Below are 57671 nucleotides of genomic sequence, written 5' to 3' on the forward strand. Positions count from 1 at the left end.
TCCAACTTGAACTCGATGGAAAAACTGGTGATGTCATCAAAAAAAATGCTTCTCAAGTTCCTGTACAAAGTGAAAGCTATACCTCTGGTACAACGACAGTCAACCTCACAGATCTTTATCAAAAATTTAGCAAAACACCGAGTATTGAAGCAATTTTAGATAAATATCGCCCTGCGGTAGCGACCATTTCTGCACGTGTGGTCGGCTCAGCAACCAGTGTAATTGATCGCAATCGTACTGAAAGCGGCGAAACTGCGCTGGGTAATTTGATTGCAGATGCGCAACAAGCAGCAGCGCTTGCAGCCAGCAACCAAGGATCAGATTTTACTTTGATGAATCCGGGCGGCGTCCGCGCAGATCTATTGATAAATGGCAATAATCAAATCACATTTGGGGATGTGTTCAGTGTCCAACCCTTTGGAAATTCGTTGGTCACACTCAGCTTAACAGGCAAACAAATCCGTGAACTATTAGAACAACAATGGTCTGGGGCAAATGCAGGTACGCCTCGAATACTACAACCATCGAAAGAATTGAGTTATTCCTATAAACAAGATGCTTCAGTATCACCTCGTGCCAGCAATATTATGATTGCTGGACAAGCATTGGTCGATACCCAGACTTATCGCGTTACTGTGAACAGCTTTATTGCCGATGGTGGTGATAACTTCACGGTTTTAAAACAGGGTAAAAATCCTATTGGGGGAGGTCAAGATATTGACGTGTTAGAGCGTTATATCAGCCAGAACTCTCCACTGACCGCACCAAAGACAGATCGAATCAAACTAATCCCATAGCTCTACAAAAAATAGGGAGGCAAATGCCTCCCTATTTTTTCAGTGAGATTTACATCTCAACCATTTCAACACCATCAATACGTGCAACCGTCATCAAGTCTTTATCACCACGGCCTGAAACCGTTGCAATAATGATCTGATCCTTTGACATGGTTGGCGCAAGTTTGGTGACATAAGCCATCGCATGTGAGCTTTCTAGCGCAGGAATAATCCCTTCAATCTTAGTCAAATCACGGAAACCTTGTAAGGCCTCATCATCATTAATTGGCACATATTCCACACGGTTCATATCTTTGAGGAAACTATGCTCAGGACCTACGCCTGGATAATCCAGACCCGCAGAAATACTGTGTGTTTCAATGATCTGACCTTGCGCATCTGACATCAAATAAGTACGGTTACCATGTAAAACACCCACATGACCAGCATTCAATGGCGCAGAGTGTTTACCTGTTTCAATACCATAACCAGCCGCTTCAACACCGTACATTTTCACATCTTGATCATTCAAGAATGGATAGAACAAGCCCATCGCATTTGAACCACCACCCACACAAGCGACCAAAGCATCAGGTAAACGCCCTGCTTGCTCTTGGATTTGACGGCGTGCTTCACGACCAATAATCGACTGGAAATCACGTACAAGTTGCGGATATGGATGTGGCCCTGCAACCGTACCAATCACATAATAGGTGCTATCAACATTGGTTACCCAGTCACGCATCGCTTCATTCATGGCATCTTTCAATGTTTTTGAACCACTTTGCACTGGAACTACGGTCGCACCCAACAAACGCATACGGTATACATTCATGGCTTGACGTTTTACGTCTTCAGCGCCCATATATACCACACATTCCATGCCCAACCGTGCGGCGATTGTAGCTGTCGCTACACCGTGTTGACCTGCACCTGTTTCCGCGATAATCCGCTTCTTGCCTGATAACTTTGCCAATAACGCTTGACCAATGGTGTTGTTCACTTTGTGCGAACCTGTATGATTCAGGTCTTCACGTTTCAGGTAAATTTGCGCACCGCCGAGGTGCTGAGACCATCGCTCAGCATAATAAAGAGGACTAGGACGACCAACATAAAACGCAAGATCACGATCAAACTCTGCTAGAAACTGAGCATCATTTTTCATACGACCATAAAGACTTTCTAAGTCTTCAAGTGCAGCCATAAGCGTTTCTGACACAAAACGCCCACCATGAATACCAAAATGCCCTTGGGCATCTGGAAACTGGGTGTAGTCAATCGCCTGATTTTGTTGACTAAGGTTTTGCTGATCCACGTTGGACTCCTTGCATAAATTTTTCAATGAGTTGTTGGTCTTTTATACCTTTTGCGGACTCGACGCCTCCGCTGACATCTACAGCAAAAGCCGCTGTAGTATCAATAGCTTCACTCACATTTTCAGGGGTTAAGCCCCCTGCCAAGATTAGTGGAATTTCAATTTGAGGGAATTTATTCCAATCAAAGCAATGACCAGTGCCACCTTTTAATTCAGGATGCCATGCATCCAGTAGAACAGCACTAGCTCCGACAGCTTGATAACGTTGAATTTCGGTCAAAATATCTAAATCAGGTTTAACCTGAATCGCTTTGTACCAACGACGTTTACATTGCTGAGCAATCTGCTGGCACTGTTCTGGAGTTTCATCTCCATGCAGTTGTAATACATCTAAAGGAACTGAATCAAGCACTGTTTGTATTTCTTCTACGCTTGCATTTACAAATAAACCTACCAACTGAACATAAGCGGGTACTGCATTTGCCAATACTTTTGCTTGTTCAATACTGACATGACGCGGGCTTGGCGGGAAAAATACAAAACCGATTGCATCCGCCCCTGCTTGTACTACAGCTTGAACATCTTGTAGTCGAGTAATACCACAAATTTTGGCGCGAGTTCGCAGTTGATGTTGGCGCATGCTCTGTCCAATTTTAATTTGAATATTTTAAAACTTTCGCATTGTAAAGCAATTTGACCCAGTTGGGGGAAAGTTGATTTCGAAATGCAATTGTTTAAAAAACGTTAACACTTTATACTTTGCGTAATCTTGCAACAAGTCTAAAGCAAATTCTTTTGCTTATAGGGAAGTTGGTGGAATTCCAACACTGCCCTCGCAACGGTAACACCGTATTATTAATCTTAGCTCTACGCCAAATCACTGCATCAGAATGATGTGGGAAGATGATTAATAGCATCATTCTTGTGATGATATAGTGAAGTCCGGAGACCTGCTTGTTGTTTATTTCCACATTATCATTCACGACGGGTGAATGTCTGGAGCATGCATGTCTACTGTCTTTCAACCAACTCGCCTCGTTGGTGCTATCGCTATTACGATGGGGTTTTCTTCACCTGCTTTTGCTCAAGAGCAATCAACCAATAAAACTGCAACGTTAGATACAATTGTTGTAACTGCTTCTCGTAGTGAACAAAAAATTAGCGAAGTTCCAGCGCGCATCAATATTATTGAACCGAAGATTCTTGAGCAATCTCCTATTGCTTCTTTACCGCAATTATTACAAACAGATGCTTCGATCAATATGGTACAAAGCGGTGGCTATGGGCAATATACGGAAATTTTCTTACGCGGCACTAAAACAAATCAAACCCTATTATTAAGAGATGGGGTCCGTCTTAACTCAAATACATCTGGCGCAGCATCATTACCATTTATCGATACGACTGATATTAAACAAATTGAAGTATTAAAAGGTCCTGCATCAGTTCTATATGGTGCAGATGCGATAGGTGGTGTAATTCAGTTGATCTCAAAAACTCCAGAGAAAAACTCAGCATTTGTTACTGGTGAAATTGGCGAGAACAAAACGTATAAATCAGTCATTGGTGCAGATCTTGCTGAAAATGGTTTTTATGCTCAAATTCGTGGGCAACGCTTAGAAACTGATGGCACTCCAGTGACTGATGCAAAAGACAATAAAAAAGCGAGCTTTGATCAAAAAGGCTATAGTGCAAAATTTGGTGTTGAAAAAGAGCAATTTGCAGCGTCTGTCGACTATAGTGAAAACGAAGGCTATAGTGACTATGACAACTATGGCAACTTAGTTTCTCAAGACTTCAAAAATGAAGTGATTAACATAAAAGGTCGTGTAAATATTCTTGATAATGTAGCTATTCACGCTCGCTTATCTCAGTTCAAAGATGATTTGAACCAAAATAACTCACCAGACTACGTTTACAGCACTACACAAGAAGCTGAACTTTATACGAAATGGCAAATGACCCCTACTCAAAATATTTTAGTGGGTTCAACATACAAAGATATTAAAGGTGATGTGTACTCAAAAAATCTTTGGGGTGGAGAAGACGTTAAATACAAAGAATCTGTAGATACCGTCGGTTATTTTCTCCAGCATCAATATCAACAAAATGGTATAGAAACTCAAGTTGGTGTTCGTGTTGAAGATAACGAAAAGTTTGGCTCACATACCGTAGGTCAAGGTGCGATCAGATACCAAATATTACCACTTACAAGTGTTTATGCGAATATTGGTTCTGCATTCCGTGCTCCAACCACAAATGATTTATATGCAATGTCTTGGGGTGCTAATCCTGACCTAAAACCAGAAGAAAGTTTTTCTTATGAAATTGGTGTGGATCAAAAACTAAACTACGGTATTGATTTAGGTTTATCTGTTTACCGTAATAAAGTTGATAATTTAATTAGCCTCCAAGCAGGTAAGCTAATCAATGTTAACAAGGCAACGTTCACAGGTGGCGAAGCGTCATTTAAATGGCAACAGGATGAATTGTTTTTAAATACAACATATGCCTACGTTCAAGCCAAAGATGACGAAACAAATAAAGAGTTAAATCGTCGCCCGAAACAAAGTTTGACTTTAACCACTGGTTGGGATGATGGAATCTACGGTATTTCGACATCTATCGTTGCTAAATCTAAATCTAAAGATTTTGCAGACTGGCCTTCCACAACACCAACCACAACACCAGGTTATGTTACGACTAACGTAAATGCATATTGGCAGCCGACACCAATGATAAAAATCTTTACTAATATCGAAAATATCGGTGATGTAAACTACAAAACTGCTTATAACGGTAGTGATGTTTACTACATCAACGGTGGTCGTTTAGCTTCTGCCGGTGTCACATTCCGTTATTAATCGTGCGCTAAAATAATAAAAACATTTTCTTCACTCCAGTTTCGGGGTAATGTTCTGACCGACATTATCCCCTTTTTATTTTCAGGATCAGAGAAACAAAACTATGGGACATCGTTTAAGTAAAATCTATACACGTACAGGTGACTCAGGTACCACAGGTCTGGGAGATGGTTCCCGCGTTGCAAAAGATGATTTACGCATTGCTGCGCTCGGTGATGTCGATGAACTCAATGCAACCATTGGTGTACTTCGCGCACAAATCAGTGCCAGCCAAATTGAAAATAAAGCGCATTGGGATAAAAGTTTAAGCTTGATTCAACATTGGTTATTTGATTTAGGTGGTGAAGTTTGCATTCCAAACTATCATTTACTTCAACCTGTATGCATCGACTTTCTGGAACAAGAAATTGATCACATGAATGAGTCTTTACCAATGTTAAAAGACTTCATTTTGCCATCAGGAAGTTTGGCATGTAGCTATGCACATCAAGCCCGTGCAGTATGTCGTCGTGCTGAACGTGCTTTATTGTCGGTACACAATCGTGACCAAAATATCCAAGCCACAGCCTTACAATTACTGAATCGCTTATCCGACTGGTTGTTTGTTGCCTCACGTGCCTTGCAACGTGCCGAAGGTGGTAGCGAAGTGCTGTGGCAAAAAAATATTAATGACAGTATCGATCCAGCATAACTATTTCCAAGGTGAATAAAGATGCGAATTATTGGTCATCGTGGTGCGCGTGGTGAAGCGCCTGAAAATACCTTAGGTGGATTCCGCTATCTGCATGGGCTTGGCATTCGTGCAGTCGAGTTTGACGTTCGTCAGCTTAAAGATGACCAACTCATCGTAATTCATGATGATGATTTTGTTCGTACTGCCGGTCGCTTACAACATGTAGAAAGTTGTAATCTGCTAGAAGCAGAACAATTTGATCATCGCCATCAATGGCAAGACTGGAAAACTGAGGAATTTACGCCAAGTTTAAAGCAGGTTATGGATTGTTTAATCGACTTTGAGCATATCGAAGTTGAAGTAAAATCAGTCGTTGATGAGGCTGCGGCTGAACGGCTGATTATAAAACTACAGCAAGAACTACAAGGTTTTGAAAAAACAGCAACTATTACCAGCTTTGATACAAAAATTTTAGATGCATTACAGCAACATCAGAGCACTTTTAAACGAGGACTCTTGGTCGAAGTTCCAATCGGTGAATATGCAATTGAACTTGCACATCAGTATCAATGTCGTCAAATCGGTTGGAAAGATCAACTCGCTTCAGATGAAATCATTCAACTGACCCAGCAAGCGCAATTAGATATTAGTGTTTGGACAGTAAATGATGTTGAACGTGCAATTCATTTACAACAACTTGATATTCAAGGTTTGATTACGGATATTCCCCAAACAATGTTGCAGCATTTATCATAATAAAAAAGGTGGAGACCACTCCACCTTCTGACATTATTTCTTACGTTGTGCTTGTATTAAGCGTTGCCCTCTAGCATCCAATAGATAGAGGTTGGTTCCATCATATTGAAAACGCTCGACTCGCTGAATCGCATCCATCAACTCTGCTTCTTGTGCCAAAGACTTATTACAACTGTAATGCCCTGCTCTCACATCGAAATCAAGTTTACGCTGAGCGAAATCATAGCGATAACGCCCATAGATATTATTACATCCCGTATGCCCAGATACACTTTTGCTCACAGAGTTTAAAGTAAAACTTGGATATTGGTTAAAGAATAACGCCCGCTTGTTTTGGATGGTGGTAATTTGCCAGTCTACATCTTGAACTCCATCACTACTCTTACGAACCTGCATCGGTGGAAGTGTATTAGCCGGTTTAGGTTGTAAGGTATTTTTTTGCACTTTTTGTGGTTGACTCTGACAAGCAGCCACCATCAAAACAGTAGAAAATATTAAAGTTTTGTGAACAAATGCCTTTATAGAGAAAATAGGATTTTTCACGATAATTTGCTCAGACATTGATTTATTTCACCTTTTAATAAATTAGCCAGTTCGGCAAACGAATTCTGTTACTGTTCTTTCGATACAACTGTAGAATAATACTAGTGCTTATTGATTTGAGCATGCTAATATCGGGGCTAAAATAGCAATATATCGTGAAGATTGGTCTTGCTATCTCGTTTAGTTTTATTATCTTGTGCAAACAAGGTCGTTAGGAGCGCTGCCGGATATGAATTCCGCCCCACTCAAAAAGCACCCATTAACTGGACTGCTAGCATTACCTTAATTGGAACCCCAATTCTTGCTGCTATTTTAATTCCTTTATACGCTTATTTTTATGATTTTAGTGTAAGCGCATGGGTAAGTTTATTCTTTCTCTTAGCATTAAGTAGTCTAGGCATTACTGCGGGTTATCATCGCTTATGGGCACACCGTGCTTATGAGGCATCTTTACCCTTAAAAATTCTGTTGATGATTGGTGGAACTTTTGCCGTTCAAAATAGTATTTTGTTCTGGGCTTCTGGACACCGTACCCATCACCGTCATGTCGATGATGTAGATCAAGACCCATACTCGATCAAACGTGGTTTTTTGTACGCACATTTAGGTTGGATGATCCGCGATCATTCACCGTCTCAACCTGATTTCAAAAATGCACCAGATTTGCTCAATGACAAACTCGTGATGTTCCAACACAAGTACTATGTCCCGATGGTCATTGCGGTTCATGTTGGTTTATTGGGTGGTATTGGCTGGGCTGTTGGTGATGTTTGGGGTGTAGTTCTACTAGGCGGTCTGTTGCGCTTGATTATCAGTCATCATGTTACCTTCTTTATTAACTCTCTCTGTCATATGTGGGGCAAACGTCCTTATACTGATGAAAATACGGCACGAGACAACTTCGTCTTAGCGATTTTCACTTGGGGTGAGGGTTATCACAACTACCATCATATCTTCCAATACGACTATCGCAATGGTGTGAAATGGTGGCAATATGACCCAACAAAATGGTTAATTTGGACCAGCTCTAAATTAGGTCTAGCTAAAAATTTACGTCGTATACCTAGCTTTAATATTCAAAAAGCTGAGTTGGCGATGAAATTTAAATATGCTGAACAAGACTTGGCCATTTATGGACATGATGTAAACACAGATATCGTGCAAATGAAGCAACGTATTGCTCAAGAATACGAAGCATTTACCCATACATTAAATGATTGGGCAAAGCTTAAAGAGCAAGAGCTACAAGCTAAAAAAGCAGCGATGGCAGAAAAGATTCATCAAATCGACCATAAATTAAAAGTTGATTTCCAATTACTTGAGCATCGTCTTGCTCATCATCGTGAGTGCTTAGAAACTTTAATGCGTAATATCAAAAAAGCACCTGTTTCTGAGTAAACATAAATGATAAAAAATGGTCTCTTTAAAGAGGCCTTTTTTTATATCTATCAGGTGCAAATCCTCCCCTGCTTCTCATCGCTGCCAAGCTGAAAATTTGCTATAGTCATTCTTCGCTCATACTTTTGATGCTTGTCTTATGCAGTTTAATCCACGCTACTCTTCTCTCGATACAAAGCTTTTTCATCAACAGCAACCAAGCCCATTACGCGGTGCTAAAGCAGGTCATTTCAATGAAGCCTTAGCCGATGAATTACAATGGAGTGCAGAGGATAAAGCCAACTGGGTTGAGATTTGTAGTGGACAAAAAACCTTTGCTGAGTTTCCTCCTTTAGCTATGGTTTATGCAGGGCATCAATTCGGACAGTGGGCAGGTCAACTGGGTGATGGACGAGGATTGTTGATCGGACAAATCCTAGATCAGCATGGACAAACCATAGACCTTCATCTAAAAGGAGCAGGCTCTACGCCCTACTCTCGTATGGGGGATGGAAGAGCTGTATTACGTTCCGTGATTCGTGAATATCTTGCTGGACATGCGTTAAATGCACTTGGTGTCGCATCGAGTCATGCTGTGGGCTTCACCACCTCATCCCAAGGCGTACAACGTGAAACTTTAGAACTCGGTGCAATGCTTTTACGTACATCTGACTGCCATATTCGTTTCGGTCATTTCGAGTGGATTAACCAATACGCACCAGCACTTTTAGCTGATTTCACGCAGAAGTGTATCGAATGGCACTATCCAGAATGCTTAGATGCAGATAATCCAATTCGTGCTTTTGCCCAGAAAGTGATTGAACGTACAGCAATCATGATTGCCAAATGGCAATTGGTCGGTTTTGCGCATGGGGTGATGAATACCGATAATTTAAATATTACAGGCTCAACCTTGGATTTTGGTCCGTATGGCTTTATGGAACGCTTTCGACCAAACTGGATTAATAACCACTCCGATTACCAAGGTCGTTATACCTATCAAAACCAACCGAGTATTGGACATTGGAATTTGTGGACATGGTTGAACAATCTTATTCCTTTAGCTAAGCCTGAGCATAAAGAACAATTCAAACAAGATTTAGCAACTTGCTTAGAACAATTTGAACCAATCTTTTTACATCATTATGGTCAAGGACTCTGCGAGAAGATGGGACTCCCCCATTTTCATAAAGACAGTTTAGATTGTAGTTTTGCATTCTTGCGGATTTTGCAAACGGAACAACTCGACTATACGCAAAGTTTTATTCGCCTACAGAAGAAGGAATATAAAACCCTCCGTGATGATTGCTTAGACCTACGTCAGTTTGATGCTTTTCTCCATCAATATCAGGAGATTCGCAAAACTCAAGATACAGTCGAGTTAGATCGAGTTATGCAAAGTGCTAACCCTCATTATATTTTACGCAACCACATGGCACAAAAAGCGATTGAACTAGCCGAACGTGGTGATTTTAGTGAAGTTGATCGTTTATTTAAGCTACTGAATCTACCTTATAGCAAACAGCCTGATCTAGAAACGGCTGAAGATATTGCTCCTTTGCCGAGTGACGTCCCTGAAATTTCTGTTAGTTGTTCATCCTAAAAGGATCAATATACAAAAGGAATAAAAACAATGAAACCTTGGATAGCGATATGTGCCAGTATCATTATTTTGCTGATTGGGATAGGGCTATATGTTTACAGAGCCTATATTCCAAGCACAATGATGCCGACAGGCTCTGTCATGCCACAATCATTATCCGACGAGGAAATCATATACATTAGAGACAACACCTCGATTACCAAGATTGAAGTGTTTAAGCATCAACGGATCTTACAACTCAAGCATCACAACGAGATTATTCGTGAGTATCCAATGCGCTTAGGGTTTAACCCTTTGGGTCATAAACAATTCGAGGGGGATGGAAAAACACCTGAAGGGACATATAGCATCGACTGGCGCAATCCCAATAGCGCCTATTATAAATCGTTGCATATTTCCTATCCAAATGAACAAGATGCCGCTTATGCAAAACAACAAGGACGATCAGCAGGTGGAGATATTATGATTCATGGTAGTGTGCCAAAGGAATATCTTAATTTACCAACCAGTATGACTTATTTTCCTCAGGGAGATTGGACACTTGGTTGTATTGCGGTTAGAAATATTGATATGGATGAAATCTGGCAATTGGTGGATAACAATACTCAAATCGTAATCCACCCATAATGCTCTAAATGCCCCCAAATAACTGTAGATATAAGCAGCACAAAACTCAGAAAAATATCCACATTTTCTGTGGATAAACTTGTGGTTATCCACAGGATAAGAGCATTAAAATAAATGAGCACTATTTAGATACTCAAAACAAATTAAGATAGTTATCCATCCTCTCTTTTAGGAAATGAGTAGCTATGACAAAATAAGCAAAATATAAATGAGATCTTAAAAATGTATCGGACAACATTAATAAAAACAATTTTTGCGTGTGTCTTTTTAAGTTTTAGTTGTTCTTCATTCGCCGCCCCATTGTCAATCTCAAATGAAGATACCCAAGTAATTTCGAGATCCGCTCTAGGCGCTTGGGTACTAAAACAAGACTTAAAACAACCTCGCATGAACTGTGCGATTCAATTTATACCCTTACAGGATTCAGAGACTAGTTTTTCCATTTTCGGGCCAACCAAACAATCGTCGAGTGCGACCATTTTGTTTCAAGGAAAAAATATCCCAACAGCCCGCTCCCCTCAAGATGCACGTGTTGAACTGGTACAAAAAAAATTAGCCTCAACGCCACTTAAAGCTCAAATTTTACCGAGTCAAAATGCAGGAATACTTGCAGTCAGTACCGGAGACATTCATCAAACCCTAAAATCTATGCGTGATGCTGAACACGATCTACAATTGCGCCTCAATCATGCAACCATTTTCAGCTTAGATTATGACGGTCTTGCTCTAGCGCGTAATGCCATGCTGGATTGTATTGCAGGTAAAATAGTCAAAACCAAAACATTGAAACAGGCTACAGCTGAAATTCGACCATTGGGTAACTCAACTATTACTGGACAAGCTTTTTACAAAGGTGCAATTCTTGCGAAAAAGCAATACCCGCCAAAAGGAAGTCAAGCAGTTGGATTAATCTGGATGACAGATGAGTTTAAAGCATGGTACGAACAAGTTAAGCGCAACCAAAAGATCCCTGAGCAAATTCCTGAGAACATTCTTAAACATTTTATGTCTACACGTATTTTAGATGATCAAGGACATTTTAAATTCACTAATCTACCCGCAGGTGAATACATCCTCGTTGCAAATTTTTCTTATGAAAAAAGTGTTAGCCGTACTGAAGTTGTAGGAAGAACCGATGTCTATGTAGGCAATCAACATATTGGTTCAAATGATCAGATTGCTCACTGGAGCTATGTGATTAAAGAAGGTACTTCCTTTGAAAAACCCGTAACCATTCCAAAAGATGGTGATACTGTAAATATAATTTTAGACAAATCCCAAATCATGTGTTTCTTGGTTTGTTTCTAAGTTTATATGTTGATTAAGCTTGCCTTATTAAGACTCTAAGGCAAGCTTTTAGATTATTCAGGATATTCAAAACGATAACCTACACCATACACCGCTTGAATCCATTCATGGCGATTGCCTGTGTCCGCAGCTTCTGAGATCTTACGACGTAGGTTTTTAATATGACTATCAATCACGCGATCTGCAACATCAAAACTGTCAGGATTAATATGATCTAATAATTGTGCACGCGAATAGACCTGCCCTAAGTGCTCTAAGAATAACTCAAGTAAACGAAACTCTGTTGGTGTCAAAGTCAGTGCTTTTTGTTGATACCAAATACGTTGCTGAGCCTTATCGATGCGGAATAAATCATTTTGCTCTGGTTCGGCCTTACGCTCTAAACGACGGAGTACCGCTTGTACTCTCGCAACTAATTCTTTCGGGCTAAATGGCTTACAAATATAGTCGTCAGCACCCATGTTCAAACCCAAAACACGATCAATTTCTTCAGTTCGTGCGGTTACCATAATAATCGGTAAATCTGACTGCTCGCGCACTTTACGGCAAATAGTCAAACCATCCATACGTGGCACCATGAGATCCAAGATCATCAAACTTGGTTTGCGTTGCTGAAATTGGGTATAAGCATCTTGACCATCATGAAACATGCTCACTTCAAAACCAGCCGCTTCTAAATAGTCACGAACGAGCTGAGCCAGTTCAACCTCATCTTCCACCAACATTATATGTTTCATGATTTTCATCCTATTTTACGATCCTCAAACCGAGGACTACGACGTTGTTTAATTTGTTTTGGGAACGTGAGTACACAGCGTAATCCCCCTAAAGGAGAATGCTCGAACGTCAGTGCACCACCTAATGCTTGTGCGAGTTTAGTCGAGAGTGCCAAGCCTAAACCTGTACCGCCTGTACTGCGTGTACGTGAATCATCAACACGATAGAATCGCTCACCAAGACGTGCCAATTGCTCATCACTTACCCCTAATGGGCTGTCATCTACATACAATATCCATTGTTGTTGATCTTGTTGAGTATGAATCTGTATTTTTCCGCCTTTTTCGGTATAACGCACACAGTTTCCTAATAAATTCACGATAATCTGTTTAAAGCGATCACGATCTAAGGACAACAATGCCCCCTCACCTAATAATTCAACCTCGAGCTGATGTTGCTCAAAAGTCGATTTAAAATTTTCCACTTCTTGTAGTACGACATCCCAAGGATTGACTTCAGCAAAATAACATTTCAGTTGTTGTGCTTCCGCCTGCGCTAAATCTGCTAGGTCCTGAGTTAGTTTCTTTAAACTGGATACTTGACGCATCATTGCCTCAAGATGTTCTGGTGTCGCTTTTCGAATTCCATCCTGCATCGCTTCAATCTGTGCTTGCAATACGGCCAATGGTGTTTTTAACTCATGTGAAGTATCAGCCACCCACTGACGGCGAGATTGTTCATGTTGATGCAGAATATCAGCCAAATGGTTCAACTGATTTGATAAATCCCCTAACTCATCATTTCGTTTAATCATCACCTGATGTTGATAATTACCTCTGGTCAACTCTAAAGTTGCCTTAAGCAAGCGCTGAATTGGCTTTTTAAAATAGGTTGCCATTAACAATGCAGCCACCAGACTCGATAATACAGTCAGCACATAAACCAAAAATAAATAACGCTTTTGGTTACTAAAGAAATTGATACTAGAAGCATCATCCTGATCTAAAACAGGTTTCAGACCGAGATAACCCACTACCTTTTCATCTACAATGATAGGGCGATACGACAACTGATCCGATGATGGTTCACCCACAATGAATTGTTGATTTTCATTGTATAACGATAGACGAGAGCTTAATCCTAAACGATCAGGTATTGATACAAAACGCTTTTTCGCTTGCGTATTTACATTAGCACTGTTGGTTTTGCTTTCTTGTTCGTCCTCCGAGCCTTCTTTTTTCAAACGAAATTGGCTTGGACTGAGTGGAAAACGCAACCCCTCAAAAGGTTGATATTCTGATGGTAAATTCTGTTTTAAAACCTGTAATTCTTCTTCATTAAAGATCTGACGACTTCTGATCTCGGCATTATTTTGCGTCAACGTTGGTGAAAGGTTTAACAATGTGTGTTCATTAAAATAACGTTGTTGTAAAGCAATATCATATTGTCTACGCAACCACCACTGTGAAAGACGATCATAATCATCAGGTGCGGCGGTTCCTTCAATTTGTAAAATTTGTGCCTGAATCGCATTGCCCCAGTCATGATATATTCTATAAACGTTACCAAGATTGGCAATCAAACGATCTAACTTCTGCATTTCCACGTCAGCAACATAACGTGCAAAGTTTTTTTGCATCGTCCAATGCAACACGCCTAAGCTAATCGTTGCGATCAGCAAGGTCGTGAGTAACACTGTGAGAAATAAGCGCAAAGCGATCGGAACACGACGAACATTCAAAATTTAAGTCTCAATATTGTTCTACTTATGAATTGTACCCAACATGCTTCAAAAAAACTCTCCATTGTTTCTTCATCTTTATTATCTAATCTTTATCCATCAAATCACAATCAATGATATAGGATATAGCGATGAACAAAACTAGACTCGTTATGATGGCGGCACTACTTGGTTCTGCGATGGGTTTAGCAGCTTGCCAATCAACAACAGCACAAAAACCGTCAATAGAAGCAGAGCAGCGTCATGCTCACCAAAAACGTGAACTTACACCAGAACAACGTGCTGAGTGGCAAGCCAAACGTGAACAACGCTTAGAACATCGTGAACAAATGCGAGCGAAACACAAAGCGGAACGAGCAAAAGTAGAACAAGCTTGCCAAGGGAAAAAAATTGGTGAGCGTGTCAATGTTCAGTTGAATAATCGTGTAATCGAAGGAACATGTGAAGTACGCTTTACGCCTGATAAATCACAATTTAAACGAGGAAGTAATGCAACAACTTAATTCAAATCACCGTTGATACAGGCGCATTGAAGCGCCTTTTTTAGTGGTGGAATTTAGTATAAAAATCACATTTTTACTGCTTTACACAGCTGCTTACGATTTTAGCGATCGAATTTGAGTAAAAACCTCAAAAAACACATACAATCTCAGTGCTTAAACAGGCTACATAACAATCTTTGACTTAGCAGTCACTAAGAAATGACCTGTAATAGCTTGTACCGAACTATAACTTGTTGCACGATTAGCGGTACAAAATGGTGCCATTGGGCACATTTATCATTGACTAAGATTATAACTCTGGTTTGACCAGTATTGAGGAACCCGCTATGCCACAATACAAAGCACCCTTACGTGATATGCAGTTCGTATTGCACGAATTATTAAATGCTGAAGCACATTACGCAAAACTGCCTGCATTTCAGGGCACCGTAAGCCGTGAATTGGTTGATCAATATTTAGAAGCAGCGGCAGATTTCTGTGAGAATGAACTTTCTCCTATCAACCAATCAGGCGACCGTGAAGGTTGTACTTGGAATGACGGTGTTGTCACTACGCCTACTGGTTTCAAAGAAGCGTATCAAAAATATATCGAACTTGGCTTCCCATCGCTGTCTGCTGAAGAGCAATATGGCGGTCAAGGTCTACCTGTTTCTCTAGGAAACGTGATTTCAGAAATGGTAGGTACAGCAAACTGGGCATGGGGCATGTACCCAGGTCTTTCTCATGGTGCTGTGCGTACTTTAGAACATCACGGTTCAGATGAACAAAAATCCACCTATCTACCTAACTTGGTTTCAGGTGTTTGGACCGGCACCATGTGTCTTACTGAATCACATGCAGGTTCTGATTTAGGTATCATTCGTACCAAAGCTGAGCCTCAATCAGACGGTAGCTATGCCATCACAGGCGAGAAAATCTTTATCTCAGCAGGTGAACATGACATGGCTGAGAACATTGTCCATATTGTTCTTGCTCGTCTTCCTGGCGCACCTAAAGGCACCAAAGGTATTTCACTATTTATCGTACCAAAGTTCAATGTAAATGCAGATGGCTCTTTAGGCGAGCGTAACGCTGTCCGTTGTGGTTCAATCGAACACAAAATGGGGATTCATGGTAATGCAACTTGCGTCATCAACTTTGATAAAGCAAAAGGTTACTTGATCGGACCAGAAAACCGCGGCCTAAACTGCATGTTCACATTCATGAACACTGCACGTATTGGTACAGCCGTTCAAGGTCTTGCTGCATCTGAAGGTTCTTTCCAAGGTGCTTTAGCATATGCGAAAGATCGTTTAGCAATGCGTTCACTTTCAGGTCCTAAAGCGCCTGAAAAAGAAGCAGATCCAATCATTGTGCACCCTGCGGTACGTAACATGCTGTTGACGCAGAAAGCATTTGCAGAAGGTGGTCGCGCACTAGTGCATCTGTTGAGTCTACACGCAGATATCGTTGAACAAGGTGCAACTGAAGAAGATCGTAAATTCTCTGACAACATCTTGTCTTTATTGACGCCAATTGCAAAAGCATTCTTAACTGAAACTGGTTACGAATCTGCAAATCATGGGGTTCAAATCTTTGGTGGCCATGGCTTTATTTCTGAGCACGGTATGGAGCAAATCGTACGTGATACACGTATTGCTTGCTTATACGAAGGTACTACTGAAATCCAAGCACTTGACTTGTTAGGTCGTAAAGTATTGCAAACTCAAGGTGCAATGTTAAAAGACTTCACCAAGATCATCCATAAATTTGTTGAAGCGAACAAAGACAACGCAGCAATGCAAGAATTTGTTGCACCTTTAGCTGCTGCAAACAAAGAGTGGGGCGACATCACGATGCAAATCGGTATGCGCGCAATGCAAAACCCTGATGAAGTTGGTGCAGCTGCAGTTGATTACATGTATTTCTCTGGCTATGTAACGCTTGCTTACCTATGGGCTCGTATGGCATTGGTTGCTCAGGAGAAACTAGCTGAAGGCACCACTGACGTTGACTTCTACAATGCAAAAATAACGACTGCTCGCTTCTACTTCAAGAAGATCTTGCCACGTATTCGCTCACATGTAGATGTACTTTCAACTGGTGTTGCGCCATTGTTTGAACTTGATGCGGAACACTTCGCGTTCTAATCATAGATTAGAATGAGATGCAACGTTCATCACAGAAAAAGGACTGGTCAGTTTTGACCGTCCTTTTTTTGTTTAATCGATGCTAAATTTACATTATTCAATTTATTTGTTCGTTTTATTTGATCACTTTGCACATGACATGTGCGTAAAAAGGAATGATTATGCCAATTTACAATGCACCTTTAGCAGACATGAAATTCATCTTAAATGATGTATTTAAAGCAGAACAATTCTGGCAGTCTAATGAGAATCTTGCTCATGTAGATGCTGCAACCGCCGAAGCAATTTTAGAAGAAATGGCAAAGTTTGCCCAAAACGTTACGCACCCATTAAACCGTACTGGTGATGAAGAAGGTGCACGTTGGGTTAACGGTGAAGTATTCACACCAGAAGGATTTAAAGAAGCATTCCGTCAATACGCTGAAGGTGGTTGGATTGGCTTAGGTGCTGATGAGGAATGGGGCGGTCAGGCAATGCCAAAAATGCTGACTGTTCTTGCTGATGAGATGTTATTCGCAACCAATCCATCATTCTTGCTCTACCCGCTTCTTTCTGTGGGTGCAGGTATGGCATTAAACAGCTATGCATCTCAAGAGCAAAAAGAAACTTATTTACCTAAAATCTACTCTGGTGAATGGTCAGGTACCATGTGCTTAACTGAGCCACATGCTGGCACAGATTTAGGGATTATCAAAACTAAAGCTGAGCGCAACGAAGACGGTACTTATAATATTACTGGTACTAAAATCTTCATCACTGGCGGTGACAACGACCTAGCTGAAAACATCATTCACTTGGTACTTGCAAAAACCCCTGATGCGCCAGCTGGTTCACGAGGTATTTCTTTATTCATCGTACCGAAGTACCTTGTAAATGATGATGGTTCTTTAGGTGAACGCAATCCAGTAGGTCCTGGTTCAATCGAACACAAAATGGGCATCAAAGCCTCTGCAACTTGTGTCATGAACTTTGACGGTGCAAAAGGCTACCTCGTTGGTAAAGAAAACGAAGGTCTTGCAGCGATGTTCGTGATGATGAACTATGAACGTTTATCGATGGGTATCCAAGGTCTTGGTGCTTCTGAATTTGCTTACCAAAATGCAGCACAGTATGCAACTGATCGTCTACAAGGTCGCAGCGCTGCTGGGGTTCAATCACCAAACAAACCGGCTGACAGCATCTTAGTTCACGGTGATGTACGTCGTATGTTGCTCAATGTTCGTGCCAACAATGAAGCATCTCGTGCATTTGCAGTTTACGTAGGTCAGCAACTCGACATCACTAAATTCTCAACTGATCCAGAAGCAGTGAAAAAAGCCAATGACCGCGTTGCGTTGTTAACCCCAATTGCAAAAGCGTACCTCACAGATACTGCATTCCAAGCAACCTTAGATGCACAAATGGTATTTGGTGGTCACGGCTATATCCGTGAATGGGGTATGGAACAATGTATTCGTGATCTTCGTATTGCTCAAATCTACGAAGGCACCAACGGTGTTCAGTCTCAGGATTTAATTGGTCGTAAAGTGATTAAAAATGGCGGTGCATTTATCGCTGAATACATCACTGAAATCCGTGACTTTGCCAATACATTAGACGCAGATTTGAACTTCATCAAAGATGCAACTTTAGATGCAGCGACAGAAATTGAAGCAGTCACTCAGTTTATCATTGAACAAGCTGCTGAAAATGTAGAGTTCCCGAACTCAGCTGCAGTTGATTATTTACATGCTGTAGGCTTACTCAGCTTTGCCTATATGTTCGCAAAAATCGCTGCTGCTGCGAAAGACAAGTCTGGTGATTTCTACCAAAGCAAGCTTGCTTTAGCTCAATATTTCGTAACACGTATTTTACCTGAACTAGAATCACGTATTAAGAAAGTTGAAGCTGGTTCTGACTTAATCATGAGCTTTAGTGAAGACTATTTCACAAATCAAGCTTAATCACTGAATTGAACAAAAAGCGTCTGAATATTCAGGCGCTTTTTTTCATCAAATTTTATAAAACAGCATAGAAATTGCATAACAGACTTATCATCGCGCTGAGAGTCACTATTGCAATGCCTACTCAAAAAGATAAAAAACTGGAAAATTTACAACGCTTGTCTGATCGTTTTGGTCATTATGCGGTTGAGGCTTTTCATTATATTGCCTTATTCATCATTGGCTGCATGATCGCATGGTCAGCCGTGCATACTGTAATTGAGATGCTCACCATCAAACAATATGCAAGCATCGATGACATTCTTCTACTATTTATTTATCTTGAACTGGGAGCAATGGTTGGCATTTACTTCAAAACCAATCATATGCCTGTTCGCTTTTTAATTTATATTGCCATTACCGCTCTGACTCGCTTATTGATTGCCGACATTCAGCACCATCATAAGGCATCCATGGATCTTGTGATTATTACTGGTTCGATTCTAATCCTAGCTTTTGCAATTCTCGTAGTTCGTTTTGCATCATGGCACTACCCATCAGTACTTCGCGGTAAAGATCAAGAACATACTGTGTCCGCCAATAAAATCCCGAAACCCCAAGATGACGAATTAGCATAAAAAAAAAGCAGGCCACAGCCTGCTTGAATTTTGTCTCTAGTTTATGCGACACGATACACGCGGTATTTAGAATCAACTAAGATATAACGACCTTGTATCTTCATCCATTGATAACCACGTGGTGGCTGATATAAACGATGTTGACGATAATTAGAGATCACATAACGGCTATTGCGGAACTGAGAAGGTACACGTTCACCACGTTTAAATGTAATACGTTGTCCATAATGATTCCCACGATCCGCATTTGACCAATGTGGTGGCTTACGTTGGTCTTTACGATGGTCATAACGGTCGTAACGATGGTCATAACGATCTCTATGATCATGTTTCCATTGGTTTGACGGCTATGCCACAGCACATGCAGACATGCCTAGCATTATTGTTGAAACTAGTAGTGCTAATGTCTTTTTCATTCTTTGATCCTCTGCTCTTTGATCTGAAGTCAGATTAAAAGAAACTCTGGGAGAAACCATGAACAAAAGCTTGGACATTGCAAAACTTTGTAATCATTTCCAAGAAATTATGGAGACTGATTGAAGCTGTCCATTATTGGTACACTAAGCATATCAACGGATAATTTCAATGGTGTAATTATCATCCGTCACCAAAAAGTAACGACCATCGACCACAACCCAATGGCGGCCTCGTGGTGGTTCACGTAATGAATAATATCCCCAATCTCGCACCACATAACGTTCACTTCTAAACTCAGCAGGTAATGCATTTCCAACAACAAACGATTCACGGCGATAGCGATATTCTGTTTGTGTATCAGGATAATATTCTATTCGTACTCGAGGTTGTGGATAGCGCGGATATGGATGGCTATTTTGATAAGGTTGATAGTAATAGCCTTTAGGTGGAGCAGTTGGCGTATAGCGCTGATTAGAAAATGCAAAAGGATCTTGCGCAGGTTGCTGATAAGAAGGTGTAGTTTGATGATAAGACCGACGTTCTACACCACTATAACCACCCCATGCATTATCAGCATAAGTCATCGCTGAAAAGCAGCTCAGCAAACCGATCATACCATGTCGATAATATTTTGATTGCAGCATTGCCCTATCCTCATAAGGACTATCATTACAATATTTTAGAACAAAAAATCTACAGAGACTGTTACATTGTTTGCTATTTCAATTTGATTTAGGATGAAATAAGGAGACACTTTTTAGCTGACTTTTAGAATGTGCTAGAATCTATTTTTGAGTTTTGAGTCAATAGCTGTGTCAGAAATGAACTTTGATCGCCTCTATCAATTTTTTTGTAAAGTTCCTAGCGTTCAAGAATCACGTATTGTTGCGCATGGCTCAGATGGTCAACATGCATGGTGGTTTAAATTTAATATCGATGTAGAACATCCACTCGCATGGCAAACCGTTCAGGAACTCGGACATGTACTGAATTATTTATCGACCAATGAACGTTTACCTACACAGTTTTTCCCAGTCTCTCCCCCACCGTATATGAATGGCGAGCCAAAAGACTTTTTGGCTTGGGTAATTCAATGCAATCATCCTGAGTTTAATCCAGACGTGATTTGTGATTGGTTAGAAGCACGTTTACCCAATCCAGTAGACGAAGTAGGACAATGGAAAATTCAAACAGACCTAAGCGAATTAGAGCAACTTGCAGATAAAGATTTGGATCAGTTGATCCCGCCGAATGCCTAAAGAAATATCACCCCCTCTTATCAAAAGAGGGGGGTATAAGCATTAAAAAGTCGATAAACCTGACCACTCCATAAAGCGATACAACCAGTATTTTCCTTTCGATTCATCCGCATACTTTACATAATCAACCGTGATTTGACGTGCATTCTGATTCTCCCACGATGAATCAAAATACTGCTGAGCATCTTTAAACACTGGCGCTTGTGTAGAACCAAACACTCGCATATTGGTTTCGAGATTATAATTTTTTAGATTACGTGCGGTTAAGTTAGCAGAACCCAAAATCAACTCGGCATGTTGTTTATCGTATTTTAATAACATTTTACTATGACACTGCTCGCCACGGGTATCACACCAACGTATTGGAATGCCTGCAGCATTCAATTCAGAAGCGACTTGTCGATTAGGCATGCCATTCTTCTGACGTCCGAAAGCATCTTTATTGGGATCAAGAATAATCCTAATCTTTGCACCCCGTTGTTGTGCCTGTTTCAACGCATTGATAATTTTTCTTTCAGACAGATAAAACATTGCAACATCTAAATATTCATCTTTCTTAGTGCCTTCAATCATTTTCAGAACAGCTGTGTAAATTGCTTTTTCAGTCAGTACTTGAACTTGAGGAAGACTTTTATCTTCAGTTAGGCCGCCCATAATCACGATCGGGCTTCCCCCTTGTGACATCTGTGCAACCGTTTGCTCTGTTTGCAGCATATCTATTGCTGTTGCGCCGTCTACGACTAGTGCAACATTACTATGACGCGAACTGCCATCATGTGGATTTGCCGAAGTGACCAAGCTTTTCCAACCTGAATCTGTATCCACAACCAAGGTTTTACGATGATTGGCCTTAAAATTAAACAGCGATAAATAACTACGCAAAGTTATTTTTTGCTCACCGAATGGATTGTTTAACCATCCTCGATTTGGGTTATTCCCTAAGTCCTGACAACAGATATACCAAAATCCAGACCATAATGGATTTGAGGCGCGCAAGGGTTTCAAGTCTGTTTCAATGACTTGAATACCTGCTTGGCGTAATTGAGCATAATGTGTTGGAGCAATCCCACCATAAACCGAGTTAATTGGATCCGTGATCAGCACCACCTGTATTTGTGGGTTTTCTTGACGTTTGGCCATCAACGCATCTGTTAATTGTTGCATTAATGGGCGCTGCTGGACTTTTGACTTTCCGACTTCCTGATTAAAAAGAAACATATCCAGCACAATGGTGGTTTTAGCCTCGTTAATCAGTTGCAACATTTCATCAAAAATGTGTTGATCAACCTGTTGCTGTCCCTGCGTATCTAGATAGGTTTGATCCGCTAAAAATTTCACATTGGCATGGCGAAGTGGTCCAGTAAAATCCAATCCTTTCGGAAGTGGTTTTACTGTGTGGTAAATTGCAGAAGCAAGATACCCAATCACCAAAATACTTAATATGACTGCCATGTAACGCCGACCTGACCAGTTTAATTTTTGATGGATTCGTTGGAAGATACGCATATAAAAAGAAAAAGCCCTAGCCTAATGGTTTAAGGCTAGAGCTTATACTTTGATTTTTCAATAAGATTTAAGTGAAAAATTAGAAACTAAAATTCACACCCACTGTAAAGTTACGCCCCACTTGTGGAACTGTTGATAAGAAAGACGCATGTTGATACACCTTTTCATCCAATAGGTTATTGGCATTTAGGAATACACGATAATCACCTGCACTACTGTATTGACCAGAATAAGCTACACCGAGATTAACCATATTGTAGCTTTGCGTATCGGTTTCATATGCAGCAATCTTATCCTGTTGGAATACATGATAATACTCTGCAGAACCGCTAAATCCGTCGCCAAAGTTAGCCTTGACTTTAGTACCTAAACGACCGGCGGGTACACGAGGCGCGTTCTCATTGTCGATTTTGCCACGAACGTAATCACCAAATACGCTCACTTTATAGATTGGTGAAACTTGATAACCAGCCTCAGCTTCAGCACCATAGAAACGAGCTTTATCTTGGGTGTACTCAACCAAGCGGAAGTCTTCATAACGATCTAATGTCTGTGCAAAGATATAATCATCAAACCAGTTATGATAAACGTGAACATGGTAATCAAATATATTGTCGTCATAATGGAAACCTAGTTCTACATTATTTGACTTCTCTTTCTTCAACTGATCATTACCTAACTCATAGGTATTGGTCGCAAAATGTTTGCCATTTGCATATAGCTCTTGTGCCAGTGGCAAACGTTGTTGATGAGAGGTAACAAAAGAGAGTTTATAATTCGGTGCAAACTCCCAATTTGCCGCACCTGAAACAGAAAAGGCTGAACCGTCAAAATCTTGCTTGCTTGAATCATCAATATCAATCTTTTGTTTATCCGCACGTGCTGCAAGTTCAACATGGACATCATTGAATTGTGCATGTTCTAAAGCAAATACACTCCATTTCTTCGTGGTATTTGGTGCCAAGAAAGCTTCTTGACCAGTTAAAGTCAACTTCTGTTGGCTGTACTGAGTTCCAATTACCCCTTCCCATGCCCCAAGTGGATTATGAACCAGCTCAAAACGTCCGTCATAACCCTTATTTTTGAATCGAGTCGTGATGGTATCCTCTTCGATTTCATCATGACGATAATCAGTGTAGCTTGCTTGAGCACGCATCTTTTTAAAGCCTGCGAACGGATCATCTAATTCTGTACGGAAATCATAACGTTCAGATTTTAGATCAATCCATGGTCCACCATGTGCATGCTCATGATCATGATCGTGGTCATCATGTCCATGGTCGTCATCATGATCATCATGTCCGTGGTCATGACCATGGTCTCCACAATGTAAATGTGGTCGACCAACTAAATGTGCATCACAACTTTCATATTCATGACTGTGTCCAGGTAAACCGTACTTATCTTGACGGTTACTATATGAAATTCCTGTAAAACCACGATCATAAATCCAAGATAATCCTACATTTACCGTTTGTCCTTCAGCAAAAGTATTATCTACACGACGCTCTTTTTCACCCTCATGGAAATAGTTCGGTGCAATATAATCATTAGCTTCTCGCTTTAAACCTTCAACACGTAATGCAAATTGATCTCCCAATCCTACAGTTACGCCCGCACTTGCTAATTTTTCGTCACTGCCTGTGTTGTAACGTAGCCCTACATTACCTTCATAGCCTTTTTCTGGCATTTTTGTTGGGAGTTTACTGTCATTTACATTGACCAAACCGCCCACAGTACCCGCACCAAATAATAAGGTAGAGGGTCCACGAATTACTTCTACTTGTGTTGCAAGCGCAGGATCAACGGTCACAGCATGGTCAGGCGACAATGTAGAAACATCGATATTTTCTGAAGAGTTTTGAAGCACCTTAACACGTGCACCATCTTGCCCACGGATTACAGGTCGGCTAGAACCCGCACCAAATTGATTGGAATAAATGCCAACTTCACTGGCAAGTGCATCCCCAATCGTAACGGCACCTTCAGTCAAGGTTTTTTGATCAACCACTGTATCTGCAACCGCAAAATCTTGTGAAGTTTGCTCAAGTGGATGTGCTTTGATTCTTATCGTTTCTAGCGTTTGGACTTTTTGATTTTCTGCTGCAAGTGCCGATACAGATACAGCAGCAAGTATAGATAAGGTTAAAATATTTTTTGAAAATGACATACCGTGTCTCGGATCAGCTCAAATATTGATTGTTATACTATAACATTTCATTTATTTTGCAATAAAAAACATAGCTGAAAAAAACATTTGCTACACTGTGACTCCATGATTTTATAAAACTTGTTTTATAACAATATGCCATTTACCTTGTCTCACGCTGTTCTTGCACCTCCCTTATCCAAACTCAGCAAAGGTCATTTACCAATCGCAGCCTTGGCGATCGGCTGTATGACACCAGATTTATATCGGTTGTTTACACCCGAAAGCATTGCTCTTACCCATCAATGGGCAGGGGTTTTATTTCCAAATCTACCCATTGGCCTATTCTTTTGTTTACTTTGGTATTTACTTTATCGTCCCGTCCTCTATCGACTATTTGTAATTCGAGATGATTTAAATATTCATTCATTTGACAGTTTTATTGCTTTTAGCTTGATGAGTTGCTTTGCGATTATCATTGGAACAGCAACACATTTGATTTGGGATGGACTAACGCATCTCGACTTTCGCACCTTTGCATTTAAAACTGTACTTGCTCAGCACATCTCGTTGTTCGGCTTTACTTATCCATTGCATTTTATCTTACAAATTGGTTCATCTATTGTCGCCCTCCCTTTTATTTTTTGGATGTGTTGGCATTACTATCAAAGTCACAAGCAAAACAGCTTGGTTCCACAAAAAATTAAAACTTTCGCAGTTGTCAGTTTAATTATTTCAGTCCTTGGCGGGCTATTATCCATTTGGGATTATAGCCGTCATATTGCGTCTGAAATCTGGTTGAGTGAACCTTATTTTTTCATTGGAAAATCGATCAATGAATTTACACAGACTGGTCTCATCTTGTTTACGGTTGCATGTCTCCTGTTATTATTTTTAGATCGTAAAGCTTATAAGGCTTAGTTTTCTCTCAAAGCATCTGTTTACATATTTTAAGACTTGAGACAAGACGCTCAACAAGGCATAATCTCCCCTTCATTGGTGCTGCGCTGTTTACGCATTCACCTTCTAGCCAATATAGTTTGGATATATAATTCAATATGATGCGCACTCATTACTGTGGCTCTCTTACTGAAGCCCAAATCGATCAAACAGTTACTCTATGTGGATGGGTCCACCGTCGCCGTGACCATGGTGGTGTAATTTTCCTTGATATGCGTGATCGTGATGGTCTCGTACAAGTGGTTATCGACCCAGATACCCCAGAAGCATTTGAAACTGCTGATAAAGCGCGTTCTGAATTCGTTTTAAAAATTACAGGTCGTGTTCGCCGTCGTTATGCTGGTACTGAAAATGCCAACATGGTCAGTGGTCAAATCGAGGTTTTAGGTAAAGAAATCGAAGTACTTGCTGCTTCTGAAACTCCTCCATTCCCATTGAATGATGAAAACACCAATATTTCTGAAGAAATTCGTTTGAAATATCGTTTCTTGGACATTCGTCGTCCAGAAATGCTAGAACGTTTACGCTTCCGTTCTAAAGTAACCAATTTGATCCGTAACTATTTTGAAGATCATGGTTTCTTAGACGTTGAAACACCAATTTTGACGCGTGCAACTCCTGAAGGCGCACGTGACTATTTGGTTCCAAGCCGTGTTTCAAATGGTAGCTTCTATGCACTTCCACAATCACCACAGTTGTTCAAACAATTGTTGATGGTTGGCGGTATTGATCGTTATTACCAAATCGCTAAATGTTTCCGTGACGAAGATTTACGTGCGGATCGCCAGCCTGAATTTACCCAAATCGACGTTGAAACATCGTTCATGAGTGACGATGACATCATGGATTTAATGGAAGGCTTAACAGTTAAAATGTTCGATGAATTATTGAATGTAAAATTCGATAAATTTGAACGTATGACCTATGCGGACGCAATGCGTGACTATGCATCTGACAAACCGGATATGCGTATTCCATTGAAATTGGTTGACGTTGCAGACTTAATGCAAGACGTTGAGTTCAAAGTATTCGCTGGCCCTGCGAAAGATCCTAAAGGTCGTATTGTTGCGTTACGCGTTCCAGGTGCTGGTTCACTACCACGTAGTGCGATTGACGAATACACCAAATTCGTCGGTATCTACGGTGCAAAAGGCTTGGCTTATATTAAAGTTAACGAGCTTGAAAAAGGCATCGAAGGTCTACAATCACCAATCGTTAAGTTTATCGAGCCAATCGTACTTGATCTATTAAAACGTGTTGGTGCTGAGAACGGCGACATCGTATTCTTTGGCGCGGATAAAGCCAAAGTCGTAAACGATGCAATGGGCGCACTTCGTGTCAAAATCGGTCATGACCTCAATCTTGCAACAAAAGAATGGGCACCACTTTGGGTTGTTGACTTCCCAATGTTTGAAGAAACTGATGATGGCAAATGGACGTCTGTGCATCACCCATTCACACTGCCTAAATCAAGTGTTGAAGAAGTGAAGAACAATCCAGGTGAAGCACTTTCTGTTGCATATGACATGGTATTGAACGGTACTGAAATCGGTGGTGGTTCACTTCGTATCTATACTTTAGAAATGCAAAAAGCGATTTTTGAAGCTTTAGGTATTGGCGAAGATGAGGCTGAAGAGAAATTTAGCTTCCTACTCAATGCATTGCGTTACGGTGCACCTCCTCACGGTGGTTTAGCATTTGGTCTTGATCGCTTGATCATGTTGATGACAGGTGCATCTTCTATTCGTGATGTAATTGCATTCCCAAAAACCAAGACAGCAGAATGTCCATTGACGCAAGCACCAGCACCAGTTGAAGCAAACCAATTGCGTGACTTAGGTATTCGTTTACGCGAACAAGCAAAGAAAGAAGCTTAATGATTTAAGTGAGATAAAGGCGCTGTTTACAGCGCCTTTGTTGTAAATTGAGATTGATTCTCTTTAATGGCATAATAAGCCAGTTTTCTATTGAAGGTATCTGCCCATGGCTATGCGTCCAGATGTTCGTCGACATACCATTGTTATTATTGTGTTTTCACTCGCGCAATGGTTCCTTATGCGTTACATCTTGTCGAATGAACTCTTCAATATGACCACTTATCAACGCATCTTATATTTTTGTGTCAGTAGCTTAGCCGGCGCCTTACTGATCTTTGCAGCACTGATTTATATGGTGCTCAAAGGAAATGCGGATAAGCAAGATTAATTCACATGTCCTTTTATCGTACCTTGCTTCGAGTTTTACCTTTACCATTTTTACGTAGTATTGCAAAAGTGGCGGCATACTTTATCAATCAAAATCCAAACAAAAGTATGTTATGGAAAACTCGAATCAATTTAGCTCTCGCCTATCCAGAGCTAACGATCGATCAAAAAGAAAAAATGGCTCGGGAAAGCGTCACCAAGCAATGTCTCAGCTATATTGAATCTGGAAAATGCTGGGCAATGCCTCCTGAGTGGAGTATCCAGCAAATTCATACTGTGCATAATTTAGAAGTCTTAACCGATGCACTCACCGATCCTAAAGGTGCTTTAATCATTACACCACATCTTGGAACTTGGGAAATGATGAATGCTTGGGTACACCAATACGGTATCCCCACCATCATGTACAAACCGATGAAAGATAGTGGCTTTAATGCTTTTGCTTTACATGCTCGACAGCGACTCAATGCAACGTTGGTTCCAACAGATGCCAATGGGGTAAAAGCCTTGTTTAAAAACCTAAAACAAGGCGGATTTAGTGTGATTCTGCCCGATCATGTACCCCAACCTTCAGGTGGTGTTGTGGTTCCTTTTTTTGGAATTCCCTGCCTCACGAGTACACTTGCGAGTAAAATGGCACAAAAAACTCAATGCCGTTTAGTGGGCTTAAGCTGTTTTCGTCGCGAAGATGATGAAGGTTTTGAAGTCTACTGTGATGATCTTAATGATCCTCAACTCTATGATCGAGATATTGAGGCTGCAACGACTGCACTGAATAAAGCAGTTGAACAGATGATCAACCGCTTTCCTACAGAATATATGTGGGGATATAAAAGGTTTAGGGGCGAGAATGCTTCAGATGAATTATATAAAAAATAATCTTATCTTTTCAAAGTGATTATTTAAACTTAACTTTTGTGAGCCTTTTTCCTTTCAACACTAAAACAAACTCTTTCAACAATTTAATTATTTGCGCCGAGAGTCTCAGTCTCTCTCGTTGTATTTTTTGAACAAAGTTAAGCTTAGGCTTAATTTGATATTCGTACTCTCCTTTGCGAATGTTCCTATCTTTTTCTAAAAAACTTGGGAAGTTAACATGCTGTCCCAAAAGATGATCTTGAATACAAAGTGCTGGTAGCATTTGGAAAATCTGATTAGGGAACTTTGTCATATAGTCTTTAAAAACAATATGATCAACTGGAATCAACTGTTCATAAGTTGCTAATAAATTGAGTAAATCACGAGCTGCTTGCTGCGATAGAATATAGCCACCACACCCCATATGTACGGTCTTTAATAAAGATAATTTACGCTTTGAAGGCAAACTTCTAAAAGAAGAGTCTACCCCCACTTTAGGATAAAAAGCTTCCAACTTAATAATTGAGCAGCCCTCAGGAATCCAATCACTTTTAGTTAAGAAAATAGTAGCTTCTTCTCCTAAATGAATATCGTCTTCAAAAATTGCGATATGACTCAAATTTTCATCGATTGCCTTTTGCCATAATGCAGCATGACTTAATAGACAAGCCACTTCACTTTTAGCAAGATCTGTTTTTGTTATATCAAGTCCTAAAACATTTGCAATCTGCTCCATCGTGGCAGGCGTGACAGCATCAAAGAAACAAAAATCTATCGCCTGTTTCTGAAAAATCGATAAAATATGATCGCGACGCTGATCCGCATAAGTAAGGCTGATCACATAATTCTTCATAGTATAATCTTCACTAGCAACAACGTGCCACAATGCATTAAGATATTAAAATCTAAGTATTATTCATATTCTATCTTGTAAATACAACAACAAAGTAAAACACATTTGTACCAATATCGAAATCCTGCGTTGATTTGTTCACAATACACATCAATGCTAGTCATGTTGAAAAGATAGACTTACAATGTTAGTTTTTAATTTATCATGCAGTTCTTTTAGATGTTATCTTCTACTTACTGCATTGATTTTATAAATAATGAAGTGATTGCAGATATGAACAATGAAGTAATTAAAGTATTTGTGGGTTGTGATCCCAACAACTGTGATTTAGAACAAATGATGGTTTTAGATTACAGCATTCGAAAACACACCCAACACCCTGTTGAAATTGTTTGGATGCAATTAAGCCATGACCCTAAAAGTCCATGGTACAGTAATCAAGAAACTCGAGAAGGTTGGCATACAGAAAAATGGGCAACTCCATTCTCAGGTTTCCGTTGGGCAATCCCTGAGTCATGCAACTTTCAAGGTCGTGCCATCTATATGGATGCGGATGTCGTTGTTTTATGTGATATTGCTGAGCTATGGTCACATCCACTGAGTAATGATGCGATCGTGATCGCAAAGGGTGGAAAGAGTACTGCTCGTTTATGCACCTGTGTATGGGACTGTGAAAAAGCAAAACAACATTTGCCTACATTAAAAGAACTACAAGCAGATCCTGAGGGACATAAAAAACTGATGCAGCTCATCAAAGAAAAGCCTGAACTTGTTCAACCTTATCAAGATTCATACAACAATATTGATGGTGAAGGTCTTCCAATTGAGCAAATTAAAATTTTGCATTACTCTGATATGGGTACACAGTTTAGTCATAAATATGCCTTACCGCGCCTTGAAGCATCTGGGCAAAAGCATTGGTTTGATGGGAAAATCATGCCGCACCCACGTGAAGACCTTGTCGCATTATTTGATCAATACTACCAAGAAGCTCTTGAAAATGGGTATCGCCCTGAAAACTATACGATCACTCCTTTCGGTAATTTTTCAAAAGCAACACAGGTCAACTATCATGGCAACAAAGTAACCCGTCCAGATGCAGAGGCGAACTGGTTTAATCGCTCAGTTCAATCGCTTAAGTCTGTATTTAAAGGAAAAAAGAAATTTTCTTTAGATGATTAATGCTTTCGCAGCTACAATAACACTACTTCTTTTAAACAATATACGATGGAGAGGTAGTGTTAAAATATTCAATACAGATTCACTCTCCCACAATCGCGCTAATAATAAAAAATATCATATAATTAAGAGATTAATTTTAGTCTATCCTCCATCCTATGGTGGTAAACTTATACCTGAGTAAACTCGATGCAACAGATTTTCAATCGTATTACACAAAATATTTTCAAGTTCCTTTATAAGTCTTTCCATTCCAAAGCATATAAACATAATCGCCGCTATTGGCCATACTACAAGACTGTTCGCAATAGCGAAGGTGACTTAGAGCAATTATTTTTTAATAAAAAATTAATTGCCGATCATACAAAACCATTTAAAAGTCAAAAAAATACCTGTGTATTGGTTGCAACTGGGCCTTCTGTCAAAGATATAGATCAACGTTTTCTGACCAATCCTGACTATGACTATATTGGTGTGAATGGTGCTATTTCACTAGATCACATTCACTTTAAATATTACGTAATTATTGATTTTAATTTTACGACTAAGCGTTTCGATCTAATATTAAAAGTTCTGGACAGTGATTGTATATTTTTCACAACGCCTCGATGTTTAGACATCATTTTAAAAAGAATTGACCCAAGTCAAATTAAGTGCGAAATCAAAATCATCGAGACTATTTTCCAAGATAAAACTGTTGAACCATTCATGGGTAAAAAGCACAAACTAGATTTAGAAAAACCTTATTTTCACTTATATGGCGAATTTGGCTTTTCAACGAATATATTCAATGCAGTATTTGATTATTTAACTGTACCATATGTGGCATTACAAGTCGCATATGCAATTGGTTTTAAAGAAATTTATATCGCTGGATTAGATATGAATAATTTTTCTCAGCCACGTTTTTATGAGAGTATAGAAAACAAACAGCCGACAATGTTAGATCAATACCTACATTTAATTTTTCCCGCTTTTGATGCTGCGGCTGAATTCTTTATAGAGCACCAAGTTCAGGTTTATAATCTTTCCCCCACAAGTGCCATAGAATCTTTTAAAAAAATCAATACAATCTAATTATCCAGTCATTATGAAATAAATCATACAATTACTCTTTTTTTAGAAAACTTATTGCATGAGCATCAATACTTTTAGGAATGATATTAATGGATTAAGAGCTTATGCTGTAATTTTAGTTGTACTTTTCCATTTCCAAATATTTGGGTTTTCGGCTGGTTATCTTGGCGTTGATATTTTTTTCGTCATTTCAGGTTATCTGATGACAAAAATTATCATTGAAAAACTGTATAAGCAGCAGCTTTCTTTTACAGATTTTTATCTCGCTCGAATTGTACGAATATTTCCAGCACTTTTATTCCTTATTGTATTTCTTACCATACTGGGTTGGTTTATTTTTATTCCAGAAGACTTTAAGAATTTTGCTAAAGATGCACGATACAGTCTGACTTTTCTATCAAACGATCTTTATTATCGCCAAGCTGGTGATTATTTTGCTGCCGATACACATGATAAAGCTCTACTTCACACTTGGTCTCTTTCGGTTGAATGGCAGTTTTATCTTTTATTTCCACTCTTGCTCTTTATTTATGCAAAATTTGATAAAAAATTAAAATATATTGGTATTTTTTTAAGTCTTATACTTATTGCTTCCCTATCATTTTCAACATTAATGACAGCTAAAGATACCATGTATGGGTTCTTTAAGCTGACAACGCGTACGTGGGAACTAGTTGCTGGAGGTTTGGTATATTACTACTTTAATAATAAACAACTCACTGCCCCACTACAAAAACTCAGTGAAGGTTTGGGTTTTACCTTTATTCTTCTTAGTCTAGTTTTATACAATCAGAATACACCTTGGCCAAGCTTTTTAGCCTTATTACCAGTGATGGGTACAATGCTCATCTTAATTGCTAATCGTCAAAATTCAATTTTCACTCAAGCAAAATTCATCCAAAACATTGGTAGTGCATCGTATTCTATTTATTTATGGCACTGGCCTGTATTTTTCTTATTGAATTATTTTTTTATTAAATTAAATTTTATTAGCTTAAGTCTCTCCCTCGGACTCTCTTTACTCTTGGGGTGGTTAAGTTATAAATACATCGAAGGTAGTCGAAAATCCCTACAAAAGCTCAAAAAAGGGCATATATATTTATTGTTTATTTCCACCCTACTCTTACTTTATCCAATCTATAAACATATAGAAGAAAATGGTCTTGCAAGTCGAGAAAAATCTAACACTCCCTCTAATCTAGACAAAATGCAAATGCCAAGTGTTGAAAATGGGTGGTGTTTTTATAATATTAAAGATAACCATAATCTCAAAGTAGGCTCACAAGGATTTGAATGCTCAATTGCTTCAGAACAGAAAAATGCAAAATCGGCACTGTTATTTGGAGATTCATTTGCAGGTCACAATAGCCCGTTTTGGGATCAGATTGGAAAGAAGCTGAACTTAAATATACAAGCCATTACGACAAACTGGTGTTATCCAAGTCTTAATAAAGAGTTTACAGGGAACAAACAATCTACAGCGTATCAACAGTGCTTATTAAATCGTGAGTATTTATCTAAACATATAGATCAATACGATGTGTTGATATTCGCAGGCCGTTGGTCTGACATCGTACAGCAAAACCAGCAAAATGGTTTTTCTGAATTACTTAAGGTCGCTGAAAAACATCATAAAAAGGTCATCGTAATGTCTGAACCTTATGCTTTTAATAAAAACATCAGCCTACTTTTTAAAAGAGCCATGTGGTTGCATCGAGATCTGAACTTACAAAGTTATATGAATAACCCGAAAGCCACTGAACAAAAACGAGCAACAAAAATCATTAACGAGATCGTAAGCAAACACCCAAATACAATATTACTCACCCAACAAGAACTATTTAGATCAGATCAAATGGCTACAGATACAATCCCATATTCTCTGGATGGTAGACATATCTCGATCATAGGCTTGCTTCTGCCGAATACTTCGAGCAACAAGCAAAATACGAGACCTTAAAACAATTTATTTGGGAGTAGCCCTTATAAAACTAAATTAAATATCAATTAAAGACCCTTCAAAATACATCCCTTTATTATAGAACTGGCATAAATAGTTACGCTCTTTCCCTGCCAGTTTTATCAATTTAGGATGTTCATCGGCTGGATAATTAATCGCCATGTTAATTAATATTTTTTCTTTAACCCATCTGTTTTTGACTTGGTAATAGAATGCATTTTCATCACAATCAATCAAGCTAATACTCGGAAAATTTTTTCTCATAATCTTTTGGCAAGCAACATATGCCACCAAATATTCTAAATTACTGATCTGTTGAAAAATGTCCTTTGTATTTGATTCAGTTGCCTTAATATTCTGAATATACTTTTTAGGTGTTTGTTGAATTGCTAAATATAATTCTTCATACCATTGTTTAAAGAAAATATTATGACCCACGCTTGCTAATAACCAATTTTCTAACACAGGGAAATTCAAATTAGTAGTATTTTTACGACGGTAATAAGCAAAATTCGCGGTCTTTTTTTCAACCATAAGCTCCGAAATCCAGTCGAGACGGTCATATAGGATGATACTTGCATCCAGCCAAATCCCTCCATGATGGTACATTAGATCAAATCTAAGTAAATCAGCTTTTTGCTGGGCCGTTGCATCTTTAAGTTGGCTAAAATCAATATGACTATATTGATTAACATTCTCTGGATTAAGTACAAAAACCTCATATTCAGGATTCTTCTCACGCATCCGATCAATGCATTTCTCAACAAACTCAGGAATATCGTTTTCCCAATACATCCATAACTTTTTTGGTAAAACTATAGTTTCCTCTGTTTGATTAAATGTGAGTAACCCAGCATAGTTATCAATTTTTTTGTTTTTATGCCTAATTTTATACGAATACATCAAATGAAATTTCACTAGATAAAACAATTTATTAAAGATTTTCATTTAAATACTCAGCTATAAAATGAATACATTAAAGGACTTTTTACTCGCATAATTACAGCGTTTAAGAGAGTAAATTCCTAATCGCATAAAAACGGTCACGCCACATTCTTTTCTGCTTCTTAAAACCATGTGAAGCACTTCTATTTTCCAGTGCTTTACGTTGAATACCCTGTGTTGCCACAGTGCCTAAAATATCACTATCAATCCCAGCAGGCTGAACAAAAGGCTGCCACACCCCCAATCCTTTGCCATTTTTACTTAACCAGCTTTGAAAAAAGATATCGACTGGCACTTGCATGGTTTTACCAAGCTCAACAAATGCCTCAGCACCTGCTCTTGACCATACTAATCCTACACCACGGATGGGAAAGTAATAGGCATGCCAGATTGTATAACCATCAATCTGAACGATGTCTTTTGCCAATTTCTTCTTTTTTGCAGCAAGATTCACCACATACCATTCGAGTTCTTTATGCTGATCAAGATAGCTGATTAATGAATTAAGCTTTTGTTTAAAGTTTGGTAATACTTGAATATCATCTTCAAGGACAACAAGATAATCCGCATCCGTTTCTAAAAATTTTTTAGCACAACCATAATGGCTGAGATAGCACCCCAACTCAGAACTAATTAAACTACGACCTAATATTTTTTGGGCTGCTGCATCATCATAATTTTCAAATTCGGATAATGCTTTACCACGCCCATCATAAGCAGGGAAACGAGAAAATGCCCAACCCGCTTGTTGCAACTGAGCTGTCGCATTTGCTAAACGCTGATCACTACCCTCTAGATTTATGAGATAAGTAACAACTTTCATCCGATCTTCCTTTGCTTATCCTGCTATCGTCGCTTGGATCTGACTAGGCAAAACATCTTTAAATTTATGAATAAGTGCATGGCGTATATGCTGTTCATCATTCTGTTGCAGTTGGTCCAAACTTTGGATACAACCAAATTTAATATCAGGATTTGATAGAGCCTGAGTAAACGACTCTAAATCACGATGATCTTTTAAATAAGCGATTTCAACATCATCGTTGAGAATTGCTTGGTCATTTTTAATCGCTAGGTGATTAGATAAACCTACAGGTAATATCTGATCGATATTCCTAAATTTAAAGCTAATTTGCTTCTGTAATTGTTGCATATTTTTTTCAAAATAATTGCATAGAAGTATCCGACTCAAGATATGCGGACGATGGTGAATCTCAAAATATTGAGACATGCCAACACAATCTGCACTTAACATTTGCGCCATTGTATATGAGGGTTGTGCCAGTTTTCCAAATTTATTTTGCACAAACTTTCTAACAATATATTTGATTTTTTTTACTAGATTACTTTCCCAATGCCCATACATCACCATTTGACTATCAATTAAAAAGTCTTGTAGATCAGAGGGTTGATTAAAGAAGAAATCATCATTTAAATAAATAAAATAATCTGAAATACTCGGTATATTCCAAAGCATCGTTTCAATACTTAAAGAATTAAACGTCGGCAATGCAAATTCGTATCCTCTAAACAACTCCGTGTGGTCGACCACTCTAATCTTGCCTTTCTCACAGAGATTCTGCTGCTCAAACTGATCCAGCCATTGTGGTGTTTGTTGATCAGTGACTACATAAATTTTCCCGCAATACGGTACAAATTTGAGTATGGAGGCAATACAGAAATAAATTTCATCATTACTCGCAAAACGCGTTGCATCTAAAGCATTTGACGGTGCAGTTTGATTTATAAATTGTTGACGCTTGTTTTTTAACTTAGGATCATTTCCATCCACCCAAGCAATTACGATATCAATAGGTTGTATTGTATCTTTCATAAATCAAACTCTTGTAATGATGCCGTCTTGCTTACTGCCAAGACTCTTTGATCCAATCAGAAGGCAATACATAGCGATACCACTTACCACCACCACCAGAAACTGCATCAGGTGGGTTAATCTCACCATGGAAAATAATAATTTTTGCACCTTTCGGCTTGATTGGCGGTTGGAAATACGCAAATGGTACTTTTCTTAAACAGTGGTATTTGTAACTCTTACACCAATCTTTATCCCAATAACTCAACTTGCCCTCTTTGTGTACAAACCAAGAGAGATATTCTTGTTCATTGCGGAATTTTTGACGAATTTCATCAAAGTTTTCACGGAAATACGGCAAAATTCCAGAAAATTCGCCGAGTTTAAAGCGATACACGGAACTATTTCCCGTCACACGCCATGGACGTTTCCAATCGTGGATAATTAAAAACTCACCTGGTGCCTGAAAAAAACCATCGATGTTGTCGACAATCACCACGTCTAAATCAAGAAAAAGCGCATTGCCTTTTAAACCATACAGATCAGGTTCAAAGGTAGATAATTTATTCCAACCACGCTCAGGCGAACCCTCAGGTAAGTCTAGGGATGGAATCGGGAAACATTGAACATTTGGGTCGATGCCTTCTGTACGATCGGTCAAACACACCATCTTAAATGGCAATGTAAGATGGCGTTTCACCATGTTATACAAACGATTGACGTATTCAGCACCGTATTTGGTTCCCCACTTCATACACAAAATAATATTTTCTTCGTGTGTTTCTGAATTTTGTTGAATATCGACCATTTGATAACCTTGAATGCCTGAAATCGTATTTTTGCTTGGCGCATCCAAATCGCAAGCTTTAAATAATATGCACCGAATACCAACTATCTTAGCATAGGCATGATTAAATTGATTATTATAAATTCGTCAAACAACAAGCATTAGCGTGGGTTTATTTTTAAAACTAATTCACACCAAATAAATCTCGCGTATAGATTTTTTCCATCACATCCCCAAACATTGGCACCATTCTGTTCACAATGATCAAATCCGACTGGTTTTTAAACTTTTGCAAACTAAACTCAATCGGATGACCTAAATATTCCTTTACATCCAGCGTCGGTTCATAAATCACGATTTTGATCCCATGATCAGCTAGACCTTGAAGTACATCATGCACCGCAGACTCTCTAAAATTATCTGAATCAGCTTTCATGGTTAATCGATAAATCCCAACACATGCAACATTTCGGCTTAAAATATCTTCAATAATCGCTTGTTTGCGTGTTTGGTTGGATCGAATAATTGCTGAGATCAGTTCTTGTGGTGTTTCGTGATAATTGGCGAGCAACTGCTTGGTGTCTTTCGGTAAGCAATAACCACCATACCCAAAGGACGGATTATTATAGTGATCGCCAATTCGCTGATCCAACCCGACACCTTTAATAATATCTAATGCACTTAATTTATTTTTTATGCAATAGGTGTCCAACTCATTAAAGAAAGCAACACGCATCGCCAAATAGGTATTAGAAAATAGTTTGATCGCCTCTGCCTCAGTGGACTCCACACATAGCAATACCGCATCTTTTTTAATCGTGGCTTTTAGATACAGTTTGGCAATTTTCTCTGCACGTCTTGATTTCTCACCAACAATAATACGAGCAGGGTAGAGATTATCTTGCAAAGCTTGCCCTTCCCGTAAAAACTCAGGAGAGAAAATCAGATTTTTTAATTTGAGTCTTTTCGAGATTTCTTGGGTATAACCGACAGGAACTGTTGATTTGATTAACATCAATGCTTTGGGATTGATAGCCTGCACATCATTAATCACGGCTTCGATACTTGAAGTATCGAAATAATTCGTTTCAGGATTATAGTTGGTGGGCGTTGCGATGATAATCAACTTAGCATCTTGATAAGCCAAAGTCTTATCGTAAGTCGCCTCAACATGAGATTCGGATAAATAATTTTGAATACAGGTATCACTGATCGGAGATACTTTCTGATTGATTTGCTTCACTCGAGCCTTATCAATATCTAAGATCATCACATCGTGTTGTTTGGAAAATAATAAGGCATTCGATAAGCCCACATACCCAGCACCAACCACCGTAATTTTCATTGTTACTCTATTTTTTAATTTTGCTTATAGATCAAGCTAATTGAGTTAAATGAAAGATTGATGATCGTTTGGTTGCAATCTATTGACAGTTTTAGCATAAAAAAAGCGAAGCCTAAGCTTCGCTTTAATCATAGATTAAGCTTATTTGATATAAGTTAACCAATGTGCATACTTGTCGTTACGACCTTGTACGGCATCAAAGAAAGTCTTTTGAATTTCAGTGGTGATCGGACCACGTGAACCACAACCGATTTGACGGTCATCATATTCACGAATTGGTGTGACTTCAGCAGCAGTACCCGTAAAGAAAGCTTCATCTGCGATATAGAATTCATCACGCGTGATACGGCGTTCAACGATTTCATAACCCAAGTCTTTCGCAATGGTCATCACGGTTTGACGAGTAATCCCCTCTAATGCGCCACCAGCCAAATCTGGTGTATGTAAGACACCATCTTTGATCAAGAATACGTTCTCACCCGCGCCTTGGCATACAAAGCCCTGAGGATCAAGCAACATTGCTTCGTCATAACCTGCACGTGCCACTTCTTGATGTGCCAAGATGGAAACAGTGTAGTTACCACATGCTTTTGCTTTACACATAGTCACGTTTGGATGATGGTGCGTAAATGAAGAGGTTTTTACACGAATACCTTGCGCCATTGCTTCTTCACCAAGATATGCACCCCAACCCCATGCCGCAACCGCAGCATGAATTGTATTTTCAGTTGCAGCAATACCCAACTTCTCAGAACCAATCCAAATAAGCGGACGCAAATAGCAAGATGCCAATTTATTTTCGCGCACAACATCAATTTGTGCTTGTTCTAATGTCGCTTGATCAAATGGCACATTCATTTGATAAATTTTTGCTGAATTTAATAAACGCTTAGTGTGATCTTGCAAACGGAAGATGGCTGTTCCATTTGGTGTTTCATAAGCACGAACACCTTCAAAGACACCCATACTATAATGCAGTGTATGTGTTAAGACGTGAATTTTTGCATCACGCCAATCAACTAATTTTCCATCTTGCCAAATAAAACCATCACGATCAGCCAAACTCATCGCACATACTCCATTTTTTTCTACACAATTATTCACTTTCCAATGCTATTGCAGTTGGATCAACTAATCTTTGCCATAACTTGCAAACGATCTCACGGGTATCGTGCCAATCCGCAGCATTGACTTGCATAGATTGATTTGCAAGCGCTAGACGGTGACTCTCAGCTCGTTCACGGAGATAAGCGTGGATTAATGCTGTGGCATCTTCACTGGATAAGCAGCCTGCTTTAGCAGCATCTTCTAGAATTCTTACATTATCGGAATAATGGGCGAGATCTGGATTCGTCCCACTCCATGCAAGTACCGCATACTGTGCCATAAATTCAATGTCAACGATACCACCTGAGTCCTGTTTTAAATGAAAAATCCCATGTTTTTTTTGCTCAGAAGATGAACCCAAATGATCTTTCATTTTTTGACGCATTTTGATCACTTCTTCACGTACCATATTTTCATCACGGACTTGGGTTAGGATCTGACAACGCACCTTTTCGAACTGCTGACATAATGCCTTCTCACCAGCGATAGAGCGCGCACGAACTAATGCTTGATGCTCCCACAACCATGCGCTTTTCTGCTGATATTGCTCAAAAGCCTTGAGGCTTGTCACCAACATTCCTGCTTCACCTGAAGGTCGCAAACGTGTATCAATTTCATAGACACGACCATCCAAAGTTTGTGTGGTCATCAAAGACATGAACTTTTGTGCAACACGAATTGCAAATTCAGCGCCACTAATTGACTTACGCCCATCCGTTTCACTTTGCTCTTCAAAGGTATGAATAAACACTAAATCAAGATCAGAACCATAACCAAGTTCAATGCCACCCAATTTCCCATAACCGATCACAGCAAAGCCTTTGGCATCTAAACTACAACGTTCACCTGTATTGCTGAGTGGATAACCATGACGCTGTGCGACTGCTTCATAAGCTAAATTCAATGTGGCCTGTACACTAACTTCTGCAATATCAGTTAAGGCATCAGATACTTTCATTAGCGGACTTTCTGCCAATACATCACTGGCAGCAACCGTTAAGACATTACTCTTTTTAAAGAGTCGTAACACTCGCATCTGATCTTCAACTTGATCAATTTCAATGCGCAATAACTGTTGGCGTAACGAATCTTCTAAATCTTGGCGTTGTGGCAAGCCAAAATCCATCGATAAGAACTCATCTAATAACACAGGATATTGCGCCAGTTCCTCGCAAATCCACGGACTCACGGTTGCCATTTTTACGAGTCGCTGCAAAGCTCCACGACTTTCCATCAACATCACTAAATACACAGTGCGGCGTAACACCGACTCCACCAATGGCATTAAACGCAATAATGCCACTTGTGGCCGATCTGACTGTAAAATGGCTTCTATCAAATGTGGCCAGAACTTCTTTAATCGTTCTAGCGCACTGGCTGGAATCTTGCGTAATGCTTGCCCATGCCAAAAATTCTGAATCAAATTTTGCGCATCAGTATCTAGCACTGCATTCAATTGCTGTTCCAATTGGATAAAATCATCAATCGGCGCAGAGAATTCTTTTTCCTGAATCAACTGTTTAAACTGAACTTTAACTTTGTCTCGTTTCTGATTGAGCTCAGCTAAAAAAGCAGACCAATCGGCAAAGCCCAACGTATCTAGCATCCGCTGTCTCAGATCTGGCTCTGTTGGTAAGGACTGTGTTTGTTGATCGTTCAGGGCCTGAATGGCATGCTCAACCCGTCTTAAAAATAAATAAGCATCTTCTAAATCAATAACCGCTTGCGCATCCAGCAACTCAGCTTGTCCAAGATGCTGTAAGTTCACCAAACATTGACGATCTTGTAACTCACGTCTCGAACCGCCATAAATCAACTGAAAAACTTGAACAATAAACTCGATTTCGCGAATCCCACCTGCACCCAACTTGATATCATCTTCAATATTGCGGCGCATGACTTCACGTTCGATCATGGCTTTCATTTCACGCATTGCAGCAAATGCGGAATAATCCACATAGCGGCGAAATACAAATGGACGAGACATTTCCATCAGATCATCGCCAGCTTGCCCCCCTGTGATGACCCGTGCCTTAATCCATGCATAACGTTCCCACTCTCGTCCATGCTGGCTTAAATATTTTTCTAAACCACTGTGACTAATGGCTAATGCCGAGCCATCCCCCCACGGACGCAAGCGCATATCGACACGAAAAACAAAGCCATCAGCAGTAATATGATCCAGCAAATAAATCAGTTTCTGTCCCCACAGAATACAGAATTGCTGCACATCGATACTTTTTCGACCATTGCTTTCACCTTGTTCGTCAAAAGCAAAAATCAAATCAATGTCACTGGATAAATTCAGCTCTTGTGCGCCTAATTTCCCCATACCGATCACAATCAAATCTTGAAACTGACCTGAATATCCAATCGGTTCGCCATGTTTGGCAATCAAAGGAAGCAATGCAAATGCCTTTGCCGCACAAATACTAGCATCAGCAAAGTCTGATAACTCTCGAGTTAATGTCACAACATCTGTAAGTTGATTGGCATCCTGCCAAATCCAGCGGAACATCAATCTAGCACGTAAGATACGTAAGGCTTTCATCCAAGCCTGTTCATCACTTATATCTGCAACAGCATGTTGAACCTTGTCAAAAATATTTTCCGTCGAAAGTGAGCGAAGAAATTGATCTTCTGCATAATCTTGTTCTAATTGTAATGCGTATAAATTTAAAACTTGTTCTGCATATTGACTTGCGACTAAGGTTTTTTCTAGCTGTTCCACATTCATATAAAAAAAGCTCAACTGATGCCATCGTAATAAGATCTATAACACCATTGTAGTTATATCAGTTACTGACCAAGGATTAAAATCTGTTTAGACTAATTTTTCCTGACTTTTATTTTGCTCAACGCACAAATTCTACATGCTCTCGCGCAACAGGCAACACCACCTTAAACAAAGTCCCTTCTCCTTCTTTTGAACTGGCACTAATCTTCCCATGATTCATTTCAACAAAGCGCTTACACAACGCTAACCCCAGCCCTGCACCTTTCTCACCTGCGGTGCCTTTTAAACTGATGGTTATACGTGGTTGAAACAAATCTTTGAGCTGATCTGGGGTCATACCTAAACCCGTATCTTTAATATAGATCTCAACAACGTCACCACATGCCTTTGCTTTAATATAAACTTTGCCTGAACCATCCACATCGGTGAACTTCAGCGCATTTGAAACAAGATTTTGGATGACAGAAGTAATCATATTCATATCAGCATAAACTTTGAGGTTTTCATCGACCTCATTCACCAATTCAATATGCTTTTTCAAAGCCAAAGTTTTTAAAATATCAGTCACAATATTGGTTATTTGACGCAACTTAAAATTAATTGGGTGATAAACAAAACGCCCTCCTTCAGCCATCGCCCAATTGAGTAGACTTTCTAATAAGTTATATGTTGATTGCGAGGTATCATGCAGATAATCAGCAATATTTTGAATACTCGACTCATCTAAGGTTTCACGTTCTTTCGCCAGAATCTCTGAGAACCCCAATAATCCATGAAATGGTGCTCTTAAATCATGCGAGATAATCGAGAAAAACTTAGTTTTACTAACATTGAGCGCAGCTTCTTGCTCATAAAGTTCCTTTAATTCATCATGATTAAATTTCAACTCAAGCTGCTGCATAAAGTTACGACAATGTGCTTGCAATAATTCTGTTTGTAGTTTTGAGAAGGCCTGCGCCTCTTCATCAAATAGGATCACATATCCCAAGGATGTCTGATCTGGATGTCTTAAATGCAACGCAACAGCACGTTGGACTTTCTTCTTGAAAACATTAAGAAAAGCCATCAAACTTGGGTAGCGTGGATGATCACAATCAATCAGATCATTATTGACAAATAATGTATTTAGACTTTTTGCAATTTTTGTAGAATCAATTGCTTGTAGTTTTTCTGGGCAACGATGCCATAAATAGGGTTCTTGGTGGAATGCGAGCAATGCGGTACTTGCCTGCATCAATTTACGATTAAATTGCAGGAATTGTTCAATCAAGTTTTGCTCTGAGTTAAGACCCAAAGAAAGTGAAATTTTACAAGCGCTTAGCTTATCGGCTTGCTGTAATTCTAATAATTGAATAGCCATGCCCGCCTCTCGAATATTATCATTATTTGGTTATTTACGTTTTATTAAAAAAAATGTGAAAACCATCACTTAGTATTAACAAACTTTAACATAAAAGGCAATTGCTGCTTACGACAATTTCGCAACAAAACGTGAAATTTCAACAATAATTTATTTCATTATTATAAAAATAGTAATTTTTGAACAATTTTTATAAAAAAACCTAAAAAAACGATAAATTGCTCTAAAATTCAGCAACTGTTAAATCTGCATGATTGACAAGTGATTTAAACAAGGTATTATACGCAACACAAAGCATCGCACTCTTCCCGAGGTGGTGAAATTGGTAGACGCGGCGGACTCAAAATCCGCTGTCAGAGATGACGTGTCGGTTCGAGTCCGACCCTCGGGACCAAAATTTCAAAACCCCAAACTAGCACTAAAAGTTTGGGGTTTTTTCATATGTGGTAAAGAAAAATATGCAACTCTCCGACTTCTCTTTTGATCTCCCAGATGAACTTATCGCTCGCTACCCATTAGAAAGCCGCAGCGCATCACGCCTACTCCATATCGATACTCAAGGTCAATATCACGACCACGCCTTTACCGATATTCTCGATCTACTTGAAGACGGTGATTTGCTGGTACTGAATGACACCAAAGTCATGAAAGCACGCTTAAAAGGTAAACGTGCGACAGGTGGTGCAATCGAAGTTCTGGTTGAGCGCATGTTGGATACTCACACGGCCCATTGCCATATCAAATCAAGCAACTCACCCAAAGCAGGTGCCGAACTGTATATCGGTGAAGATGCTGTTCCTGTCACCGTACAAGGTCGCCACGAAAACCTGTTTGTGGTGAAATTTTCACAACCGATTCTATCGGTACTGGATCAATACGGTCAGCTGCCGATTCCACCTTATTTCAATCGTGAAGCCGAAGAGATTGATACCGAACGTTATCAAACTGTGTTCCACGATCCTGAAAAAATTGCCAGCGTTGCAGCCCCAACAGCCAGTCTGCATTTCGACCAAAGCTTATTAGAAAAACTAGCCACTAAAGGCGTACAAAAAACATTTGTGACCTTGCACGTCGGTGCAGGCACATTTATGCCTGTACGTACTACAGACATTACCAATCACATTATGCACAGTGAATGGTGTGACGTACCACAAGCGACCATTGACCTGATTTTGGCAACCAAAGCGCGTGGCAATAAAGTCATTGCAGTGGGAACAACGGCGACCCGTGCCCTAGAAAGTGCAGCACAAGCCAATCAAGGTCAAATTGCAGCGTGGACAGGTGATACCCAAATCTTTATCTATCCAGGTTATCAGTTCTGTATCGTGGATCGTCTGATTACCAACTTCCATTTGCCTGAATCAACCTTATTGATGCTGGTTTCAGCGTTGTCGAATCGAGATAACATATTGGCTGCGTATAAACATGCAGTGGAGCAACGCTATCGCTTCTTTAGTTATGGCGATGCTATGTTGATTGATAAACTTGTTTAAATATATCTCCATAGGCTAAATCATGGTTTAGCCTATTTTTATCCAATAAAACCAACTCAAATAAAAAAGCCAATAGATTTTGCATCTGCACTTCTTAGTTTCTGAAATTTAAAGCATAATCCACTCATCATCGACCTATTATAATGAACTGATCCTTTCCATGCCGATCGATACTGTACAACAAGCGCTTCATATAAGACGTAAAAAAAATGCTCAGGTTTTCCGTAATATCGCTCGGCTTTGGGATATTGGAAACAAATCAACCAATGATCAAGAGTTACTCGACAAGTTACATCCGTGGGGTGAAGCACATGATCTACATTTTTTTAATGTACTCCCCTTGCTTCTCACCATCGTTAGTGTCTGTTGCTTAGTGTTTGGCTACTTTATTCATCCGCATATTCAGTTCATTTGGAGCTTTTTAGCTGCATTTTTGACAGGATTTTTAGCTTATCTTCTCTATGAGCCAAAACAACCTTTAATTCAGGTGACCGAGTTTCTCGAACAACGCATGATGACGCTACGTTATCAGTTAAATTTCCAGCAACTCCCAACCTATCTCCCAATTCAAGCACAACCCAGCTTGGTCATCAATCGACTACGACAACTCTTTCCATTGTTTTATCGTGGTACTGAATCCAACCAAATTACCCAATATGCATCTACGACGTGGCATGATGGAACAACTGAGCATCAAGTTCTCATCTTTCAATATCACTATGTCAGTGAAATGCCGATCCTCCAAGATAAAACGAGTGATAAAAAAATCGTCAAGGAAATTCACAAAGATTTGTGGGGGGCTTTTATTTTTCCAAATGCCCAACCTAGGTATCGCTGTCAGCAATCAACGCTCTCGTTTTTTTGAACCTTATGGTAGTGTTTGGGAAAGTAGTGATATTTCGGTGAATCGCAATCTAAAAATTTTTGGCCGTAGTCAACATGAATTGGCTAAAAGCATTAGTCCAAGTATGACCCTAAAATTACATGATTTTTTTCAACACTTTAAAGGTGATTTAATTTATCATCATCAAGAGCAAATACTTTGCTATGTTGGGGAACAAAACCTATTACAAACAACCAGTAAGCGCGATCAAATCAATGATATTCCTGCACTGCGTGGACATTTACGCACCATGACCATGCCTCAATATCAAAGGTTTCAAGAGTTGATGCTTAACTTAATTCGATAAAATTTCCCTCAACGGCTCATACATAGCATAAGTCGAAAGGGACAAAATAAAGGGGTATGGCGATGACAGGCTTAATTATTTTCTTAGGCATTTTCGTTGTCTTAATTGTTTGGGGGATTCATATCCGCAATACGATTGTGCGATATTTCAATGCCACCAAACGTGCATGGGCAGAAGTTGCCAATTTCGAACGCCAGAAAGTCAAAACCTTAGAGGCTTTAGAAGATACGCTCAGTAAATACACTGTGTTTGAAAAATCAACTCTAGAGCAAGTGACGGCTTTACGTCAGCAAATCATGAATTTGAATGTGAATGACACCGATATTGCTAAATTGCAGCAGATTGAAAAATTAAATACCGATTTGATGCGTAGTCTAAATGTCGTTGTAGAAAACTATCCAGAACTAAAAGCTGACACGCTGTACAGCAAAATGATGGATGATATTCAAGAACAAAATGAAAATGTCGGTGCAGCAATCACCATATTTAACCGTAATGTCGAGTTATTTAATAATCACATTCAGATTTTTCCAAACAACTTAGTCAATACCATGACCTTAGCAAAGAAAGCGATTCGTCCTTTTCGAGATCAAGTAATTGACCGTAATTTTGACTACAAACCAAATTTTTAACGCTAGCTACATTTAGTAGTAGAACTACACGCCATAATCAAGGAAAATACCCGCTTTTGATCAGCGAACTGTTTTTTCGCCTTGATGGATAGTGTCATGAAATTTGAAAAATTAGGTCAGTCGGGACGCGCCCGTCGTGGTCGACTTACCTTAGAACATGGTGTTGTTGAAACACCTGTATTTATGCCTGTCGGTACCTATGGTACGGTAAAAGGCATGTTGCCTCGTGATATTGAAGAAATTCAGGCACAGATTATTTTAGGTAACACCTTCCATTTATATTTACGTCCAGGCTTAGAAGTCATCAAAGAGCACGGTGGCCTGCATGAGTTTATCCAATGGGATAAGCCGATTTTGACTGACTCTGGTGGCTTCCAAGTGTTCAGCTTGGGTGCAATGCGTAAGATCAAAGAAGAAGGTGTGACTTTCCGCTCACCGATCGACGGTTCAAAAGTATTTTTATCTCCAGAAATTTCAATGGAGATTCAACATGTGCTTAATTCAGATATCGTAATGATCTTTGATGAGTGCACACCTTACCCAGCCACTCATGAAGAAGCACAAAAATCATTGCAACTTTCATTGCGCTGGGCAAAACGTTGTAAAACGCACCATCACGATGAGCTCAAGAATAAAAATGCATTATTCGGCATTATTCAAGGTGGGATGTACGAAGACCTACGTGATGAATCACTCAAAGGTTTACTAGAAGTCGGTTTCGATGGTTATGCCATTGGTGGTTTATCAGTAGGTGAACCTAAAGAAGAAATGATCAAAGTATTGGATTATCTTCCAAATAAAATGCCCGAAGACAAACCACGTTATCTAATGGGTGTAGGAAAACCAGAAGATATCGTTGAAGCTGTTCGTCGTGGTGTCGACATGTTTGACTGTGTCATGCCAACACGAAACGCACGTAATGGTCACTATTTTGTCACCGATGGGCTGGTAAGAATTCGTAACAGTAAATATCGTCATGATAAAGGGCCTTTAGACCCACATTGTGATTGTTACACTTGTAAAAACTTTAGTCGTGCCTATTTATATCATTTAGAGAAGTGCGGTGAAATGCTGGCATCTATGTTGGGCACAATCCATAACTTACGCTACTACCAGCGCTTAACCCAAGGCATGCGTGATGCCTTGGATAATGGCACTTTTGATGCCTATGTTGAAGATTTTTATGCACGTCGTGGTTTAGATGTGCCACCTTGTCCAAATTAATCTATCAAGATTTGCACGTAACGCCAAGACAAGGTACATTGCAAAACGAATTGGAACTTAATGTCAATTTTTTGACCTTTTAAACTTTAGGAAATTAAAATGAGCTTTTTCATTTCTACTGCCCATGCTGCTGATGCAGCAGCCCAAGGCCCAAGCTTGATGGCAAACTTATTGATGATCGCTGTATTTGTTGCGATCTTCTATTTCTTGATCTGGCGTCCACAAGCAAAACGTGCCAAAGAGCATCGTAGCTTGGTTGAAAGCTTAGGTGTTGGTAGTGAAATCGTATTTGCGGGTGGCTTAATGGGCAAAATTATTCGCTTAGATGGCGACTTTGCAACAGTTGAACTCAGCCGCGGTGTAGAAGTAAAAATCCAACGTGCAAGTGTTATTTCAGTCTTACCTGAAGGCACACTCAATAACCTTTAATCATTAAGATAGTCGTGCCTAAGCACGACTTTTTCATTTAAGAAGAAAGCGAATGCGTTACCCTGCATGGAAATATTTACTGATCCTCGTTGTCTTTGTGATCAGTACGTTATATGCACTTCCAAGCCTGTATCCTGATGAACCTGCTGTCCAGATTTCGGGCGCCAAAGCAGGTACTCAAATTGATCAGAGCGTAGTGCAAAGAGCTGAGCAGATTTTAAAAACGGCCAATATTAGCAGTCATGATGGTAGTTTCTCCAATAATGCAGCTTTACTCCGTTTAAGCTCATCTGAAGAACAGCTCAAAGCAAAAGCCATCCTCAGTCGTGATCTAGGCGATGACTATGTGATTGCACTCAACCTTGCACCAACCACTCCTATTTGGTTGCAAAAGATTGGGGCGAAACCGATGAAACTCGGTTTGGACTTACGTGGCGGTGTACACTTCTTGCTCGAAGTTGATATGGATAAGGCAATTAGTCAGCGCATGGAAACATCCGCAACTGATTTACGCCGTCAGTTCCGTGACAACAAAATTAAGTTCAATAACCTCGCTTTAAACAATAATACAATTACCATCCAATTTGCCAGCAATGCAGATCGTGATGCAGCGGCTGATTTCTTACGTCGTAATGGTAATGAGTTTAATCAGCAATCCATTGCCACAGCGACTGGTGCAACATTAAGATTGAATTATACTGATGCTCGTCGTCAGGAAATCCAATCCTACGCTGTCAACCAAAACTTAACGACTCTTCGCAACCGTATCAATGAATTAGGGGTTGCTGAAGCCTTGGTTCAAACTCAAGGTAGCAACCGTATTGTGGTTGAGTTACCGGGTATCCAAGATACAGCTGAAGCAAAACGTGTCCTCGGTCGTACAGCCAACCTAGAGTTCCGTTTGGTTGCAGATAGTAACGATCAATATATCGATCCTTATACACGTAAATACAATGGACAACCTGTGCCACCAGGAACAGAAGTTTTTGCTTTTGAATCTCTAGACAGTGGCCGTGACTTATTGCTTAACCGCAATCGTATTTTAACGGGTGAACGTGTACAAAATGCGAGCTCTGGTTTTAGCCAAGATACAGGTGGTGCTGAGGTAAATATTACCTTGGACAGTGCGGGTGGCAAGCTCATGGCTGATGGCACACGTAATGCAGTTGGAAAACGTATGGCGGTCTTGTTTATTGAAAATAAACAACGTATTAGCTACGTCACTGATCCTGAAACAGGGGCACAAACCGAAGTTCGTACACCTTATACTGAATCAGTTGTCATCAATGCAGCAACGATTCAAGCGGTGTTGGGTTCACAGTTCCGTATTACAGGTCTAGATTCACCTCAAGAAGCTGCTGAACTTGCACTGATGTTGCGTGCGGGAGCGCTTGCTGCGCCAATGTATTTCGTTGAAGAACGTGTGGTTGGTCCTAGCTTAGGTAAAGAAAATATCGAGAAAGGGGTTCAGTCAACTATTATTGGCTTTATCTTAGTTGCAATTTGGATGGTGGTGTTCTTCCGTCTATTTGGTTTGATTGCAAACTTTGCCCTGATTTTCAACCTTGCGATGATTTTAACGGTCATGTCATGGTTAGGTGCTTCCCTCACCTTGCCAGGTATTGCAGGTATTGTCATTACCATTGGTATGGCAGTCGATGCGAACGTATTGATCTGCGAACGTATTCGAGAAGAAATGCGATGGGGTGCATCACCGAAACAAGCCATTGTTGCAGGTTATGATCGCGCTTATAACACCATCGTTGATTCCAACTTAACCACATTCCTTGTTGCATTTATTTTATTTGCAATAGGTACAGGTCCGATCAAAGGCTTTGCTGTCACTTTGATGATCGGTATTGTTTGTTCGATGTTTACTGCAATTACAGTGACGCGTGCAATCGTACAACTCATTTATGGCAAACGCCGTAATTTGACCAAGTTGAGTATTTAAGGAGATTGATATGTCAGATCTGACTCAACGTGACTCAAAACAATACGGTCGTCCAGATGATTTAAAAATCATCCCATTTATGAAGATCGCTAAACCTGCTGCGATTATTTCGATCTTACTGACCATTGCGAGTATTTTCTTTATTGCAACCAAAGGACTGAATCTTGGCTTAGATTTTACCGGCGGTGTTTCTGCTGAATTGAACTATCAAAATCCAGTTCAACCTTCACAGGTGACACAAGCACTTAATCAAGCGGGTTTTAAAGATGCTGTAGTTCAGACTTTAGGAAGTACGACTGATCTGATTGTTCGTATGCCTGTACAAGATGATCTAGTAGTAGAAGATCTTAGCCAAAGTATCACTCAAGCAGTTCAGTTACCGAATAATATGGTGAATGTACATAAAGTGGATGCTGTTGGTGGTGCAGTTGGAAATGAACTCTATGTGCGTTCAGCCGGTGCGGTCGCGCTTGCACTCATTTTAATGCTGATTTATGTCACCATTCGTTTTGAGTTTAAACTCGCAATGGGGGCAGTGATGTCACTGTTCCATGATATTGTCATCATTATTGGTGCATTTGCTTTATTCCAATGGCCATTCGATCTAACCGTTTTAGCAGCTCTGCTTGCGATTATCGGTTTCTCGTTGAATGATAACATCGTCGTTTCAGACCGTATTCGTGAGAACTTCCGCAAGATCCGTGACACAAGTTCTCAAGAAATTATTGATATTGCTTTGACTGAAACACTTCGTCGTACCATTCATACGTCTGCAACCTTATTACTGGTTGTCGTTGCCATGTTTATCTTGGGTGGCGATGGCTTACATTGGTTCTCAGCAGCGATGATTGTTGGAGTCTTTGTTGGTACTTACTCATCGATTTACATTGGTACAGCCTATGCTTTATGGCGTGGTCTAAGCCGTCAAGACTTTATCGTGCAAGTCAAACCTGAATTTGAAGATGATCAGATTCCTTAAATCTCGGCTTCTCTAGATTTAAACCAAATGCCAGTGTAACCACTGGCATTTTTTTATTCACATCAGTGCTGAATGATTTGAAGCTGTGGAAACTGGAACCCACGGCATGACTGCTCACTTCGCCATGCCACAGTTATCACAATACGATTTAAGATAAAATTTTGATAGGCAAATGTTCCGATCAGGGGATGCATACACACTCCCCCAGTCTGTTCAGGATGAACCTGTGTATTTAAACTATTTAAATCTAAACGAATCCCCAAACCCGAAGCTTTTAATATTGCTTCCTTCGTCGTCCACACCTTAAACCAATATTCTTTGTTCTGCTCTTGTTGCCAGATTTGATATTCATCAGGATGAAAAGCATGTTGTGCGAAAGCATCAAATCGAACTTTTCGATCTAACTCCTCGACATCAACACCTATATCTTGCACACGTTTACTCATAGCCAAAGCATAATAGTGCTGGCTATGTGAGTGATTGAAATGTAAAGAATGAGAGCTTAAAAAAGGCTTACCATATTCATGTTTAGCAAAGCTGAGCGCTTCAATACCACTCTGCAAGTGCTCAGCCAAAAGCTGGTCACGGTAAGCTCTTATTTGCTGTTGTTTATATAAATTAAAGCTGCTTAAATCAGCAAAATCTGTTTTATTTTTTTTCAGCAGTTGCGCCAATGCCTGTAGATGTATTTCGATTTTACGTATGGTCATTGGTCCCTCCTTATAAAAAAGCCCAAAGCGAACTTTGGGCCAATCTAGATCTATTTATATTAACGCTTAAATTTCTTTTCAGCCTTTTTGAATTTCTGAACATAACGGCGTTTACGTGCCGCAACGCGCTCATCCACCTGAGATTTACGACCTTCAAATGGATTTTCAGACGTTTTAAAATCAATCTTAACGGGTGTTCCTTCAAGCTTATAGACTTTACGGAATACATTTTCGAGATAACGGCGATAGTCTGCTGGTGTCTTATCGACCTTATTACCATGAATAACGATCGTCGGCGGGTTTTGACCACCCATATGCGCATAACGCATTTTAATACGTCGACCACTAATCATTGGCGGCTGATGTGCTTCTGTTGCATCATTTAGAATTTGAGTGAGTTTTGCTGGTGAAACTTTCAAATTCGATGATTCATAAGCGCGATGGATGGATGGATATAACTCACCCACCCCAGTGCCATGTAATGCCGAAATTAAATGAATTTTCGCCCATGGAATAAAATCAAAGCGACGCTCAACATCTAGTTTACATTGCTTACGATCATACTCGGTCATGTTGTCCCACTTGTTGATCGCAATCACCATCGCACGACCTGCTTCAAGTGCATAACCGATCAAATGTAGATCTTGCTCAACAATACCTTCACGAGCATCTACAACGATTACGACCACATTGGCATCTTTCATCGCTTGTAGTGTTTTAACAATTGAGAATTTCTCAATCATTTCATCCACTTTACCTTTACGACGTACGCCTGCCGTATCAATCAAAGTATATTGGCGGCCATCACGTTCAAATGGGATATAAATCGAGTCTCGGGTTGTCCCTGGTTGGTCGAAAGCCACCACACGTTCTTCACCCAATAAACGGTTAACGAGTGTTGACTTACCCACGTTTGGACGACCAATAATCGCTAAACGCAAACCCGTATTTTTATTATGCTCTTCAGGATTTTCATCTTCAGGTACTTCTGCAAGTACATCTTCTAACATTTGCTGTACGCCACGACCATGACTTGCAGCTACTTGCAATGGCTCACCCATACCGAGCTTATAAAACTCGACTAAAGCTGCTTCAGCATGGACGCCATCCACTTTGTTAGCAACTAAATAAACCTTCTTACCTAAGGTGCGTAGTTCTCGTGCAATTTGTTCATCTGATGCCAATAGACCAGCACGCGCATCTACCACGAAAACGATGATATCCGCTTCATGTATCGCGGTTTTTGACTGCTCCGCCATGTAAGAGTCAATACCACCTTCATTTTCACCGATACCACCGGTATCGACGACGATAAATGATTTATTTTGATATACCGCATCTCCGTATTTGCGGTCACGAGTTAAACCAGCGAAGTCAGCAACCAAAGCATCACGACTTTTAGTGATTTGGTTAAATAGCGTTGATTTTCCGACGTTTGGACGACCAATGAGCGCAATAACGGGTTTCATAAATTACCTTAATCTGAGTTAGATTTTTAAAATCATCATAATGGTGTCTTGCTGATTTATCACCCAATACTTGGATAAGCTTTCAGTTAGACTGACTTTCTTTTTACCCAAACAAGCACTTGAAGCTTCGTAAAGGCAAAGACAGTTATCCATAGTACAAGACTCAATTCGCATACAATATTCGCAGCAGAGCTACTCGTCTTACACCCAGACAAAGCAGTGCTTTATGTATCTTCGCTCAGGTTGCGGATGCCCTTAACGAGTATCATATTCGGATTGAAAAATTTATGTTGAAATTTAAATTCTATAAAAAATGCAGGGCATGGTATTTTGCCATGCCCTATTTTCTAATTTTACCACAAGCTTGGATAAAATTAACGATTCTGCCAAATGCTTAATGCACCTTTTTGAGTGGAAACGTAAAGCTGATCATTAATCACACGTAATTTACGAACATCTCCACGTGTTTTAGCACGACCAACCAAACGTCCTGTGGCTGGTTCTATCAGATGTAAAACACCATCTAAATCACCAACTACAAGGTTTTGTCCAAGCATAACTGGATTACTAAGCTTACGATTTAACAAGCTTTCGTTCTGCCAAACAAGCTCACCTGTCGCGAGATCATAAGCATTTAACTTGCCGTCTACAGTTGAAACAAAGACCTTATCTTCAGCAACTTCAGGGCGGTTAGTACTGCTTGCATCTTCACTCCAAACCACGCGTTGGGTTGCTAGATCAGTAACAGTAACTTGTCCTTGGAAACTTGTAGTCACCAAGTACTGCCCTGCGACAACAGGATCACCATTAATATCATTCAAACGTTGAATATCAGAGCGTCCCTCACTGATTGCAACTCGACGTTGAAATCTTGGGATACCACTGATCACATCAATTGCATAAATATATGCATTTGCTGAAGCGATCAGGACAGTACGATCATCTAAACGAACTGGTGCGGCTTGACCACGTAAACTGAATTGTACATTTGGCAACTTATACGCCCAAACTTGTTGCCCTGTAGCAACATCATGAGCAAATACAGTTCCATCATTTGCCAAACTAATCACACGACCAGACTGAATCGAAGAAGGTGTTAAAATTGCACCCGACAATTGTGCAGTCCATTTCTGCTCACCTGTTGCTTGGTCAAGTGCAAATAACTGACCTTTACGGTTCCCAATAACCACAACACCTTCACCAGCTTCAACACCAGCGGTCAGCTCTTGTTTGGTAATTTTACTTTTCCAAAGTCTTTCTTTGCCTTGGTAAGCAGACACCTGACCATCTGGATCAGGAGCAAAAATCACACCATTATCCGTGTCCAACTGCAATCGAATAGCATCTGCAGCACTGGTCGATGAAACACTTTGCGAGAACACAAGGTTTAAACTTTGCTCTTGGGTAATTTTTGGTAATGGGTTCGGCTTTACAGGCTTTACCTTATTACTCGAACAACCTACAAATAAAGCTGAAGCAATGGCGATTGCCAATGGTAGTTTTAGTTTATTCTGCATTAAGACTCATCCACATTGGTATCTAAGATCGGGCGCTCAACTTCAGGATCATCCACTAAAACGCCAACACTTTCGAGTTTAATTTGTAAAAGCTGACGCTCTAACTTACGCTCGACCACATTATCCCATGCACTTTGATAGGCCTTACGTGCAGCTTCTGTCTCTTGCTTTGCAACATAAATGTCGCCACGTAGCTCATCAGCAGTCGCTTTGAACGTTGGTTCAGTCACTTTATCTAAGGTTTTCAAAGCTTCATCATATTTTTTCTGCGCCAGTTGCGCATCTGCTAAACGTAATTTAACAATTTGCACCAACCCGGTATCTTTGATCGTCGAGTTTTCAACTTTCTTCAGCGCCTTTTCAGCTGCTGCATAGTCATCTTTGTCATAAGCTAGTTTTGCCAATAACAATTGAACCTGAATCGCATGTACAGAATTGGCATCTTCTTTGACAATCTTATCCGCCGCCTCAGAAATCGTCTCAAAAGCATTAGGTTGACCAGCAAGTGCTTGAGCCTCATCGATCAACTTTTGCACTTTAGCCGTCTGATTCTGAGCTTCAGCTTGAGTTTTCTTCTGCCAATATTCCCATCCGAAAAAGGCAATCAAGGCAATCAGAATCCCGCTAATAATTGCAGAACCATATTTTTTAGCAAACGACTTCAAACTGTCGAGTTGTTCATCATCACTTAAACTCATGTGATTGTCCTTTTCCTAAATGTTTTATTGTTTAAATTTTTCGATAAAAAATGGCGCCAACTCAGCCAAAGAAACCTGAGACTGTTCAGCCGTTGCAAGTTCTTTCACCAGAAGCTGCTGTGAATCCCACTCTCGCTCACCCAAAATCACAGCATAAACAGCACCCGATTGATCCGCCTTCTTCATTTGGCTTTTCATGCTACCTTGAGAACCAGTTTTGAGGCGAATCGTGCTATTCGCAGCTTCTAACTGGTCACGGATTTGCTCAGCCAATACCAATGCTTTAGCTTGATATGCTGGCTCTGCCAATAGGAACACTTCACAATCACGCGTATCTTTGGTCTGCGCTACTTGCTCAAGTAATAGCAGCAAACGCTCCATTCCCATCGCGAAACCAACCGCAGGTACGGATTGATCTGGCTTACCTTTTAACTGACCGACCAAACCATCATAACGACCGCCTGCACATACTGTTCCTTGAGAGCCCAACATGGTGGTCGTCCACTCAAATACCGTTTTGTTGTAGTAATCTAAACCACGTACTAACTTTTGGTTAATCACAAACTCAACGCCAGCATCAGTTAAATATTGCTGTAGTTGTTGGAAATGATTGAGCGAATCTTCTTTTAAGAAATCATGCAATTTAGGTGCATTTTCTAAAATCTTTTGTGTTGATTCGATTTTAGAATCCAAAATGCGCAAAGGATTAGTGGTTAATCGACGTTGTGAGTCGTCATCTAACTGATCTTTATGTTGATTCAGAAACTCAACTAATGCGGCACGATACTCAGCGCGCTCATCCGTTTCACCTAAAGTGTTTAATTCTAAACGCACATTTTCCGCCATTCCCATACGTTTCCACAAACGTGCTGTCATGAGAATAATTTCAGCATCAATATCAGGCGTTGCAACACCAAAAGTTTCTACACCGAATTGATGAAATTGACGATAACGCCCTTTTTGCGGTTTTTCATAACGGAACATGGGTCCCACATACCATACTCGTGGCGCAGCGCCACGAAGTAAGTTGTGTTCTAACATTGCACGTACACAACCCGCTGTCCCTTCTGGACGTAAGGTCAATGACTCTGGTGGTGTTCCCTTATCGAAAAAGGTATACATTTCCTTTTCGACAATATCAGTCGCATCGCCAATAGCACGTTTGAATAAACCTGTTTGCTCAACGATAGGCAAACGGATTTGCTGATAACCATAAGCATCCATTAAAGATGCCAATTGTTGTTCTAGACTTCTCCAAGCCGCAGTTTGCGTTGGAAGGATGTCATTAAAACCTTTGATAGCGACGATTGAACTCATGATGAACTACGAATAATTTCTTTAGATTTGGCTTCTTCAAGCTCTTGAACA

Annotated in this window: 47 protein-coding genes, 1 tRNA gene, 4 pseudogenes and 1 riboswitch (1 of these 53 only partly in view); of the genes and pseudogenes, 28 read left to right on the forward strand and 24 right to left on the reverse strand. The window is 39.9% G+C overall.

The window, feature by feature from the left end; translation table 11 throughout:
• Window positions 1–797 (forward strand): 5'-nucleotidase C-terminal domain-containing protein (locus tag HMPREF0023_RS13615; protein ID WP_008942350.1); only part of this gene is annotated, 797 nt, incomplete at its 5' end.
• Between the two features lie 49 nt (window positions 798–846).
• On the opposite strand, the gene trpB is transcribed toward HMPREF0023_RS13615, so the two are convergent.
• Both trpB and HMPREF0023_RS13625 read right to left on the reverse strand, forming a co-directional pair.
• Window positions 847–2091, reverse strand: coding sequence for a tryptophan synthase subunit beta (trpB, locus tag HMPREF0023_RS13620; protein ID WP_004640735.1), 1245 nt, complete (start codon window positions 2089–2091; stop codon window positions 847–849).
• A complete protein-coding gene (locus HMPREF0023_RS13625) occupies window positions 2072–2731 on the reverse strand; it encodes a phosphoribosylanthranilate isomerase (RefSeq protein ID WP_005083299.1) in 660 nt (219 codons plus the stop codon). Before HMPREF0023_RS13625 ends, trpB begins: the two co-directional genes overlap by 20 nt.
• A gap of 119 nt (window positions 2732–2850) precedes the next feature.
• A riboswitch (cobalamin riboswitch) is annotated at window positions 2851–3064 on the forward strand.
• Window positions 3065–3098: 34 nt separating this feature from the next.
• Here HMPREF0023_RS13625 and HMPREF0023_RS13630 point away from each other — a divergent pair.
• From HMPREF0023_RS13630 to HMPREF0023_RS13640, 3 genes are all read left to right on the forward strand, one after another.
• Window positions 3099–4955 carry a TonB-dependent receptor plug domain-containing protein gene (locus tag HMPREF0023_RS13630; RefSeq protein ID WP_008942351.1) on the forward strand — a complete coding sequence of 619 codons (1857 nt, stop codon included), beginning with the start codon at window positions 3099–3101 and terminating at the stop codon, window positions 4953–4955.
• Window positions 4956–5058: 103 nt separating this feature from the next.
• Window positions 5059–5646, forward strand: a complete 588-nt coding sequence (locus tag HMPREF0023_RS13635) for a cob(I)yrinic acid a,c-diamide adenosyltransferase (protein ID WP_004640741.1) — start codon at window positions 5059–5061, stop codon at window positions 5644–5646.
• 21 nt (window positions 5647–5667) lie between these two features.
• Entirely contained in the window at window positions 5668–6384 is a 717-nt protein-coding gene (locus HMPREF0023_RS13640) for a glycerophosphodiester phosphodiesterase (RefSeq protein WP_008942352.1), read from the forward strand.
• Between the two features lie 33 nt (window positions 6385–6417).
• On the opposite strand, the gene HMPREF0023_RS13645 is transcribed toward HMPREF0023_RS13640, so the two are convergent.
• Window positions 6418–6945: an META domain-containing protein gene (locus HMPREF0023_RS13645; protein ID WP_008942353.1), complete on the reverse strand. Its 528-nt coding sequence runs from the start codon at window positions 6943–6945 to the stop codon at window positions 6418–6420.
• A 211-nt stretch (window positions 6946–7156) separates the two neighbouring features.
• On the opposite strand from HMPREF0023_RS13645, the pseudogene HMPREF0023_RS13650 reads away from it, so the two are divergent.
• The 4 genes and pseudogenes from HMPREF0023_RS13650 to HMPREF0023_RS13665 all read left to right on the forward strand — a co-directional run bounded on the left by HMPREF0023_RS13650 (window position 7157) and on the right by HMPREF0023_RS13665 (window position 11842).
• Window positions 7157–8325 (forward strand): annotated as a pseudogene (locus HMPREF0023_RS13650) (acyl-CoA desaturase).
• Window positions 8326–8464: 139 nt separating this feature from the next.
• Window positions 8465–9907, forward strand: a complete 1443-nt coding sequence (locus tag HMPREF0023_RS13655; RefSeq protein WP_008942355.1) for a protein adenylyltransferase SelO — start codon at window positions 8465–8467, stop codon at window positions 9905–9907.
• Window positions 9908–9937: 30 nt separating this feature from the next.
• Window positions 9938–10534: a L,D-transpeptidase family protein gene (locus HMPREF0023_RS13660; protein ID WP_008942356.1), complete on the forward strand. Its 597-nt coding sequence runs from the start codon at window positions 9938–9940 to the stop codon at window positions 10532–10534.
• Window positions 10535–10756: 222 nt separating this feature from the next.
• Entirely contained in the window at window positions 10757–11842 is a 1086-nt protein-coding gene (locus HMPREF0023_RS13665; RefSeq protein WP_008942357.1) for a hypothetical protein, read from the forward strand.
• A 53-nt stretch (window positions 11843–11895) separates the two neighbouring features.
• Here HMPREF0023_RS13665 and HMPREF0023_RS13670 read toward each other — a convergent pair whose 3' ends face one another.
• On the reverse strand, window positions 11896–12579 hold the full coding sequence (locus HMPREF0023_RS13670; protein ID WP_005083316.1) for a response regulator: 684 nt from the start codon (window positions 12577–12579) through the stop codon (window positions 11896–11898).
• 5 nt (window positions 12580–12584) lie between these two features.
• On the reverse strand, window positions 12585–14300 hold the full coding sequence (gene baeS / locus HMPREF0023_RS13675) for a sensor histidine kinase efflux regulator BaeS (RefSeq protein ID WP_008942358.1): 1716 nt from the start codon (window positions 14298–14300) through the stop codon (window positions 12585–12587).
• Between the two features lie 131 nt (window positions 14301–14431).
• Between baeS and HMPREF0023_RS13680 the strand changes: the two genes are divergently transcribed.
• The 4 genes from HMPREF0023_RS13680 (at window position 14432) to HMPREF0023_RS13695 (ending at window position 19492) form a co-directional block, all read left to right on the forward strand.
• Entirely contained in the window at window positions 14432–14803 is a 372-nt protein-coding gene (locus HMPREF0023_RS13680) for a hypothetical protein (RefSeq protein WP_008942359.1), read from the forward strand.
• Window positions 14804–15129: 326 nt separating this feature from the next.
• Window positions 15130–16932: an acyl-CoA dehydrogenase C-terminal domain-containing protein gene (locus HMPREF0023_RS13685; protein ID WP_008942360.1), complete on the forward strand. Its 1803-nt coding sequence runs from the start codon at window positions 15130–15132 to the stop codon at window positions 16930–16932.
• 161 nt (window positions 16933–17093) lie between these two features.
• The gene (locus tag HMPREF0023_RS13690) at window positions 17094–18875 is read left to right on the forward strand and encodes an acyl-CoA dehydrogenase C-terminal domain-containing protein (RefSeq protein WP_017396023.1); all 1782 of its coding nucleotides are present in this window, start codon (window positions 17094–17096) and stop codon (window positions 18873–18875) included.
• Between the two features lie 116 nt (window positions 18876–18991).
• Window positions 18992–19492 carry a phosphate-starvation-inducible protein PsiE gene (locus HMPREF0023_RS13695; RefSeq protein WP_008942362.1) on the forward strand — a complete coding sequence of 167 codons (501 nt, stop codon included), beginning with the start codon at window positions 18992–18994 and terminating at the stop codon, window positions 19490–19492.
• Window positions 19493–19533: 41 nt separating this feature from the next.
• On the opposite strand, the pseudogene HMPREF0023_RS16360 reads toward HMPREF0023_RS13695, so the two are convergent.
• Window positions 19534–19908: pseudogene (locus HMPREF0023_RS16360) on the reverse strand (RcnB family protein).
• 153 nt (window positions 19909–20061) lie between these two features.
• A complete protein-coding gene (locus HMPREF0023_RS13700) occupies window positions 20062–20553 on the reverse strand; it encodes an RcnB family protein (protein ID WP_008942364.1) in 492 nt (163 codons plus the stop codon).
• 168 nt (window positions 20554–20721) lie between these two features.
• On the opposite strand from HMPREF0023_RS13700, the gene HMPREF0023_RS13705 reads away from it, so the two are divergent.
• Window positions 20722–21168: a hypothetical protein gene (locus HMPREF0023_RS13705; protein ID WP_161401308.1), complete on the forward strand. Its 447-nt coding sequence runs from the start codon at window positions 20722–20724 to the stop codon at window positions 21166–21168.
• A gap of 42 nt (window positions 21169–21210) precedes the next feature.
• Here the strand turns inward: HMPREF0023_RS13705 and HMPREF0023_RS13710 are convergent, their stop codons facing one another.
• Together HMPREF0023_RS13710 and znuD are read right to left on the reverse strand one after the other, a co-directional pair.
• On the reverse strand, window positions 21211–22674 hold the full coding sequence (locus HMPREF0023_RS13710) for a phospholipase D family protein (protein ID WP_008942366.1): 1464 nt from the start codon (window positions 22672–22674) through the stop codon (window positions 21211–21213).
• 79 nt (window positions 22675–22753) lie between these two features.
• A complete protein-coding gene (znuD, locus tag HMPREF0023_RS13715; protein WP_008942367.1) occupies window positions 22754–24844 on the reverse strand; it encodes a zinc piracy TonB-dependent receptor ZnuD in 2091 nt (696 codons plus the stop codon).
• Between the two features lie 135 nt (window positions 24845–24979).
• Between znuD and HMPREF0023_RS13720 the strand changes: the two genes are divergently transcribed.
• From HMPREF0023_RS13720 to HMPREF0023_RS13735, 4 genes are all read left to right on the forward strand, one after another.
• Window positions 24980–25744, forward strand: coding sequence for a DUF4184 family protein (locus tag HMPREF0023_RS13720; RefSeq protein ID WP_008942368.1), 765 nt, complete (start codon window positions 24980–24982; stop codon window positions 25742–25744).
• 137 nt (window positions 25745–25881) lie between these two features.
• Complete coding sequence (gene aspS / locus HMPREF0023_RS13725; protein WP_008942369.1) at window positions 25882–27660, forward strand: aspartate--tRNA ligase; 1779 nt, start codon at window positions 25882–25884, stop codon at window positions 27658–27660.
• A gap of 106 nt (window positions 27661–27766) precedes the next feature.
• Window positions 27767–27988, forward strand: a complete 222-nt coding sequence (locus HMPREF0023_RS13730) for a hypothetical protein (RefSeq protein WP_004640773.1) — start codon at window positions 27767–27769, stop codon at window positions 27986–27988.
• Window positions 27989–27993: 5 nt separating this feature from the next.
• Window positions 27994–28866 carry a lysophospholipid acyltransferase family protein gene (locus HMPREF0023_RS13735; RefSeq protein WP_008942370.1) on the forward strand — a complete coding sequence of 291 codons (873 nt, stop codon included), beginning with the start codon at window positions 27994–27996 and terminating at the stop codon, window positions 28864–28866.
• A gap of 19 nt (window positions 28867–28885) precedes the next feature.
• On the opposite strand, the gene HMPREF0023_RS13740 is transcribed toward HMPREF0023_RS13735, so the two are convergent.
• Window positions 28886–29698, reverse strand: coding sequence for a glycosyltransferase family 25 protein (locus HMPREF0023_RS13740; RefSeq protein WP_008942371.1), 813 nt, complete (start codon window positions 29696–29698; stop codon window positions 28886–28888).
• Window positions 29699–29917: 219 nt separating this feature from the next.
• Here HMPREF0023_RS13740 and HMPREF0023_RS13745 point away from each other — a divergent pair, with 219 nt between their 5' ends.
• The 3 genes from HMPREF0023_RS13745 (at window position 29918) to HMPREF0023_RS13760 (ending at window position 33914) form a co-directional block, all read left to right on the forward strand.
• A complete protein-coding gene (locus tag HMPREF0023_RS13745; RefSeq protein ID WP_004683144.1) occupies window positions 29918–30880 on the forward strand; it encodes a hypothetical protein in 963 nt (320 codons plus the stop codon).
• 186 nt (window positions 30881–31066) lie between these two features.
• The gene (locus HMPREF0023_RS13755) at window positions 31067–31954 is read left to right on the forward strand and encodes an LPS biosynthesis protein (protein ID WP_005089159.1); all 888 of its coding nucleotides are present in this window, start codon (window positions 31067–31069) and stop codon (window positions 31952–31954) included.
• Between the two features lie 58 nt (window positions 31955–32012).
• A complete protein-coding gene (locus HMPREF0023_RS13760; RefSeq protein ID WP_008942373.1) occupies window positions 32013–33914 on the forward strand; it encodes an acyltransferase family protein in 1902 nt (633 codons plus the stop codon).
• A 36-nt stretch (window positions 33915–33950) separates the two neighbouring features.
• Here HMPREF0023_RS13760 and HMPREF0023_RS13765 read toward each other — a convergent pair whose 3' ends face one another.
• The 8 genes and pseudogenes from HMPREF0023_RS13765 to HMPREF0023_RS13800 all read right to left on the reverse strand — a co-directional run bounded on the left by HMPREF0023_RS13765 (window position 33951) and on the right by HMPREF0023_RS13800 (window position 44008).
• On the reverse strand, window positions 33951–34862 hold the full coding sequence (locus HMPREF0023_RS13765; protein WP_005083348.1) for a capsular polysaccharide synthesis protein: 912 nt from the start codon (window positions 34860–34862) through the stop codon (window positions 33951–33953).
• Window positions 34863–34923: 61 nt separating this feature from the next.
• Window positions 34924–35682, reverse strand: coding sequence for a glycosyltransferase family 25 protein (locus HMPREF0023_RS13770; RefSeq protein ID WP_005083352.1), 759 nt, complete (start codon window positions 35680–35682; stop codon window positions 34924–34926).
• A gap of 15 nt (window positions 35683–35697) precedes the next feature.
• Window positions 35698–36693, reverse strand: a complete 996-nt coding sequence (locus tag HMPREF0023_RS13775; RefSeq protein ID WP_004675536.1) for a Stealth CR1 domain-containing protein — start codon at window positions 36691–36693, stop codon at window positions 35698–35700.
• A 31-nt stretch (window positions 36694–36724) separates the two neighbouring features.
• Window positions 36725–37480 carry a hypothetical protein gene (locus HMPREF0023_RS13780; protein ID WP_026056342.1) on the reverse strand — a complete coding sequence of 252 codons (756 nt, stop codon included), beginning with the start codon at window positions 37478–37480 and terminating at the stop codon, window positions 36725–36727.
• A 163-nt stretch (window positions 37481–37643) separates the two neighbouring features.
• Window positions 37644–38804 carry a nucleotide sugar dehydrogenase gene (locus HMPREF0023_RS13785; RefSeq protein ID WP_008942375.1) on the reverse strand — a complete coding sequence of 387 codons (1161 nt, stop codon included), beginning with the start codon at window positions 38802–38804 and terminating at the stop codon, window positions 37644–37646.
• Between the two features lie 141 nt (window positions 38805–38945).
• The gene (locus tag HMPREF0023_RS13790; protein ID WP_005083358.1) at window positions 38946–39872 is read right to left on the reverse strand and encodes a branched-chain amino acid transaminase; all 927 of its coding nucleotides are present in this window, start codon (window positions 39870–39872) and stop codon (window positions 38946–38948) included.
• 28 nt (window positions 39873–39900) lie between these two features.
• Window positions 39901–42648: a bifunctional [glutamate--ammonia ligase]-adenylyl-L-tyrosine phosphorylase/[glutamate--ammonia-ligase] adenylyltransferase gene (gene glnE / locus HMPREF0023_RS13795; RefSeq protein ID WP_008942377.1), complete on the reverse strand. Its 2748-nt coding sequence runs from the start codon at window positions 42646–42648 to the stop codon at window positions 39901–39903.
• An 87-nt stretch (window positions 42649–42735) separates the two neighbouring features.
• Window positions 42736–44008 (reverse strand): annotated as a pseudogene (locus tag HMPREF0023_RS13800) (sensor histidine kinase).
• A 307-nt stretch (window positions 44009–44315) separates the two neighbouring features.
• Between HMPREF0023_RS13800 and HMPREF0023_RS13805 the strand changes: the two are divergent.
• From HMPREF0023_RS13805 to secF, 8 genes and pseudogenes are all read left to right on the forward strand, one after another.
• A tRNA-Leu gene (locus HMPREF0023_RS13805) sits at window positions 44316–44402 on the forward strand.
• A gap of 64 nt (window positions 44403–44466) precedes the next feature.
• Complete coding sequence (gene queA, locus HMPREF0023_RS13810) at window positions 44467–45501, forward strand: tRNA preQ1(34) S-adenosylmethionine ribosyltransferase-isomerase QueA (RefSeq protein ID WP_017396714.1); 1035 nt, start codon at window positions 44467–44469, stop codon at window positions 45499–45501.
• Between the two features lie 160 nt (window positions 45502–45661).
• Window positions 45662–46691 (forward strand): annotated as a pseudogene (locus HMPREF0023_RS13815) (hypothetical protein).
• Between the two features lie 62 nt (window positions 46692–46753).
• Window positions 46754–47323 carry a LemA family protein gene (locus HMPREF0023_RS13820; protein ID WP_005083367.1) on the forward strand — a complete coding sequence of 190 codons (570 nt, stop codon included), beginning with the start codon at window positions 46754–46756 and terminating at the stop codon, window positions 47321–47323.
• A gap of 96 nt (window positions 47324–47419) precedes the next feature.
• On the forward strand, window positions 47420–48547 hold the full coding sequence (tgt, locus tag HMPREF0023_RS13825; protein ID WP_017396715.1) for a tRNA guanosine(34) transglycosylase Tgt: 1128 nt from the start codon (window positions 47420–47422) through the stop codon (window positions 48545–48547).
• Window positions 48548–48646: 99 nt separating this feature from the next.
• Window positions 48647–48976 carry a preprotein translocase subunit YajC gene (gene yajC / locus HMPREF0023_RS13830; protein WP_004640804.1) on the forward strand — a complete coding sequence of 110 codons (330 nt, stop codon included), beginning with the start codon at window positions 48647–48649 and terminating at the stop codon, window positions 48974–48976.
• Between the two features lie 52 nt (window positions 48977–49028).
• A complete protein-coding gene (secD, locus tag HMPREF0023_RS13835) occupies window positions 49029–50930 on the forward strand; it encodes a protein translocase subunit SecD (RefSeq protein ID WP_004640806.1) in 1902 nt (633 codons plus the stop codon).
• A gap of 10 nt (window positions 50931–50940) precedes the next feature.
• Window positions 50941–51909, forward strand: a complete 969-nt coding sequence (secF, locus tag HMPREF0023_RS13840) for a protein translocase subunit SecF (protein WP_008942384.1) — start codon at window positions 50941–50943, stop codon at window positions 51907–51909.
• 62 nt (window positions 51910–51971) lie between these two features.
• Here the strand turns inward: secF and HMPREF0023_RS13845 are convergent, their stop codons facing one another.
• The 6 genes from HMPREF0023_RS13845 to ispG all read right to left on the reverse strand — a co-directional run.
• Window positions 51972–52619, reverse strand: a complete 648-nt coding sequence (locus HMPREF0023_RS13845) for a 4'-phosphopantetheinyl transferase family protein (RefSeq protein ID WP_008942385.1) — start codon at window positions 52617–52619, stop codon at window positions 51972–51974.
• A 59-nt stretch (window positions 52620–52678) separates the two neighbouring features.
• Window positions 52679–54088: a ribosome biogenesis GTPase Der gene (der, locus tag HMPREF0023_RS13850; protein WP_004640809.1), complete on the reverse strand. Its 1410-nt coding sequence runs from the start codon at window positions 54086–54088 to the stop codon at window positions 52679–52681.
• A gap of 374 nt (window positions 54089–54462) precedes the next feature.
• Window positions 54463–55605, reverse strand: coding sequence for an outer membrane protein assembly factor BamB (bamB, locus tag HMPREF0023_RS13855; RefSeq protein ID WP_004640811.1), 1143 nt, complete (start codon window positions 55603–55605; stop codon window positions 54463–54465).
• Window positions 55605–56303, reverse strand: a complete 699-nt coding sequence (locus HMPREF0023_RS13860) for a YfgM family protein (protein WP_004640812.1) — start codon at window positions 56301–56303, stop codon at window positions 55605–55607. The genes bamB and HMPREF0023_RS13860 overlap by 1 nt, the downstream gene beginning before the upstream one ends.
• A gap of 24 nt (window positions 56304–56327) precedes the next feature.
• On the reverse strand, window positions 56328–57620 hold the full coding sequence (hisS, locus tag HMPREF0023_RS13865; RefSeq protein WP_008942386.1) for a histidine--tRNA ligase: 1293 nt from the start codon (window positions 57618–57620) through the stop codon (window positions 56328–56330).
• Window positions 57617–57671: the final stretch of a flavodoxin-dependent (E)-4-hydroxy-3-methylbut-2-enyl-diphosphate synthase gene (gene ispG, locus HMPREF0023_RS13870; RefSeq protein ID WP_005083384.1), read on the reverse strand. It continues 1061 nt past the right edge of the window; 55 of the gene's 1116 nt are visible here — the last part of the coding sequence; its start codon lies off the right edge, out of view; the stop codon is at window positions 57617–57619. The genes hisS and ispG overlap by 4 nt, the downstream gene beginning before the upstream one ends.

Source organism: Acinetobacter sp. ATCC 27244, assembly GCF_000156555.1.
Classification (GTDB): Bacteria; Pseudomonadota; Gammaproteobacteria; order Pseudomonadales; family Moraxellaceae; genus Acinetobacter; species Acinetobacter haemolyticus.

Coding starts and splice junctions, on each gene's coding strand:
- HMPREF0023_RS13625 (WP_005083299.1), bottom strand. CDS start 2,731: ATGCGCCAACATCAACTGCGAACTCGCGCCAAAATTTGTGGTATTACT.
- HMPREF0023_RS13630 (WP_008942351.1), top strand. CDS start 3,099: ATGTCTACTGTCTTTCAACCAACTCGCCTCGTTGGTGCTATCGCTATT.
- HMPREF0023_RS13635 (WP_004640741.1), top strand. CDS start 5,059: ATGGGACATCGTTTAAGTAAAATCTATACACGTACAGGTGACTCAGGT.
- HMPREF0023_RS13640 (WP_008942352.1), top strand. CDS start 5,668: ATGCGAATTATTGGTCATCGTGGTGCGCGTGGTGAAGCGCCTGAAAAT.
- HMPREF0023_RS13645 (WP_008942353.1), bottom strand. CDS start 6,945: ATGTCTGAGCAAATTATCGTGAAAAATCCTATTTTCTCTATAAAGGCA.
- HMPREF0023_RS13655 (WP_008942355.1), top strand. CDS start 8,465: ATGCAGTTTAATCCACGCTACTCTTCTCTCGATACAAAGCTTTTTCAT.
- HMPREF0023_RS13660 (WP_008942356.1), top strand. CDS start 9,938: ATGAAACCTTGGATAGCGATATGTGCCAGTATCATTATTTTGCTGATT.
- HMPREF0023_RS13665 (WP_008942357.1), top strand. CDS start 10,757: ATGTATCGGACAACATTAATAAAAACAATTTTTGCGTGTGTCTTTTTA.
- HMPREF0023_RS13670 (WP_005083316.1), bottom strand. CDS start 12,579: ATGAAACATATAATGTTGGTGGAAGATGAGGTTGAACTGGCTCAGCTC.
- HMPREF0023_RS13680 (WP_008942359.1), top strand. CDS start 14,432: ATGAACAAAACTAGACTCGTTATGATGGCGGCACTACTTGGTTCTGCG.
- HMPREF0023_RS13685 (WP_008942360.1), top strand. CDS start 15,130: ATGCCACAATACAAAGCACCCTTACGTGATATGCAGTTCGTATTGCAC.
- HMPREF0023_RS13690 (WP_017396023.1), top strand. CDS start 17,094: ATGCCAATTTACAATGCACCTTTAGCAGACATGAAATTCATCTTAAAT.
- HMPREF0023_RS13695 (WP_008942362.1), top strand. CDS start 18,992: ATGCCTACTCAAAAAGATAAAAAACTGGAAAATTTACAACGCTTGTCT.
- HMPREF0023_RS13700 (WP_008942364.1), bottom strand. CDS start 20,553: ATGCTGCAATCAAAATATTATCGACATGGTATGATCGGTTTGCTGAGC.
- HMPREF0023_RS13710 (WP_008942366.1), bottom strand. CDS start 22,674: ATGCGTATCTTCCAACGAATCCATCAAAAATTAAACTGGTCAGGTCGG.
- znuD (WP_008942367.1), bottom strand. CDS start 24,844: ATGTCATTTTCAAAAAATATTTTAACCTTATCTATACTTGCTGCTGTA.
- HMPREF0023_RS13720 (WP_008942368.1), top strand. CDS start 24,980: ATGCCATTTACCTTGTCTCACGCTGTTCTTGCACCTCCCTTATCCAAA.
- aspS (WP_008942369.1), top strand. CDS start 25,882: ATGATGCGCACTCATTACTGTGGCTCTCTTACTGAAGCCCAAATCGAT.
- HMPREF0023_RS13730 (WP_004640773.1), top strand. CDS start 27,767: ATGGCTATGCGTCCAGATGTTCGTCGACATACCATTGTTATTATTGTG.
- HMPREF0023_RS13735 (WP_008942370.1), top strand. CDS start 27,994: ATGTCCTTTTATCGTACCTTGCTTCGAGTTTTACCTTTACCATTTTTA.
- HMPREF0023_RS13740 (WP_008942371.1), bottom strand. CDS start 29,698: ATGAAGAATTATGTGATCAGCCTTACTTATGCGGATCAGCGTCGCGAT.
- HMPREF0023_RS13745 (WP_004683144.1), top strand. CDS start 29,918: ATGTTATCTTCTACTTACTGCATTGATTTTATAAATAATGAAGTGATT.
- HMPREF0023_RS13755 (WP_005089159.1), top strand. CDS start 31,067: ATGCAACAGATTTTCAATCGTATTACACAAAATATTTTCAAGTTCCTT.
- HMPREF0023_RS13760 (WP_008942373.1), top strand. CDS start 32,013: ATGAGCATCAATACTTTTAGGAATGATATTAATGGATTAAGAGCTTAT.
- HMPREF0023_RS13765 (WP_005083348.1), bottom strand. CDS start 34,862: ATGAAAATCTTTAATAAATTGTTTTATCTAGTGAAATTTCATTTGATG.
- HMPREF0023_RS13770 (WP_005083352.1), bottom strand. CDS start 35,682: ATGAAAGTTGTTACTTATCTCATAAATCTAGAGGGTAGTGATCAGCGT.
- HMPREF0023_RS13775 (WP_004675536.1), bottom strand. CDS start 36,693: ATGAAAGATACAATACAACCTATTGATATCGTAATTGCTTGGGTGGAT.
- HMPREF0023_RS13780 (WP_026056342.1), bottom strand. CDS start 37,480: ATGGTCGATATTCAACAAAATTCAGAAACACACGAAGAAAATATTATT.
- HMPREF0023_RS13785 (WP_008942375.1), bottom strand. CDS start 38,804: ATGAAAATTACGGTGGTTGGTGCTGGGTATGTGGGCTTATCGAATGCC.
- HMPREF0023_RS13790 (WP_005083358.1), bottom strand. CDS start 39,872: ATGAGTTTGGCTGATCGTGATGGTTTTATTTGGCAAGATGGAAAATTA.
- glnE (WP_008942377.1), bottom strand. CDS start 42,648: ATGAATGTGGAACAGCTAGAAAAAACCTTAGTCGCAAGTCAATATGCA.
- queA (WP_017396714.1), top strand. CDS start 44,467: ATGCAACTCTCCGACTTCTCTTTTGATCTCCCAGATGAACTTATCGCT.
- HMPREF0023_RS13820 (WP_005083367.1), top strand. CDS start 46,754: ATGACAGGCTTAATTATTTTCTTAGGCATTTTCGTTGTCTTAATTGTT.
- tgt (WP_017396715.1), top strand. CDS start 47,420: ATGAAATTTGAAAAATTAGGTCAGTCGGGACGCGCCCGTCGTGGTCGA.
- yajC (WP_004640804.1), top strand. CDS start 48,647: ATGAGCTTTTTCATTTCTACTGCCCATGCTGCTGATGCAGCAGCCCAA.
- secD (WP_004640806.1), top strand. CDS start 49,029: ATGCGTTACCCTGCATGGAAATATTTACTGATCCTCGTTGTCTTTGTG.
- secF (WP_008942384.1), top strand. CDS start 50,941: ATGTCAGATCTGACTCAACGTGACTCAAAACAATACGGTCGTCCAGAT.
- HMPREF0023_RS13845 (WP_008942385.1), bottom strand. CDS start 52,619: ATGACCATACGTAAAATCGAAATACATCTACAGGCATTGGCGCAACTG.
- der (WP_004640809.1), bottom strand. CDS start 54,088: ATGAAACCCGTTATTGCGCTCATTGGTCGTCCAAACGTCGGAAAATCA.
- bamB (WP_004640811.1), bottom strand. CDS start 55,605: ATGCAGAATAAACTAAAACTACCATTGGCAATCGCCATTGCTTCAGCT.
- HMPREF0023_RS13860 (WP_004640812.1), bottom strand. CDS start 56,303: ATGAGTTTAAGTGATGATGAACAACTCGACAGTTTGAAGTCGTTTGCT.
- hisS (WP_008942386.1), bottom strand. CDS start 57,620: ATGAGTTCAATCGTCGCTATCAAAGGTTTTAATGACATCCTTCCAACG.